Consider the following 57671-nt stretch of genomic DNA (forward strand, 5'->3'; position numbering starts at 1 on the left):
AATACTGGCGGGTATGGCCCGTCGGGTGGGTTACGGTCGCGATCCGTCCGGCGGCATCATGGGTATAGGTGGTCGTTTCGCCCAGCGCATTGGTGATGGCGGCGATAAAGCCCTGGGGCGTATAGGCATAGGTCGTTGTCGCAGCAGTTGGCCCCGTCCCGATCGTGTCACTAGCGAGTCGGCCATCGGGCTGATACGTCCATGATTTCACGGCCTGATCGGTCGCCGTTTCCGTAATCGGCTGTCCAGCTGCGTTATAGGTGGTCACGCGCACGACCCCTGATGGCAAGGTTACCTGACGCGTGCGGGTTGCGGCGGTATAGATGGTCGTGGTCGTCAAGCCGTGTTGGGTGAAGACCTCCTGCCACGTCACCAAACTCCACGGATCGGTCGGGTCACTCAGCACTACACTCCGGTGCATCGTGGCGGTTGCCACCACCTGTCCTGCCGGATTGGTCACCGTGATCGCCGCAGGATAGGGAGCCGTCATCCCCCAACGGGGATCAGGAGCCATGGTCGTCGTGCGCCGCATGCCCCGTGCATCAATCAGCACCTGATTGCCATGGGCATCGATCGCGGTCGTGATCGTTGGGCGACCTTCGGTCGTCACCATCCGGCTCGTCGTGCCATCGGCGGCGGTACTAATCCGATGCGCCGTCATGATCCCCGTGGCCGTGGTACTGGTCACGATGGTCGTCGTGGCACTGAGCCGCGTCTGATCGAGCGCTGTCCATCCGCCGGTTGCCCCAATGTCTTGGCTGAGATGCCCATCAGCGGTATACGTATACTGATGCTGCCAATCAGGATTGCGTGGATCAATCAAGCGCGTCAATAGTCCATCCTGATACTGAAGCTGCCAGCGACTCTGGGTCGGATCATTGATCGCCTGCACGCTGCCATCGGAGCCGACCGTCAGCGTGGTCGTAACCCCATCGGGGCTCACCACCGCCGTTGGGGTGCCATCGGCTATCCGCGTGATCGTCGTGGTCTGTCCATGCTGATCCCGCACCCCCGTTAACCGTCCTGCTGTATCATAGAGAAAGGTATAGCGAAGCACCCCGGTCATCGCATCGCGGGTCAGTAAATGGCGGCCTGTGGATGCAAAAACGTAGACTTCGCTCCCATCTGAGGATGGCACTTCAAGGCGTGCTTGTCCCACACCGGGGAACGGCGGCGCGACAGTTCCCTGTTTCACCGCACGCGAGGTAAACGAAATCTGGCCATTGGGACCCACCATACTCCCAAAGAGTTCGTCCAGTTGGGGATCAGTGCTCGGGGACGGATTCCCGACAATGGTTCGCATTTCGCCGTCGGGAAGGATCTCGCGTAAGGCTCCGATGTCTTGCACAATCAACCGTCCATCTGAATGGACATGAACGGCATTAGGATCGATAAGGGGGGATTCCGTCGCCAACCATCCTTCCGGATATTGTCCAATGGCTTGACCGTTGGTATCTCGGCCCGCAATCCGCGTAATCGTTCCTGCCGCATCAATCCGCAGGATACACCCGGTTCCTGTCGGCCCCGCAACCGCCGGATAGCGGCCACGCAGGGCGAGATAATGATTCCCGCGCGTATCATGCGTGACATGGACGATCTCCTCATCCCGTAAATTGGGAAAGCCACACCGCAGCTGCGTTGGTGCGACGGGATGGATGACCTGCCCATCCGTCCGGACCACGCGCAATGCTGTCACCGTCTTGCCGATGATCGGGCCATTCGCCTGCGGAACCTCAACCGTATAGGCATCAATAAACCACACGGTTCCATCAGTATCCACATCTACGGCAAGGGGTGTCCCGATCGGCATCGTTCGCGCCACAGCACCATCTGGTGTGAGCGTCAACGCTTTGGTCGTCCCCCCAACCACCCGTTCGAGCCGCTGATCAGCCGTAATTCGGTAGATTGCAGGTGCGTTGCCACCCCACGTCGATCCCTCATCGGTCAGATAGACCTCACCCGTTGGCGTGGTATGCAGCGCACGGATGCCATTAAATTCGGTATGACTGAGTAATTGCCCATCAGCTGGTGGTAACCCATTCAGGATTCCGGATCGTTGCCTCCGCGTTCCATCGGGCAACCACTCCCACAGGTTTGTACTGATCGAACCCGATCCACCTGCTTCATAGCGTCCCCCATCACGGGTTGGGGCAATCGCATGAAGCCGCGGATAGGCCCAGCCGACTCCTGTTCGGGTAACAGCGGTCAGCGCCTCCGCCCGCTGGCGACTCCCATCACCACGATAGAGGATACGTTGATGCGTATCATACTGATGATGAATATCCAACGACCATCCGCCAATCGCATTTTGACTGACATGGAGTCGGCCAAGCGTTGTGTTTAACACGCGTTCGACCGTAATCATCTCGGTAGCGCGGTCACCCGTTAGGGAGATTCCGCCTGTCCCAAATTGGCCAAACGCACTCCCGAATTGGGCCGGAGTGCGATACTGACCAGGATAGGTAAACCCGATCTTGATCGTCGCGGACTGACTGCCTTGGAGCATCCGCCCATAGGCATCCAATCCATCCCACGTAAAGATCGTTGCCAAATTGGTACTCGGCGAAAAGGCCTGCGTCCATTGTTGCCCACCTATCTGCACCGTTACATCAATCCCGGTCAGCGAATTCGGAATGGTTGCCCCACTCAGCGGAATGACGACTTCCTGATGATGGGCCGCCGCAGGATCACTCGTGTAGACCAATCGGAATGGTGTGCCCGCAAGCGCAACCTCTTCCCCAACACTTTGGGTTTCACAGGTAATCACCGACCCCGGTTGTTCACAGGGAATGCTAATCGGGGGATCACTGCTTAATGGGCCACCATTAGGGCCAACCGCATCGTCTGGTGGGCCAAAGGGCCAGTTATGATCCCACGGCGTAAAGTGGGTCATCGGCACCCGCCACAGGCTGGTTCCCGCCGAATAGGTGCTGGCCACAAAGGCTTGTTCATCCGCACCAATCCCGAGGCTGGCTGGGTCATCGGCCACCCCATCCCCCGTCAGATCCAGGGTCAATGGTGCGGTGGTTAAGACTGCGATGATCCGACCATTGGGACTCGGAACCCAGACCGCCCGTTGGGCATCGTACCAGCCCGTGGGGACAGCCATCCCTACCGGAAAGCCCATGAAGTTTTCCGTATAGTTGGCGACTGCCTGACTAAATTCCACCGAGCCATCGACCGCCAACGCTTCATCGGCGCTGAATTCTGCTGCATAGGTATAGCCACTATTACTCGGCAATTCGCCCGGCATCGCTGCACGTCCCGTATCGCCGACGGTATATTCGCTCGCCCGCACCGCAATGCTGGTCAGCGGCTGGGTGGCTCCTGACGGCAGGCGCAACGTGGCCGTAATGCCCGCAGGGAAGAAGAGCCGCGCCTGGCGCGTCCCCCGATCATCGGTGCTAACCGTGCCCTCGGCAGCCTGCGCAGCGCCCCCCAACTGAATCGTTGTGACGATCGGCGAGAGCGGCGTGAGTACGACCTCAGGAGTCCAGACACTATCACGCCAGGGGGTGGTCACGGCCCGTTGCACCCGCAAAAACTGTGGATGCTGATACTGGACCACCAACCGACTGCCACCATTGACCACCAAATCAAACATGCCATCGGCCCGGGTGTGGGTCATACCAAATTCGGGATGATCCTTAATCGTGATTTGCACGCCAGGAATCGGCTGGCGCGTGCGATCTAGCACCCGTCCACGAATCACCGCCACCCGCTGCGCGGTAATCGTATCTGGGGCCACCCCCGTTTGAATCGGGGTCGTTCCCGTATACAAGAAGGCGGTATCCGCAAACAAATCGCTGGCGGTAAACGCACTTAACGCGGGGGCCACTGCTGCCGGATCAGGCGGAATGACCAAGGGAGTCGCAGTCGGGATAGGGGTCGCACTGGGCGGCACCACTGGGGTGACACTCGGAACGATCGTCGGACTCGCGGTCGGAGTGGGACTGGGGACTACCGTCGCGGTCGGGGTCGCCGTCGCGGGTTGAATGGGGGTAAAGCCCTCAATCAGCCACGCCACACTCCGCTCAAACAACGCCCAGCCGGTCGCGGTTGCCGTTGTTGGGCTGGTGTTATCAAAGAAAAAGCCCGCCCGCCGTGCGGGAGCCGTTCCGCTGCTTAATGCAGCCCCTTGGGCATAGGTAAAAATGCCCGCCGATGCTGGCGCATTGGGTAAGGCGGCGACCAGCGTTGCTTGGGCAAGTGGTTGCCCAAAGGCCAAGGTGACCGCTGATCCGCTCACGCTGACGACCCCACTCAACCCGGCGGCAATCGGATGTGTCGGAGCCGCAATACTGAGCGTACTGCCCGTACTCGTCCCGAAATGCGTACCGGAACTCGTGCCCGTCATTCGCAGATCATCATAGAGCGCATATTCCCAGGTCAACACGGGCACGGGATGGGTGGTCAACAGCATACCAATCGCCGACGCGCTGACGGTTGAGGAGATCAACACGCCATGCATGCCCTGGGTTGCCTCGAGGGTAAGACTGGTCTGGGGAATTACCTGCACGGTGTACTGGGCATCGGTCAAGCGTTGCAGTACCGCCGCATCACCACTCCCCAAGGGCACACTGCCCACCACCAAGAGCAGGTTTTTCCCCGCACCACTCGGTGGCGTGACGGTTGGGGGCAGATTCGTCGCGGTTGCCGTCGGAGGCAGACTCGTGGCCGTGGCGGTCGCTGGAGCAGCCGTCGCGGTTTCCGGCGCAGGCGTTGCCGTCGGCGCGACGGTAGTGGGCGTTGGCGTGCCACTCGGTGGGGTTTGCCCAATCGCCCACAGCAACGCGGAACGAACGAGATCCCACCCATCGCTGGTTAAGTATAAGGGGGTATCGGCATCCAAGAACAACCCAACCCGACGTGCCGGGGCCGCTAACGGGGTTGACCCCACTAAGCCGCCATCCTTGGTGCTGGGGATCGTCATCGTCGCCCCAGTATCGTAGCCAAACAGCACCGTTTTACTCGTGCTGCCCGGCAGATTTGCGACCTTCACCCCTTGATTGACCGGACGGCCATAGGGCAAGCGCAAACTCTGACTTTGGACGGTGATGGTTCCACTCTTGCCACCCGCTAAGGGATGGGTTGGATCGAGCAGCGTGATGGTCGTAGTCGGGGTTCCCGAGTTAATCCCATAATCCGTTCCCGATGCGCCATTCGTCATGCCCAATTGATCATAGAGCGCATATTCATTCACTACCATCGGCGTGGTGACATAGGTAAAATCATTGTCTAATTTATACGAATCAATCGATGCCGAAATGACCACCACATTGACCGCCGCCGCATCACTCGCTTGGACGAGGTCATCATCTTTAAGCGTGACTGTCCAGCCCATAGTGGTTTCCAGAAATTGGCGAAGGGCGGTATCCGCACTGGTGAGGGTGATGCCATCCGCCGTATTGGCGATGAGCAGCGCGGTCGGGGTTGCTTGCGTCCACTGGTGCGTGGACGATGCTGGGACAAGCGGCGCAGCCATAACGGGTTGGATGGTGGCCGGATGCACGAACAAGGGAACCAGCATGCAAAAAAGACAGAGCGCGTACCAAACGCGCCCACGCCGAAGCAGGGGCATATGCATTCCTCCATCCCCCTCACTCATCGGGGGATTCATACGAAAGCGCCAATGTGTCCCTATTATCATGGGCACATTGGTGCATGTCAAGCATCATTTTCAGGTCGGGATGATCGGTGTGTGAGGGAGCACCGCGACGGCTACCCCCTCTTCAGTGTCAGGAACCAACAAGCACGATTAAGGAGCCACGTTTGCCAAGGCATCGACCACCAGTACCGGTATCTCAGTAACCCGCTGCAAGGCAAAATCATTGGTTAAAAAGGCATCACAGCCCGCATCAATCGCCGTCGCGAGTTGTAACGCATCCGGAGTCCGCAGCCCATACTGCGCCCGGAGCGTAGCCGCCAACTCAGCAATCGGAGCCGTAATCGGCACCATCGTCAGCGCCGCAGTTTGATAAAAGAGGAGGCGATACTGGTGCACGAGGGCCATCTGCTGCTGCTGGAGCGGTTTCATCAGCGTTTCGGTGAGCGTTAACACCGAGGTGATCGCGTGGATCTGATCGGGAGCAATTTGCCCCATAATGACCCGCAGCGTTGGTAAATACTGCGCATGCCCCTCCGTATAGTAAATCAAAGGAGCCGTATCGAAATACAACCGCCGGATCGGGGCAAGGGTCGTCAACACACTCATTGTGGTCGCTCCCAGGCATCCCGTAACCCATCGACATAGGTTTGGGCATCCTCGCCCGTGGCCAACGATGCAGCAAAGCCTGCCATATCCGCCAAGCGCAGGAGCGGTTGGCGCGGGGGGACATCCAAGGAATCGACCAAGAATTTCACCAGATCTTTCCGTTCTTGGATGCTCAAGGTTTGGACTTGTTCAAGAATCGCAACTAGGCTCATTCCATCCTCCGTTCCTTAATGAGTTCGGTCAGCCGTCGCATGCTGACGCAGATACTGATAGAGCGTTTCACGGCTAATGCCCAGCTCGCGGGCTAAGGCCGTTTTGGATTCCCCGGCAGCGGCTCGATCGACGACCTGAGCGATGGTCGCAGGATTCAGCACCTTCTTCCGACCTTTATACACGCCACGCTGCTTGGCCATGGCGATCCCTTCGCGCTGGCGTTCGCGGATCAAGGCCCGTTCAAATTCAGCCACCGCTCCAAGCATGGAGAGAATGAGCGTCGCCATCGGGGAATCATTCCCCGTAAACGTCAAGTGCTTGGTGACAAAGTGAATCGCCACGCCGCGTTGGGTCAGGGTCTGCACAATCTCACGGAGATCATCAAGATTGCGAGCCAAGCGATCCATACTATGGACAACCACCGTATCGCCAGTCCGCACAAATGCGCATAAGGCCGCTAGCTGCGGTCGGTTACGATCCTTACCCGAAGCGTGCTCGGTAAAGACGCGATCAAGGGTCTGGCCGTCGAGCTGTCGATCCGGATGCTGATCGCTGGTACTGATGCGAATATAGCCCACCCGTTGTCCCGCCATGATGGTCTCCTCGCGGATGTACTGTCAGGATAGAGTTTAAGACCATTGTGAGCATTCGTCAAGAAATGGCAAAAATAACCCTACTCTGACACTGGATTGTGCGGAATCTGACATCAGGATAGGGTATGCTCCATCTATCCAAAACCAATGAACTAGCAGCATGCTACCAAATTCAGCGTTGAGTGCAAATGGCCAGGACGAGTCTGATCAGTATAATCCAACGCCCTAAAACTGGTCATCCCGCCTATTGCCTGTGGCCATGCGATTATTTTTTCCTAACGGCAGCAAATATTACAACTGAATGCTCGTTTGAAAAACAATCACTGCATGACCCCCAACTTTAACCAAAACAGGCTCATCAGCTTCAATCAACACCTGAACCTCAATATACCCAGTCCTCCCAATCGCAACACCTTGACATGCAGTAAACCGCAAATGGATTCCGTTGTGGGCAACCAATCGATGATGCACTAAGTAGGCTCCGAGTGGCCCATTTGCATTCCCCGTAACCGGATCTTCATTGATCCCAATCGCTGGTGAAAACATCCGCCCATAGGAAAGAATCGCCGGATCATCAGAGTCTAATGTATAGACAAAATAGCCATTGCAGCCAATTTGTTTACTCAGCAGGGTAAGGGCTGCAAGATTCGGGCGCAGTTGATCAAGCTTTGTGCGCTGGTTAATCCCAATTAATACTTTGGAATGCCCCGTTGAGACTATTTGAATCGGGCATGCGTAATGCAGGTCGTGAATAGTCAGACCAAGCGCATCAAGTAAAGCCTGTTTGGATTGTCCATCAATGATCGGGCCAAACTCAATTGCAGCTTGAGTCATAATAATTTGATAATCATTATTGGCTTGGATAACTTCAATTGGCAGTATCCCGGCTCCAGTTTTATGTCGGAGTTGGCATGAGCCTAATTGCAGCTCATGGGCACGCACATAGTGAGCCGCAATCGTCGCATGACCACACAATGGAACTTCGACGGTAGGGGTAAAAAATCGTAGCCAGACCGCATGACTTGAATCAGTCGGCGCAAGCAAAAAGACCGTTTCGGAGTTATTCAGTTCGCGGGCCAGTTGTTGCATCTCGTGGGTGCTCAGATCATCAGCATGTGTCACAACCCCAGCAGGATTTCCGCGAAATTTATGCTGAGTGAAGGCATCAACTTGATACACGTTAACCTGTTTCATAGCGGGTTTAAACCTTTAATCAAATGATTAGTATTGGTCTAGTGTAGCCTAGTTTTGCGATTGGGAAAGGTTAAATGTGAATGATAAAACTCTCATTTTCATCAGCCTTTTTTCGTATTGACATACGATAATCATGCGCGTATACTACACAACCGTGCTTGAGGGAATTAAAACTTCGGCTTAAAATAATAATGTTGCCTATCTACCTCCATTTCTGCTGCAACAATATCAATTATTACTAAAGCAAATAATTTAATAGTTTATATACACACTTAATCATATAATATTGATTTAAGTATGTATCTATATCGTTGTGCCTTCAGTTAAGAATTGAGAATCAGGAGTTTAAACGTTCTATGGTCAATCCACAAAAAATCACCAATAATCAAATTTCAGATATAACCAATCTGATTGCTCAGGTGCTGCAAATTCCAGAATATATGGTAACCGATCAACTTAGCTACCGTTCAATTATGCAATGGGATTCATTGGCGCATATTAACTTGATGTTGGCATTAGAAACAACCTATGGAGTGACAATCGAACCTGATACCATTGTTACACTTAGTTCTGTTGCCCAAATTAAGGCCTATATGCAGGGGACGCTTCAGCCGACATCAACCCACACAGCAGGGATTGAAACTCAAACTGACGGTGGTGTGGTCTATCGTGGCCTTGCAGGAGTAACCTTCGATCAGAGCCAGATCACGTTGATCGATGGCAAACAAGGCCGCTTGCAATATCGCGGCTATAGCATTCATGATTTGGTTGAGCAAACGACGTTTGAGGAAACAGCCTTTTTATTATTGAATGGGCAATTGCCAACAACCACTGAGTTGGATCAATTTAAGCACCAGTTGGTGGCAGCACGAGAGATACCAGCAACGATTTTGGAGTTGATTCAGCTCCTAAAAGATGGCCATCCCACCGAAGTTTTGCGCACCTGCCTTTCGGCGCTTGCCACGTTCGATGCTGAGCGCCTTGATGGATCAGTTACTGCAACCAAAGCTCGGTCTATTCGACTGATTGCACAAATGCCCTGCTTGATTGCAGCTCATCATGCGATTCGCCAAGGAAAAACACCAATCCAGCCCAACCCAACGCTTGATCATGCTGCTAATTTTCTCTACATGCTCCAAGGAACCATTCCGAGCCAACAGGCTCAGCAGATCGTGAATCAGATTCTGATTCTGCATGCTGATCATAGTGCCAATGCTTCAACCTTTGCAGCCCGAGTTGTCGCAGGAACACGCTCAGACTGGTATGCAGCGCTCACTGCTGCAATTGCCGCCTTTGCAGGCCCACTCCATGGCGGGGCCATCGAACAGGTCATTGCCATGATTCAAGCGATCGGTACTCCTGAGCGAGCTGCCGATTATGTAGCCAACTTACAAGCCAACAATCAGCCAGTGATGGGTTTTGGGCATCGGGTCTATCAAACCGAAGATCCACGAGCACGTCATTTACGCAAAGCAGCGCAGGCCTTGAGCGCACAAAGCGATAACAACTATTACGCGATTCTTGAAGCGGTTGTTCAAGCAATGCGTCCCTATATGGCCAAAGGAATCGATGTGAATGTTGATTTTTATGCCAGTGTTATTTATCACCTTTTGGGTATTCCCTACGATCTGTTTGTTCCAGCATTTATTGTTGGCCGAACCGTGGGCTGGTTGGCCCAAATTCAAGAGCAATATGCCAACAATATTTTGATTCGCCCATTGCTTGCCTATGTTGGGCCAATTGATCAGCCCTATCCAGCATTGAGCCAACGTCAATAACAAGTCTATAACACGCCTAACGCCTTATTGGAGAATAGATGATGATTGAGTTTAACCAGATGCTTGAAGTTGTGCCTCCATGCCAAAGCGAGCCAAACCAAGCACACGCAACCAGCCAATTGCACAGCGGTTTTCTACAGAGCGTCCAGCGCTATCCAAATAACATCGCTTTAACGATTGGTAATAAACAGTATGATTATGTCAAATTATATACAGTTGCCCAACGCTGGGCTTTCGCGCTTCGCCAATCAACCAAACCGCTGCATCGTGTTGGTATTTTTGCCTATCGTAGTGAAGCAGCCTACATCGGGATTTTGGCAAGCTTATTGGCTGGCGCAACCTTTGTGCCGCTGAACTACAACTTTCCACTTCAACGGACCCAAGCGATGATCGAGCAAGCAGAGCTTGATGCGATTATTGTCGATCACCAATCGTATGACCAATTTTTGCAATTGGCCGATTCGCTGCCAGTACTACCGCCATGTGTCCTCTTGCCTGATTGTTTGCGTGCGCCGCTGCTTGATACAATGATCTATACTCAAGCCGAGCTTGCTGAGCTACCGACTGATCATGAACCAGTTACTGTGCCGCCTGAGGCAATTGCCTATCTGTTATTCACTTCGGGTAGCACCGGCAACCCCAAAGGCGTACCAATTAGTCATGCCAATGTCGCACACTTTCTCAAGGTAAATCAAGCACGATATCAGATTACGCCTGCTGATCGGCTGAGCCAGACCTTTGATCAAACCTTTGATCTGGCCATCTTTGATCTTTTTATGGCTTGGAATCATGGTGCGGCGGTCTGTGTTATCCAACCGATCCAATTGCTCTCACCTTTTCGCTTAATTGAAGAGCAGGGAATTACGATTTGGTTTTCGGTACCATCAGTTGCCGCGTTACTGCGCAAACAAAAACTACTCAAGCCCAATAGCTTGCCCAACTTACGCTTAAGCCTTTTTTGTGGCGAAGCGTTGCCCAAAGCTACCGCTGAGGCTTGGCAACTTGCTGCGCCCAACTCAATAATCGACAATCTCTATGGTCCAACCGAATTAACAATCGCCTGTGCAGTGTATCGCTGGAATTCCCTCACCTCGCCTGCTGAATGTTTGAATGAAGTGGTCCCAATTGGTAAACTCTACCCAGGTTTAACCGCGGTGGTGGTTGACGCAAACGATAATCCTGTACCAGCAGGTACAGAAGGCGAATTGTGTGTTGCTGGCCCACAAACCTTCCAAGGCTATTGGCACAACCCAAGCCTCACGGAGCAACGGTTTCTGCGCAGCAAACAGCTTAATGGCGAGGAACTCGGCTACTACCGCACCGGTGATCGGGTTGTATGCCGCACCAATGGCAGCATGATTTACCTTGGGCGCAGCGATCAACAAATTAAAGTCCATGGCTACCGGGTGGAATTAAGCGAGATTGAAGGGGCGTTATTACTCCAACCAGGCGTAGTTGCTGCGGTTGCACTGGGCTGGCCGCTTGAAAACGGTTCGGCGAGCGGAATTGTCGCGTTTGTAATTGCGCCAAGCATTGCAGTCAGTGATCTGCAACAGGCGGTTCAGCCATTGCTCCCAAGCTATATGCTGCCGCGCACCATCTATCAGCTTGAAACCATGCCGCTGAATGCCAATGGCAAAATTGATCGGTTGGCCTTGGCTCGCCACTTAGCAGGTGAAGGAACGGCCTAATGCAAACAGTGAATCCAGCATTCCAACGTTCATTGGAGTGTGCAGGCCAAACCTATCGCGTCTGGTCAATTCAAGCACTCGCAAGTAGCTATCAGCTTGAACTTGAAACGCTGCCATTTTCGCTCCGACTTTTGCTTGAAGCGCAATTACGCGCCTTTGGACGCGGGTTGAGCGATCTCGCAGCGATCGAAGCATTGATTAACCAACTCCAGCAGCCCGACATTGCACAGCCAAAAGTGGTTATTCCTTATCTGCCAGCCAGGGTACTGTTGCAAGATTTTACAGGAGTTCCGGTATTTGTAGATTTAGCGGCAATTCGCGAGGCCGTAGCTGAGGCTGGCGGCGACCCAAGCTTGGTCAATCCCGTTGTCCCAACAGATGTCGTGGTAGACCACTCGATTATTGTTGATGTGGCTGGTGTGCCAAATGCATTCGCCATCAACACACGCTACGAGTTTGAACGCAACCAAGAGCGCTATCACTTATTACGTTGGTCCGAAGCCGCGTTTAAACATGTGCGGGTCTTTCCACCTGGTAGCGGCATTGTTCACCAAATTAATCTTGAACACCTCGCAACCGTTGTCCAAACCCAGGTAACGGCCACTGGTGAACTCATGTTGCCTGATAGTGTCTGTGGAACTGATAGCCATACCACGATGATTAATGGTTTAGGGGTACTTGGTTGGGGCGTGGGTGGCATCGAGGCCGAAGCGGTTATGCTTGGTTACCCACTTATGCTGACCTTGCCCAGCGTCGTTGGGGTTGAATTAACTGGCTCACTACGTCCAGGTGTGACGACAACCGACTTGGTGTTAAGCCTCACCCAACGCTTGCGTCAAGCGGGCGTAGTTGAACAGTTTGTCGAATTTTGTGGCACTGGGGTTAATCAGCTTAGTATTGCCGAACGTGCCACGATTGCCAATATGGCTCCTGAATATGGAGCCACCTGCGGCTACTTCCCAGTTGATGCAGAAACGATTCGCTATCTCCAAACGACGGGTCGTTCAGCCGAGTTGATCCAACAGGTCGAAGCCTATTATCAATTTCAAGGGCTTTTTCGCCAACCTAATGCCCAATTGCCCCAGTTTGCCAAACTGATCCAGTTTGATCTTGCGACGGTTGAAGCATGTGTTGCAGGACCAGCCCGCCCCCAAGATCGCCTAAGCCTGCGTGCTGTGCCAGCTTCGGTAGTTGCAGCCACGCAGCCAAAGCAGCAACCGATTACGGTAGCGCTTGATGATCAAACGTATCGCTTAGACCATGGGGCATTGCTGCTAGCGGCAATCACTTCATGCACCAATACTTCGAATCCTGCAGTAATGTTGGCAGCAGGCGTTTTGGCGCAGCAGGCAGTTGCACGCGGGCTACGCGTTCCTCGTTATGTCAAAACCAGCCTTTCGCCAGGCTCACGGGTCGTGACCACCTATCTGCAAGAAGCAGGGTTGCTACCAGCCTTGGAAACCCTCGGCTTTCAGATTGTAGGCTATGGCTGTATGACTTGTTCGGGCAGTAGTGGGCCAATTCATCCACAGCTGAGCCAAGCAGTCGCTGAACAGGGGTTAATGGCCAGCGGCGTATTGAGTGGCAATCGCAACTTTGAAGGTCGAATTCATCCAGCGATTCGCTTGAATTATCTGGCCTCACCGCCATTAGTGATTGCCTATGCCCTAGCTGGAACCATGAACATCGATCTCGAAACTGAGCCGCTTGGTTATGGCAGTGATGGACAAGCCGTCTATTTGGCTGATATTTGGCCAAGGGAGCAAACAATTCAAGCGCTTTTGGCCAACCTGATTAAACCAAGCATGTTTCACAAACACTATCAACAACCAGTGATTCCCGCTGAATGGCAAGCGATTACCATCGAAAAGACGCTGTTCTATCCATGGGCAACCCAATCAACCTATCTTAAGCGTCCGCACTATATTCATGGCAAAAGCAACCAATCACCAAGCATCATTAAGGATGCGCGGGTGTTGGCGTTGTTAGGCGATAGCATTACCACCGACCATATTTCACCTGGTGGCGCAATTGATCCTAAGGGCGAAGCTGGGCGCTATTTGCTTGAGCAGGGCGTTGCACCATCAGATTTTAATGCCTATGGCGCTCGTCGCGGCAATCATGAATTAATGGTACGAGGTGGGTTTGCTAACGCTCGGCTAAAAAATCAACTACTTGCGGGGATTGAAGGTGGTTTTAGTCTGCATCAGCCGAGCGGCCAGCAAGATACGATCTATGCTACGGCCATGCGCTATGCCACGACCAACACTCCGCTAATTATTCTGGCAGGTAACGAATATGGCTCAGGCTCATCGCGTGATTGGGCTGCCAAAGCGCCCAAATTGCTTGGTGTTCAAGCAGTGTTGGCGGCAAGTTTCGAGCGGATTCATCGGGCCAATTTGGTCTGTATGGGTATTTTGCCGCTGGAATTTATGGCGGGGCAACCATGGCAAAGCCTTGGATTAAATGGAGCTGAATTCTATACGATTTATGGTTTAGATGCGCTTGTAGCCGGGGGCGAATGTGTGGTTGAGGCCAGTGACGCTGATGGCAACGTCAATCGATGGACAATGCGCGTTCGGATTGATAACCCGAGTGAATTGCGAACCTACTACGCTGGCGGCATTCTCCAACAGGTTGTGCAACGTTTGGCGCTGCCTCAAGCAAAGCAGGTGAATCAACAATGACAGCTCAACAACCTGAACAATTGACACCAGACGCTATTTTAGCGCATTTAGGGCTATTCGATCGGCTTGAACCCACGCTTGATCGCTTTGCCGACCGCCAACAAGCATTCGATTGGCTGCACCTTGGATTAACCGATATTCCGGTTGGACAAGTGCTGGATTTGATTCAGCACTCACCAACCTTGCTGCCACCCCGCACGGGACATATGGGCAATTGGGAAGAAATTGGCCATGGCCGAGCCGGTATGATGGATTTTAATCAAGCGATTTGTAGCCAAGGCTATGGATACCCATTAATTTACTGTTTTAATCAGACTGAGGATGCGGCCTTAGAACGTGGGGATTGGGTCTACTTGCCTGGTTCGTTGATCGATCATGGCAAACGGACTCTGCTACCCTTGTACACCTGGGATGGACAAGGCTTGGTTGAACGACAACGGGAGCAGCCGCTCTTTACGCCATTTGTTCAAACGAGTGTTGATGGGGGGCAAATCCCGCTCAATACCTTGCATTGGCAACGGATGCAGCAATTTCAGCAATTTGAATTTCGGCTTGAAGCACAAAGCGTCTGGCACCATGCCGAGCTAGCCAAAGCGATTGTCCAGCATTTACTGGAACAAGCAGCCATCCAACCCAATACACGCCGGGCCTTTCAAGATATTTTAAGCCATCAGGTCAGCCTTGATGGCAGAATGCAACGGGTTGCGATCCAACGCGAAGCCCAGGGGTATCGCATGGGGGCAATGTTCTATAGCTCAGCAGCAGACCTAGCCGAGGCGAGTATGCTGCCATGGCTTGCAGTAGCCGAGCCAGCGAGCTTTTTTGCCAATATCAAACAACTACCAAACCAGATGCCGCTCTGTTCGCATTTGCTCGCAGGCATTTTCTCGGCAATCTTTCATACCCATTACCCCAACACCACGGTTGAGCGCCAAACCATGTGTCGGCCATTCAATCCGCATTTCCACTGGGGTGCGCGGGATATGGCTGGCTACCCACCCTATCGCAATGGCTATATCGCCGAAAAATCAACCACCAAAAGCTATCGCACACTGTGCCAAAGCATCATTGATGCATTTGACGAAGTTGATCCGATGCTGCTGATCTTATTACCTGCGGTGATCTTCGCGCTTTGTCCAACCAACCAGCATCCTCACGATGCAGAGGCACTAACAGAGTTGTTCAAGCAGGTGCAACAGCTTGAGCCAAGCAGCGATCAAACTACCTATCAGCAAACAATTAGTCAGCAGGTAGCAGGATGGCTCGAACGCCAACGGACAATCCTATCGACCTACTGGATACATCGATTTGCGCCACGTCAGGGTATTTTGCACACCCAAACGCTGGTGAGCAGTCGCCCAGTTGAACCAATTGGCTTTCGAGAATTGAGCTTTCGTCAGGCCTGCATGATCGTTGGCGCATTAATCCATTGGCTTGCGCCAAATTCAGCATTGGCCTAACGAATACACAAAAGCGTCTGGAACCCTATTGAGGAACGCATGCAACAGCTAAGCAAACGCTTGAATATTCCAATTGCAGGGTTATGGTTATTAGCAGCAACCTTTATCACAACCATTGGCAATGGAATGCAAACTTTTACGATCGGGCTTTTACTCTATGATCGAACTGGCTCTGCCGCAGCTTTTGGTGGAGTGATTATTCTCGAACAGGGCTTAACCTTCTTAATGCAGTTTATTGCAGGACCATGGGTTGACCGCGGTAGTCCCAAACGCACATGTATTCAGGTTGAAATTATTCGCGGTCTATTTGTCTGTTTTGCCAGCCTGATGCTTGGTGGCGATCAAGTGGTGCTCTGGATTATGTTGATGACGCTGGTGATTCGGGTGGCCCATCCATTTTATCGGGCGGCTACCTTTGCCCTCGCCCCAGCCGCCATTCCCCGCGATTCGCTTGGGCGCTACAACGGCTATACCAATATTAGCTTGCAAGCCGGTCAATTATTGGGCGTAATTGTTGCCAGCCCAGTGTTCTATTACCTTGGGCCTGCTGTTGCCTTTTTTATCAATGGTTTAACCTTTCTCTTTTCGGCACTTGCGGTTAGTTTTATCCAATTAACTGATCATGAAGTAGTTGCCGAAGCCAAAGCCCAGGTTCAGAATGCTTGGCAACAGATTATTGGCGGTTGGGGTGAGGTGATCGGCTTGCTGCGCCGCGAAGTCGGCTTTATTTGGCATTTGTTGCTCAATACGATTGATGCAGTCGCCGTGCACCTGTTTAATTTGATCGCCGTGCCACTGATTGCTGCCCGCTACAATGGCAGTGTCTATTGGCTCTCAGTAATCGAATGTGCTTATGCAATCGGAGCGATGATCTCTGGTGGCGTGGTGGAGCCACTTTCCAAACGCTGGGGATCGCGTACCTCAACTATGGTCGGGATTGGCGGGCAAGCCCTGTGTTTTATGCTGCTTGGGTTCTTCAGCAACCAATGGCTCACCATTCTGCTGTGCTTCGGCTTAGGCGCATTCAACACGATCTCGTGGACGGTTTTGATGACCACGCTGCAATTACGGATTCGCGGAGCGATCAAAGGGCGGATTGGAATCACGCGCAATTTGCTAACGTCACTAATCACGGCGATCAGCATTCCATTGATTGCCAGTGCTACCAATAGTTCGCTCAATTGGGCCTTGCTGCTCAGTGGGGCAATTTGTTTCGGCTTTGCTGTACTGGCGTTGGTGCTTGGCAGTCCGCGATTTTTGGGCTGGCGCTTACTTGGCGAAGAACCTGTCGCCGCAACCACCCCAGCTGCTTTAGCGGAAACAAGCTCATGAACTTAACCACAACAGTGCTCAGCCTGCAACTTGAGCAACCGTTTGTCAGCAATAAGGGCTCGACGACTACGGTGCACCAAGTTGTAATCAAATTAACTTGGCAGGAGTATGGTGGTTTTGGTACGGTACTTTGCCCCAAAGAAACCCAACTTAGTGTTGAGCAAATTCAACAGCTGATTCAGGCTTGTGAACCATTGCTTAGTACCGCCACACCATGGCAATTTGAACTGTATCAAGGTCAATTAGCCTCAGTCGTTCGCAATCAGGCTGCAATGATGGCTGGCATCGATATGGCATGGCATGATCTTTTGGGCAAGGTGGTTGCCCAACCCATCCACGCGCTTTGGGGCTTGGCAGGGTTGAGCATCCCACCAACGGCACTCTCGCTTGGCGCACAATCGGAGCAGGCCTTGGTCGCACAGGCTGCAAAATTGGCGGCATGGCCAATTCTTAAACTCAAACTCACAACCGATAGCAATCTCGATAGCCTGCGCCAACTACGCGAGGTCTATGCTGGGCGGATTTGGGTTGATGGCAATGGAGCATGGGATGTTGATCAAGCGATTGCTGCGGCGCAACAATGCCATACCTATGGGGTTGAACTGATCGAACAGCCAATTCCAGCGGGCAACCTCGACCAACTGCGCACAATTCGCCAACACTCACCAATTCCCATAGTTGCCGATGAAGATTGTCGTGGGCTTGCTGATGTGCTGCGCTTGCATACATGTGTTGATGTAATTAATCTCAAACTCTTCAAATGTGGAGGCTTACGCCAAGCTCGCACGATGATCGACGTGGCCAAGCAATTTGGCTTAAAAGTTATGTTGGGTTGTAAAACTGAAAGCAGCCTTGGAATTAGCGCCATCGCCCAACTTGCCGGGCTAGCAGATTACCTTGATCTTGATGGGCATCTTGATTTGGTCAATGACCCCTTTCAAGGCCTTGTGATCGAGCAAGGTACGCTGCGTTTACCGCAAACTCCAGGTTTAGGATTAACCATTCAAGGAGCAATCGAATGACAAAACTACGCTGTGCAATTCTTGACGATTATCAACACGCCGCCTTGGCGATGGCTGATTGGTCAGTGGTAGCCGAACAGGTTGAAGTAGAGATTTTTTCTAACTATTTCAGCGAACAAACCGCGTTAATTCAAGCAATCCACGATTGTGAGATTGTGGTAATTATGCGCGAACGAACACCATTTAAAGCTGATTTACTAGCCCAATTGCCAAACCTCAAGCTGTTGATCACTTCGGGTATGCGAAATGCCTCGATCGATGTGGCAGCAGCCCAAGCCCAAGGGGTGGTGGTTTGTGGCACGGCGAGCCGTTCCGAGCCACCAGCCGAATTAACCTGGGCACTGATTTTAGGCTTGGCTCGCCAGATTGTGCCTGAAAATCTGGCTTTACGCACCAATGGCCCATGGCAACAAAGCGTTGGCATGGATTTGGCGGGCCAGCGTTTGGGCTTATTAGGCTTAGGCAAAATTGGCAGCAACGTTGCCAAAGTCGCCCAAGCATTTGGTATGGACGTGTTGGCGTGGAGCCAAAACCTCACTGCTGAGCGCACTCAAGCGCTAGGTGTTCAGCTCGCTGTATCCAAAGAACAGCTGCTTGAACAGAGTGATATTGTTTCGATTCACTTAGTGTTAGGCGAACGGACGCACGGTTTAATCGGCGCTGCCGAACTCCAGCGCATGCGCCGTCATGCCTACCTGATCAACACATCTCGCGCAGCGATTGTCGATCAAGCTGCCTTGATTCAGGCTTTGGAACAGGGATGGATTGGTGGCGCAGGCTTAGATGTGTTTGAGATTGAGCCGCTGCCAGCCCAACACCCATTTCGTAGCTTGCCAAATGTCTTAGCCACACCGCACTTGGGCTATGTATCCCAACGCAACTACAAAGCCTATTTTGGCGAGGCGATTGAAGATATTCAGGCTTTTTTAGCAGGCGCACCAATTCGCCAATTAAGTTAAAGCGGCTAAAGAGTTTTAGATTGTGTGCATAATGGAGTTGATTAACCAATGAAACCGCAACGACAGATGAAACTTGGGGCTTTTCTGCCAGCACCTGGCCACCATGTTGCCGCGTGGCGACACCCGAACACTCCAGCTAATGCTGGGCTTGAAATTCAACACTATACCCAGGTGGCTCAAACCGCTGAACGTGGCAAATTTGATATGCTTTTCCTCTCGGATGGAGTTGGCATCCGCACCCATTATAAAGATGAAGATGAATTAAGCCGTTGGGGTCGGATTGTTCAGTTTGAGCCACTGACCTTACTTTCGGCCTTAGCCATGGTTACCCAAAAGATTGGTTTGACGGCAACTGCTTCAACCACCTATAACGAGCCATTTCATATTGCCCGCAAATTTGCTTCGCTCGATTTTCTGAGCAATGGGCGAGCTGGGTGGAATGTTGTGACCTCGGTGACCGATGTTGAGGCCCAAAATTTCAACCTTCAACACCAACCTGATCATGCCACCCGTTATCGGCGGGCACGCGAATTTATGGATGTGGTAACAGGATTGTGGGATAGTTGGGAGGATGATGCCTTTATCTTCGACAAAGCCACAGGCCGCTATTTCGAACCACAAAAACTACATATGTTGCACCATCGTGGCGAATTTTTTCAGGTACGCGGGCCGCTGAACCTTGCTCGTTCGCCCCAAGGCTACCCAGTTATTGTGCAGGCTGGCTCATCAGAAGACGGTCAAGATTTTGCGGCTCAATGGGCCGAAGTGATTTTTACCGCCCATCAAACGCTTGAGCAAGCCCAAACATTTTATCGTGGCATCAAAGGCCAAATGATTAAGCATGGACGCTCGCCTGAACAAGCCAAGGTTATGCCTGGAGTGTTTGCAGTGGTTGGGCAAACCAGAGCCGAGGCCGAAGCCAAATATGCAATCTTACAAGAACTGGTTGATCCGGTGGTTGGTTTAGGGCTATTGACCGGATTGTTGGGTGATGTTGATATTTCAGGCTATCCCTTGGATGGGCCATTGCCAGAATTACCGGAAACCCAAGGCAGCACCAGCCGCCAAAAACTCGTCTACGAGCAAGCCCAACGCCAAGGCCTCACGATTCGCCAATTGTATCTCTCGGTTGCAGGCGGGCGAGGCCATCGCTTTATTCTTGGAACCCCCAGCGAGATCGCCAATCAACTTGAGGATTGGTTTGTGAACGAGGCTGCTGATGGCTTTAACATCATGCCGCCAAGCTTACCTGATGGCTTAAACGACTTTGTTGATTTGGTGATTCCTGAATTACAACGCCGTGGATTGTTTCGAACTGACTACGAAGGCACAACCTTACGTGACCATCTAGGGCTTGATCGCCCGCTCAATCGCCCGAACAAGAGTACTGCCGAACGTGCCACGCTGGCGATTGCCCGAGGTGCTGAATGAAGATCTTAGTGCTCAATCGTCAAAAGCCTCACTTAGCTCCGTTTGGCGATTGGCTTGGCGATTTAGTGCCACAGGCCCGCTTATTTACGGCTGCCAACCGTGTGCAGGGCTTTCAAGGGTTTGCGGCGATTCAGCCATTTGAGAACTATGAAGACAGTGGCCTGATTGAATTTGAGGCTTTACGGCTGCATCGTCAATCGCCAATCGAGCGAATTGTTGCAACTTCAGAGGTCGATATTCTGCGTGCAGGCCGCTTACGTAGCTATCTTGGGTTGCCAGGCCAACAAGCCGATAGTGCCTTGGCCTTTCGCAATAAAGTTGTGATGAAGCAACACCTGGTTAATCGCACTCAGCTGGTCAATATCCCAATCTTTCAGGCGATCAACGAGCCGTTCGATATCATTCAATTTATCGAACAGCATGGCTACCCAGTAATCGTCAAACCAGATGATGGCAGTGGCTCGCTGGGGGCAAAAATGCTGGCAAACGAGGATGATCTGGCCCAGTTTTTACAACAGCCGCTGCCCCGTGGTTTAGAAATTGAGTGCTTTATCCAAGGCGATCAATATCATGTCGATGGATTATTGGTCGATAACGAGGTCTGTTTCTGCTGGCCATCGCAATATCTTGGCAATGGTTTATCCTTTACCCAAGGCTGGTTTACTGCGAGCCAGATGCTTCGGCCCGAACATCACTTGACCCAGCGCTTAATCGCAGCGGCCAAAGAAGTGTTGGCTTTGCTGCCAACTCCACCCGTCACCAGCTTTCACCTTGAGTTGTTTCATACTCCTGGCGATGAGCTGTTCTTTTGCGAAATTGCCAGCCGCACTGGTGGCGGTATGATCAACGGAACAATTGAGCAGGCATTTGGGATTAATCTAAATCAACTCTTTATCCAAGGCCAAGCTGGCATGCCGATTGATACGAGCCGATTAAGGGCGATCACCCAACCCAAGAAGATTGTCGGTTGGGGGTTGGTTCCACCGCAAGCTGGGGTTTTTCGCGGCTATCGCCAAGCAAAACCACCCCAACCATGGGTCCTCCACTTCGATTGGAGCATTCAGGCAGGTACGCACTCACAACCAGCGCAAATGAGTGTTGATCAAGTCGGCGGGTTTATTGTTGATCTGACTGATGCTCCTAACCCCGAAGAACGCTTGATTGAGGTTTGGCGCTGGGCCGAGCACCAAGCACTGTGGGAGCCAGCAGGAGTAAATGCATGACCGATCAACAATACGTGCAGGATGCTGTTGGTTGGCAACTTACGCCACGCAGTATGAATCTTCAAGGTGTTTGTTTGATCGACCCACAGGTTGGTTGGGCGGTCGGCGATGGTGGGTTAATTGTTTCGACCAACAATGGCGGTACGTCTTGGCAACAGCATGAGGTGACCGAAAAAGATTTACGCGCTGTTACCTTTATTAATCGGCTGCATGGCTGGGCGGTTGGTCGCGATGGGATTATCATCGCGACCAACGATGCTGGTGTTTCATGGCAGCAGCAAGCCAGCGGTTCTGAGCATAATCTCTATGGTGTCGCCTTTGCACCTAACGCAAGCCACGGCTGGGCGGTTGGCGACGATGGGATTATCTTGACAACCCAGAATGGCGGTGAGACATGGCAAACTCAATCAAGTGGCCTGCATCAGCAATTAGCTCGCTGTAGCACTGCCGATGGTGTCCATGGTTGGGCCGTTGGGCATGGTGGGGTTATTCTCGTAACCAACGATGCTGGGCAGACATGGCAGCAGCAAACAAGCCCAACCAGCAACGATTTACGCAGCGTATTTGCAGTTAATCAGCAGGTCGCTTGGATCGTTGGGCGTGCAGGAACAGTGTTGATAACCAACGATGCTGGCCAAACATGGAATCCTGTCCATACTCCAAGCAACAAGGATTTCTATGGGATTGTGGCTGATGCAAGCGAATGCGCAGCTTGGATTAGTGGCGATGATGGCAGTTTCTATCGCACCCACGATGCTGGGCAGACGTGGCAAGCTCAACAGAGCAAAACCAGCAAAGATCTTGTAGCCCTTGCCAGTAGTCGCGATCTCCTGCATGGCTGGGCGGTTGGTGATGACGGAATTATTATTTCAACGAACGATCATGGCAATCACTGGCAAATTCAATTAAATGGTGCTGATCAGCAGCTCATGGCGCTGACCTTTGATCAACATGGTCAAACCGGCTGGGCGGTTGGCCACGCTGGTACGATTATCCATACAACTGATTATGGCCGCAGTTGGCGAACCCAAACCAGTGGCGTAGCCCAGCCACTTTGGGCCGTCTGTAGTAATCCGACAGGGACGATTGGCTGGGCGGTTGGTTCGCACGGCACAATTCTCGCAACCACCGATGCGGGAAAAAGTTGGCAGCAGCAACGTTCGCCATCCTCAGTTAATTACTACGGAATGTGGTTTATCAATCAGCAGGTTGGTTGGATTGTCGGTGCAGCAGGTACGGTATTATCGACGCATAATGCAGGACGGGATTGGCGACAAAAATTATTAGGATTTGGTGTTGCAGACTATTATGCGATATCATTTTCTGCCGATGGACAAGCTGGCTGGATTGTCGGCGCACATGGCACAATTCTCGCGACCAATAATGCTGGCCAAACATGGCACCAACAGCCGAGTGCTTGCGATGCAGCCTTGCTCGCGATCCAGATTGTTAATCAGCAAGAGGTTTGGATTTGCGGCAGTAATGGAACGCTGCTCCAAACAATCGATGCCGGAAACAGCTGGCAGCAGCATGCTTGCGATCCGCAACAGACCTTTACTGATCTTGTCCTGATTGATCAACAAATCTACCTCATTACCCAATCTGGCCAATGTTGGTCAAAATTGACGACAGACCAGCATTGGCAAACCCAAACCCAGCTTAGTCGCCAAGCGCTGCGCTGGATCACTCACAATTCGCACGCCGCAATCACGTGGATTGTGGGTGATGGCGGTACAGTTCTAACCAGTCCTGATCGTGGCACCACGTGGACTGCGCAAGTCAGTGCTACCGGAAAAAACCTGTATGGGATTGATTTCGTGCCCGATGGTCAAATTGGTTGGATCGTTGGTGATGGTGGCTCGCTGTTCAGCAAACAGGCTAGCGCAACCAGCCTGCGTGTCCATAGTAGCCCAATAATTAAAAACCTCTATGCAATTCATAGTCTTGGTGATGGAACAAAGGCATGGGCAGTTGGGCGTGAGGGCAGCATTATCCATACGTCGGATGCTGGACATAGCTGGATTGTTCAACCAAATCCCTGTAGCTCTGATCTTTTAGCTGTCTATTTTGCTGATGCGCAGCGTGGCTGGGCCGTTGGTGATCATGGCACCATTCTCGCAACCACCGATGGCGGAGCTTCGTGGCAACAAGCACCATTCGCTACTGACCAAATTTTATGGGGGCTAGATTTTGCTGATGCACAGCATGGCTGGGCCGTTGGTGATCATGGCACCATTCTCGCAACCACCGATGGCGGAGCTTCGTGGCAAATCCAAGCCAGTGGCTGTGACAAAAACTTCGCAGCCATTCATTGCCAGCCGACATCGACCCACAGCTGGATTGCGGGTGATCGCGGGACGATTTTGCATAGCCGCGATGCAGGCGGTTCATGGCAACTCCAGCCAACTCCAACCCAAAAACACCTAGCGGCTGTGCATTTTTTGCCTGATGGTCAAACAGGCTGGGCCGTCGGTCGTAGCGACACAATTCTTATGACTCGTGATGCTGGCAACACGTGGCACCAGCAAAGCACCACCACAGGCATGAGCCTCTGGGGAGTTCATGGATTATCGTCCAGTCATTATTGGGTAATAGGCGATGAAGGAACGATTTGTGCGACCAACGATGCTGGCTTAAGCTGGCAGCTTCAATCGCGTGGGTTTGGAAAACACTATCCCCAACCAAGCTAGCTTGACGCAGCTTCATGCCACATACTATACTCAAGGGTTGAGGATCGAATAGACCAACAATGGATGTGTTTGTGGAGGAATTATGATCGATTATCAAGCATTTGAAGCCCTTTCGCCAACCACTTTAGCCGACGCACTCAGCCGTAGCCAAGTGATGGATATGGGGATTCATCCGTTATGGCAAGGGATGCCGCGTGTAGCAGGCCCAGCCTTTACTGTTCAATGCACGCCTGGCGATAACCTTATGCTGCATGCCGCGATCTATCGGGCTGAGCCAGGCTCAATCATTGTGGTTGATGGTGCTGATACTAATTTTGCCGTTGCTGGTGGCAATGTTTGTGCGGTTGCCCAACGACGTGGCATCAAAGCCTTCATTATTGATGGCGTAATTCGCGATCTGGCTGAAGCTCGCGCCAACCAATTTCCGGTGTTTGCTCGCGGCGTAATTCCAATTCCTGGTGGCAAAGAGGTTATCAATCCGCTTAATCAACCGCTGGTTTGTGGTGGAGTTCAGGTTGGCCCAGGCGATATTATCGTCGCTGACGAAGAGGGGATTGTGGTTGTACCTCGTGATCGCGCTGAGAGTGTGTTAGCAAAAGCTCAAGCTCGCGCCGCCAAAGATGCAGCCGAAACCCTTGATGCATGGGAACAAGCCCATCGCGCCAAAATCGAGGATATTTTGCGCACCAAGGGTTTCGTTGATTAAGCGGGTATGCCGCCTAGTAGTAGGAAGGAGGGTAGCGCATGAGCCGCCATTTTCTCTTAATCGGCACAGCTCGCGAGGTTCATCCCAAAATCAAGCAACTTGGTCATCGCCTGAGTCTCTTGTGCCCGGTCAAAAATATTAAAACACTCAAGAACCATGGCGATTATGATCGCATCGTTGGCATGGCAGCGAACGCAACCATCGATCAATGGATCGAGCAGGCACGCTTAATCCATTGCCATGCTCCGATTGATGTGCTTGGTGGCTTCAATGAAGTGACCCAGCATATTGCTGCCGATGTTGCCGCAGCATTGAAACTGCCCTATCATAGCTCCGCGACAATTCACTATACGCGCCAGAAAGATGCAATGCGTCAAGTCTTACGCGAGGCGAACCTTGATCCAACCATAGCGCAATCGGTCGAAACAGCCGACGACATTAAGGTATTTGGCGAACGCTATGGCTATCCATTGGTCTTAAAGCCGCGTGATGGTCGAGCAAGCATGGGCGTTTCGATTATTCGTTCTGCTGCTGAGATTGCCACTGCCCAAGCATGGTTTGAAGCCGGTGCAGCAGGCCATGCAATGTTGGTCGAAGAATATTTAAGTGGCGAAGAATATAGTGTTGAAGCCTTTTCGGAATATGGCCAACATCATATAATCTGCGTCACCCAAAAATTCAAAGACCCCCAAACCAGTGTTGAGACTGGCCATTGCTTGCCAGCACCACTGCCTCAAGCAACAGTTGCAGAGATTACAAGCTTTGTCGAACAGGTTTTAACGGCGCTTGATCTACAGAATGGCCCATCGCATACCGAAATTATTCTGACTGCTCGCGGACCACGGATTGTCGAAACTCACGCCCGGCTTGCCGGCGATAGCATTGTTGAATTGATTGAACTAGCCAGCGGAATTGATGTCGATCAACTCTGGATTAAACAGGTCGCTGGCGAAACAGTCTTTGAGCAACTTCCACGCAGCTTTCAACGCTGGGCAGCAATTGCCTATGCCAGCCCGCATGCCATTGGCAGACTGGAACGGGTAGATGGTCAAGAACAAGCAACGCATTGTCCCGGCGTGGTTAAAGCCGACGTACTCCAAGAGCTTGGCAGTTTCTTTCAAGGTGCAAGCGATTCATTTGCTCGAGGCGCATTTGCGATCGCCACTGGCGATACTGCAACTTTAGCAACTATGCAAGCTCGTCAAGCGGCTCAGTGTTTTCGATTTCTGGTTAACTGTGCCGATCCTAGTACACACAGCTGAAACAGGGTTATCCAACGCCCTGATCAATCTTTTAAGCGATGACAGGGCAGCCAGCGCATAATTTGACCGGCGATCGACCACTCAGCAGATCAACCAACGGCATTGCTCTGTCCAACTATCCCATTCCCAAAGTGAGATTGAGCAACGGCAATCTCACTTTGGGCTAGCCTTGTGGGGTTGTAAACCTCAAGCTTCTCAGCTGGTAGGCGTTCATGCAGGCCAATGGTTCCTGTATCAGCGATAATCGCCATCCAGCCTTGTCCGCACCATCGTTCCGCAATCCTATTGGTCTGTGGTCGCCGTCGGCTGATGGGTACATGCAGAAAGCCCTGCGTGCGGGTAAACGCCCGAAACGCATGTGCCATGAAGTGGACACCTGACTAATCAAATCGTTGCTATACCCCTAAAAACTCGCGGGCAGTGGTCTCCGCAGCTGACGGCTCCCGCTCCAAGTACGTCGGTTTCGCCAGCGCAATCGTTCAGCTGATCGGCATCCCCGTGTACTCCGATTCGCCAGCGCCTTGAATGCCCCACCTTTTTCCTACCCTCATCATTCAGCCACTATTGGACTTTTCTCGGAGTCTCTCGAACCCATTTGGCGAACGTCGTCGGACCATTGCTGCTGATTGCTTGGAGATAGTCCTCCGATCCCATGGGCGGACACGCCAGCACGGCTGCGCAGAAGGCGGGCGGCGGCTGATAGCCATGGACGGCAATGAAGTGCACGATGAGTGACGGTGCCACATAGAGCAGGCCATGACCGGGGACAAAGAGATTTTCGCTGCCCATCGGAACGGTCATCCCATCAGCATGCAATGCATCAGGCTGCCCATCTGGCAGACAGCGATCACATGCGTGCCAACCGAGAAACGCAAGCGGTTCCCACGGGTTTTCACAGAGCGAGACGAGTTTGGTCTGTACTGCACTGGCAATGCTGCCTTTCGGATAGGGGTGGCCGCGCTCCAGCCAGCCGACCGCGAGGAGTTTATCGCCATGCGGCTGGTCAAGGTCGAAATAGGTACAAGGGGTGAGATCGTCATACCACGTCATCATCCATCTCCGTTTCTAAATTGAATCCTCCAGCGGCCTTTTTGCCTTGTTTGTGTACGGGCCGTGTTTAGGCATACCGTCGCAGTTGCTGCTCAACGCGACAGCGTATCGCGTGCGGAGCGATGGCGTGAGCACTACGATAACGCTCATAATGGTACTGCGCATGGTACAATCAAACAATTCCGCAGGCATTTGACTGACGGTGTATGTGTTCATGTCGCAGGTAAGGGAGATCGATGGGCAAAAAACAACCACGACCACGTGGTCGTATGATCAACGATTGATTATTCAGCGAATCGATTGTAGTCTGATTAATTCCACTATCAAGCAAGATGCAGATCTGCTCCTGCAAGTGCGAACTCAGGTGCTCAATGGTGATTGGGAGGCGACCGTTCGTGGGTGGTATGCGGGTTTCCGAACCCCGTGAAAGTCGCGGATGGTTCATCCCAGCGGAGGGATGAACCATCCGCTGCCAGTGGTGGGCTAATTATACTGCCACACCTGATGGCTATCTTGGCTATTGACAAAGCCATCAATCATCAAGAAGAAGCGGCTATCGTTTTTGACGACATCGAAGCCATCAGCCTGATTGGGTAGTTCTTTGATCGGGCTGGCGAGGCTCAGAGTGCTCCCGTTGAAGGTATAGGTGAAAAAGCGCATGGTTTGCCAATCATCGTCGTCGGTTTCGCTGCCGGTTTGGCCAATGACCACAACCTCATTCCCTTGATCAACAAGCTGGATTCTACCCGAAAATCGGATGGGCAGCGTTGCTTCGTCTTTGTAATCCAAGATATTGGGCAACGGTGCACCGCTCTCAGACGCAGCGACCGTCCAGCGTGCAACTTCAGCCGTTGCCAAGGGAGAGTCGGTATTGGTTGCTGCCGTGTAGATTCGATTCCCCGATAGGGTAATATCCATAAAATCAACCACCCCACGGGCACTTTGGGCCAATTTCAGCAGATTGCCATGAACATCAACCTGCCACAGCGTGACGATCATATGGCCGTTCGCATCTTGGGCAGCCATGGCGAAGTTGCGCGAACTCTTAATATAATCGGCACTCATCGCGAGTCGGCCCGTTTGGCCAGCCGAGATCTTGGTTGATTGATGGGTAAAGTTCTGACCATCAGTGCTAAGTGTCCATACATCAAAACGGGCACGCCCATCGCTCAGGTATGCCGCCGATACGATTGAGGGATTGGGCGTTGGGCCAACCCGAATCACATGCACCCCATTGGTGCTGACTGGAATCGTCGCAACGCCCGCCGTATCCCCAAGCCGCTCCAGCCGATTGGCACCCGTGGCATTGGTTTTGAAGGCAATCAATTTGATGTGACCGCTGGTTATCGCGGCAACGACGACGATATTATCGCGATATTCGGTCACATCAACATCGTGAATGGGGCCTTCGGTCAACACGAAGTTGGTGCTAATAATCCCGTTGGCATCGGTATAGATTCCATTGATCCGCAGGGCGTTATTGTTACTGGTTTGTTTGGTGGCCGCCACATAGACGCGCCCACCATTGAAGGTTCCTCCATTCGCGGTTGAGACGTTATCCACCGCAGTCACATTTTGGCTATCTAACAGGTCAAAATCAGCGGTCGCCGCAGCGGGTAGGATAGTGATGCTCAGTAAGGTGAGCAGGCTGAGCATTCTAAGACTGAACCGTCTGGTACTCATGGATACCTCCAAAATTACTTAAGAACATAGGTTAGCTATTGTGGTAATACGTGGGTAACGGATATCGATCAATCCTCGTGACGGTGCAATTCCATTGCACTGCCAAAACCATGCCTTGCTCGTAATGCTCAAGGCAGTACATCCATGACGACACTACTATTCATGGAGGGCTTGGACGCTACGGTGTGAGTTCCAGGCTCGCTGCAATCAGCAAGCCCTCCTCCTTACTTGGAACGCCAGACAGATAAAAGGTAAAACCATCAGCATTCCAGATTAGGTTATTGCTCTCCATGACCCCCGCCTCTTGGTCTAAGAAGGTGAACCCTTCAATCCAGACTCCAGCGTGTCCATTGATAGTCACGGACTCCGTTTGGGCCTGCCCCACTGGCATCTGCGTGAACAGTTTCCCTTCGCGTGCTTGGACGAGTATCAGCGTCCTGAGTTGGCCCTTCAGCTGATACATGGTCGCCGTTGCATAGTCCGCATCTACCACATGCTGAATGTCACGATCTACCACACGACTACCAGGCGGCAAGCCATTCAATTGATACACGGAATATCCCGCCTGCGATTGGATGGTTGCGAGATCGGTCATCTCCGTATCGAACGTGAAGCTGACTTGGGGGATGGAAGTCGGCTGCGGTGTTGGTGTCTGCCCTCCAACAATCATATCGGCATAGGTTGGGTCATTTGTAATCTGAACCAGCCCAAGTTGGTAGAGGATGTCGGTCGCCAATACGTGCAATGGGGTCACCATCAAAGTGCCCAGCAGGGCAACCCCACCAATCAGCGCACGGATGCGACCACTCCAGCTTCGTCTCCGCATGCCGTGCGCGAGATGGACGATACCTGCTTCCCGAGTGGTGGGAGGCAGTATCCGCTCGACGCGATCAACCGCCAGCAACTGATCACGAAGGCGGGTCGTAAAGTCGGGATCAGGAGTTTCCTGATACTGGTACAAAAAGTCATCATGGTTAGTCGCCATAAGGGTATACTCCTAAGACGCGGCGCAACCGCACGACGAGTCGATGCAAATGAGTGCCAACCGTCGATTCGGTCAGGTCGAGCACGGTGGCAATATCACGGTTCGTTAATCCAGCTCCATACTTGAGCGCAATCAGCTTATGCTCCTCCACGCTGAGCTGACGTAAATGCGGGAGCAATGCGGCAATGACCGCCCGCCGTTCCACCAGCGTTTCAACGTTGGTGGTATCGGGTAGCGTGGTGGCCTCTGTAAGGGGGGTAGCCGGACGCTTTTGCCGCAGGTGGTGACCAACGACGCGATGGGCAATCGTAAAAATCCATGTTGAGATGGCGCCTTTCGTCGTCACATAGCGCGTTCGACAGCGCCAAATCTCCAAAAAGATGGTTGAGGTCAGATCTTCGGCATGCGTGCGGTCGCCGACGGCGTACAGACACAGGTTATACACGCGTGGCTGAAAGGCCGCATAGACGGCCTGCCAATCAACCGTGTCTGGTGGGCTGGTGGTGGCTGGAAGTGCCAAAGCGTGTGTCTTCATACTTGTATTATTGCCAGAACCGTCACATGTATCTCATACGACGGCGAAACCGCACGACAATCAATAAAAGTATGTCCTTCAACACGTTTGCCCAGTGATTGGAGTTTGGTGGCGACGGCAGGCTTACGGAAAATGACCGTGAGGCGCAACGGAAGGTATCAAACGCCAGCGAGATCGGGATCACTACCCCACGCTCTTGATTGACCGCATGATTGGCCGCAATGGAATAAGATCAACCCATTTTCACCCTCTCTGCCCTCTAAAAAGCATCACGCATTCGGCACGGAGTAAAAAGCCGATTCGTGATGCTTTGCTGATGGTTTTTAGGGAGGCCCAAACCGCGCAATATATAGCGGGACGACATATATCATTGCAGCGTCAACAAAAAAACGCGCAGATCATGGGGTGATCTGCGCATTCGTCGTCATGTGGCAAAAACGTCGAGAGCCATAGTATAGCAACCCTCTACTAGTGCAGCCAGATAGGTATGTAATTCACCCTATGGCCTCACCAACAAGAGGGAGAGCCGGTTTTCGTGGTGCTGGTGGGATACGGCGCATGCAACCGAGAGTACAGACAATTTACATGACACTCCAGATGCAGCCTCGTTGCGATGAAGTGGAGTGTTTTTGGACATCTCGTCACAACAGTGATTTCACCGCTGAAACGATGCGAACAAGACCCGATCTGGCTCCAACACAACCTGAGGCCGAAAGTCAACGGAGGTTATATCCACCAAACCTGGTATCCCCGTCTGCAAGATTGTCTGCATCACCGTCGTCAGCTGCTGGAGCGCGAGGTGCATCCCAATACATTGGTGTGCGCCAATACCAAAGGGGAGATAGCTTAAACGTGGTCGTGTGGCCGCCGCCGCTGGGGCAAACCGCGTCGGATCGAATTGGGTTGGATTGGGATACCAGCGAGGATTCCGTTGGATAACAAATGGACTGAAGCCCAAGCTTAATCCAGTTTGGTTGGTCGATCACGGCAACCGATATTGATCAAAATGGTCTTTACGATATCGTTATTGGAGCGCCTGGTGAGGCTCCAGGCGGAGATCCAAAATCGGGGTATGCTTTTGGCTATCAGGGAAGTTCTCACGGGCCAATTCCATGGTTTGGGATTGATCAGCATGGCCTTGATATAAACGAGTAAAGGCACTGCTCGAAGCCCCTGAGGGAGCTAGTGATGGAGTCACACCTCGTTATTAAAGAAGTGGTGACCCCATCACTAGCATATCGCTATGCTTCATCACGGCTCCTCCATCAGCGCCAACGCCGGAATGCGTAACATCGTCACAAACCCCGCTTGAGTCGCATTGATACTAGGAGTATTCCATGACACGATCACTACTGCTCCTGCTTTGTGCAAGTACGATATTGGTTGGATGTGGCGCATCTCATCCAACAGAAACACCGATTCCCATAACACTGGTTAGCGATTTTAGTAGCTGGGAGGGAGAATTTACTGGGCAGTATCGGGAGCCAACGCCGATGTGTCTTTTAGAGCTATCAGAGCAACGCGATAACCACCTAACGGCAATGGTCAACCCAACGGTTCGCAACCACATTCAACAATCGCAACAACCCCAAACCGTTATGATTGCATGCTTTCTCGGTCTTCGACAAGCTGGTGGTGCATCACTGTCAATTCAATCGATCACCATTAGCGAAGCGATGATCCACATCTATGCGACTGTTTCACTCCCACAGCCCCATGAGTTTGCAGAAAGTGGGACACACTCTCCCGTTTCAGTGGTTCGAATTGATCAAGGCGCTATTCCACGGAATATTCCCTTAACATTACGGCTTATCAACGCAACAACAACCCAAGAACTCGCGAATAACAGCGTCATTCGCCCCTAACAGGGTTAAGGATACGTGGTTTCTGTGCTGTGAGGTAATCACGTATCTTTTTCTTGCATCGACCAAATCCTTGCAGCGGTGCTGCTCTATCCCTATCCACTGGAGTATCCGCCTCTACAGTCTTCGTGCATCAGCGGATACTCCAGTGGATGCCAGCAATACAAGGTAGGCTTGCTGGTCTCGCACCCCGCAGCCGTTTTGGCCTATCACAAAGCACAAGAGAAGTATCCACTGATAAACGACATTATTGCTCTAAACGGCGGCGTACAGCCGCCGCATGGGCGGTCAGTCCTTCGGCCTCAGCCAAACGCTGAGCGACTGGCCCTAATCGTTGCAAGGCTTTTTCGTTCAAGCCAACCAACGAAATAACTTTTCGGAAGTGGTCAACATTGACTGGCGAGGCATAGCGAGCCGTACCACCAGTGGGCATAATGTGCGATGGCCCAGCCACATAATCACCCAACACTTCAAACGAACGTTCACCAAGGAAAATGCCCCCAGCATTGCGTACTTTACCCACATATTGCCAAGGATCGTTGACTAATAAACAGAGGTGCTCAGGGCCATAGGCATTACTTAAATCGAATGCAACCTCTAATGAAGGGACAAGCACAATCCCTGAGCGATTGGTGAGCGCTTGGGCCGCGATTTCAGCTCGTTCAAGCTCTTCGAGTTGACGAGCAACCGCGACCTGGACTTTTTCGGCCAATTCCAACGAAGGCGTAAGCAAAATCGCCGAAGCCAGCAAATCATGTTCGGCTTGGGCGAGTAAATCGGCAGCCACTAGCTCAGGGTTAGCATCAGCATCGGCAATCACCATGGTTTCGGTAGGGCCGGGCAAGGCTTCAATATCAACCGTGCCATACACCGCCTTTTTGGCCAACACCACAAACAGATTGCCTGGACCGATAATTTTATCGACATGTGGCACACTATTCGTGCCATAGGCCATCGCAGCAATGGCCTGTGCCCCGCCCAAACGAAAAATTCGGTGGACTCCAGCAATATCGGCAGCTACCAAGACCAACGGCGAGATCTCGCCAGTATCACGTTGCGGCGGCGAGCACACAATAATCTCGCGTACTCCAGCTACCTTAGCTGGAATTACCCCCATCAATAATGACGATGGAAGGGGAGCTGTGCCACCTGGCGCATACGCCCCAATCCGCTCAAGTGGTAGAACAATCTGACCCAGTGCTCCTTCATCCGACCAATCAACCCAACTTTGGCGGGTTTGCTTACGATGAAAACGCTCGATCTCGGCAGCAGAGATCCGTAACGCTTCAACCAATAATGGATCAAGTTGGCTATAGGCGGCTTCAATCGCCGAGCGATCGACCTCAAATTGGCTTAATTCAACGCCTTCGATCGTGCGGCTCCAGTGCTCTAAGGCCGCATCGCCATCGCGCCGCACACTGGCTAAGATCTGATCAACCGCAGCGGCAGGCGTTGTGCCAACCCCAAACATGTGGTCGAGGCTTTGTTGTAAACGCTCTGGAACTTCGACCGTATCGAAGGCGACTCGTGCTAATGGGCCTTGTTGAGCCTGCGCAAGATCGGTATAAAGCTGAATTGGCATGTATGCTCCATCTATCCAATGAACTAGCAGCATGCTACCAAATTCGGCGTTGAGCGCAAATGAAGGCGAAGCATGGCAGCACAATGGTGATCCAGATGCTTTAATCCGAATAGTAGCTAATAATTGGGCAATAAGCAATATAATTATGTCAATTTACATATTGTTGCAGGTGGCCGATTTGCTGCCAGCCCTACCATCCTTGACGCAGCTTCAGGCTGCATACTATACTCAAGCTGACGCGCTCAGCCGTAGCCAAGTGATGGATCTGGTATGGCAGGAGATGCCGCGCGTCGCAGGCCCAGCTTTTACCGTTCAATGGATGCCTAGTGATAATTGTATGCTACATGCAGCAATCTATCGGGCTGAGCCAGGCTCAATTAAGGAGCATCATCAATGGAGCATAAACGCACTGCAGGAGTAGAGGTATTAGTTCGAGATATCCTTGTTACTTTCCCACAACCCTATGGTGAGGACATCATTGAGGAAGTCTGCATCGCAATTGAGGCATCTCCTGCATGGAAACAGCGTTACGATGAACTTGGGGCGCTTCTGCATCCAACAGTCGTCAACAACTGGATTGGCCAATATGTAAAATGGCAGACAGGCTACGAAACTCTTCGTGAAGTTACTGCCCACCGTTCAGGATTGATCAAAAACTATTCAAAACTGATTCCAGCCATAGCCAAACCGAACAACTAAAAGTAAAATTGCCTTTGATCACGATGGATCAAAGGCAATTTTACTTTTACCAACCTTGTGGAGTTCTAGACAATAGGATTCTCAACTGGCAGGCGTTCGTGCAGGCCAATCTGGTTCCCCTCCGTATCAGCAATAATCGCCATCCAGCCTTGCGGACCAATAGATGTACGCGGCATCACCACTATGCCACCGTGATCCGCCACCAATGCTAGTGCGGCATCAAGCCGACCTGTCGCATCCAAATAAAGTAACACCCCATCACGCGACGGCGTAGCCGTTGCCGAATGCACGATTGACCCAATCCCTTGGCCTTCAGCGGTCATCAAGATTGCATTGGGAATACCCATAAACACTTCTTCGCGCAAGGTTGTATCCAGCACGATATTGTAAAAAGCGACCGCACGAGCGAAGTTGGTGGCGGGAATTTCAAACCAATTCAGCTGAACCATTGATCAGGACTCCTCTAATAGGCGAGACGACATCAGCTTAACACCCCGCTGTGACACCCCTATGGCAGGAGCGTTTTAGGCAAATCGTACATTCGTTGAATTGCCCAACCCTGATCACGGATGAGCGTTTGCAGGGCAATCGGTTCGAGCACCCGCGCAAACCGTCCCCAACTCAAAATCCACTGCACCACATCCGTGATCGCACGAACATGCAGGATTGCCAAGAGTCCGTCTGGTTGCTGGATTGTGCTGACTACAAAAAAGGGCAGATCTTCAAGTACCCATGTTTTTATCTGTTCTGCAAACAATACTTGGACACAAATTGGCTGATCAAGCTGGGTGGCATCCTGAGGGATGGGTGATGTACCCGTTGGTTCAAATGTGTGATCCAGCATCGTCAGGTCACCAATCCGTTCGACTCGAAAATTGCGCATCGACTGACGAAGGTGACAAAAGCCGTGGAGATACCAGACGGTACGGACACAGGTTAGCTGATAGGGATCGACCATACGAGTCGTGTGACGCGCAGCCGCAAAGGGGGTGGTGCGCCCATGATAGCCCATTCGAAGCGAGCGCTGGGCCACAATCGCTTCCCGCAGCACTGTCAAGTGGCCTTGCTGGATCGCCGTATCACGGGCTGCGATAATCGCCATCCCTTGCTGCATCGTGGTCACATGCAGGCGCAGCGGTGGCGGAAGCACGGTTATAATTTTTGTGGTTGCCGTTCGGGCCGCAGTGGCATAGGCCGGATCATACAAGTGACCAAGCGCCCGTAGTCCTTGCACAATCAGCAAGGCTTCGGCGGGAGTCAACTGGAGTGGTGGTAAAAAGTAGCCTTCAACGAGGGAATAGCCTTGGCCTGGCACACTAATAATCGGCACACCTGCCTCGCACAGTGCGAGGATATCACGATACACGGTGCGCACGCTGATTTCAAACGTCGCGGCAAGATCAGCGGCCCGTCGCCGTTGATGCGCCTGTAACTCAAGCACGATAGCCAGCAATCGATCAACACGATTCATAATATCTCTCTCGGGCAAACATCGACAGAATCGACCATCGCTATCGAAGTTTGCGAATGCTATACTGCAACGACCAGACTAGATACCAATTGAAAGGAGTCATATGACCCAGGAAAAACCACCCAAAGGCCCAGCCTCGTATTTCCCATCGATCGAAAAAACCTATGGCTATCCGATTGATCATTGGATGACCATTCTTGATAGCATGGTGGGCAAGACCCATATGCAAATGGTTGCTGCGCTAAAGACCGAGCATAATCTTGGTCATGGTCATGCGAATGCGCTGGTTGCCTACTATCGCTCGCAGCAGGAACCAAGCACGTAATTCCAATGGAGCCATATCTGCTCAAGGATGTGGCTCAGTCGAACTCCTGATCGCCCTTGATAACAATGGATCACTTGCATCTACAACCCCGATCATCATGATCATACGACTAAGATCGCCTTTATTTGGTAAAATGAACGGTTTGAAGCTAGAATTCGCTTCGCGGCCTTTCCTTTCCACAAATACTGTCCGTAAATCGGCAGTCACGGGATGAGACTCGTTTTGATAAAGGCCATACTGGAGTATATCCCATGGTAGCTGATTTGTTGTCTTGCATTGCTGCTACGACGACGCTTCCCGAGCTGCTTCGAACCGCAGCAGAAACCACGCCTGACCAAGTAATTATCCATATTGCTGCCGCTGGTAACGAACGAAGTATCAGTTACCACGAACTCTATAGATCGTCCCAAGCTGTTGGCCAAACGTTGCGACGCAGTGGACTCAGCACAGGCCAAGTAGTCTTGATCGCGCTTGAATCGAGTGTCGATTTCTTGGTTGGTTTTTGGGGTGCGCTGTTTGCAGGTCTTGTCCCCGCACCGCTGGCCGCCGAACCAAAGCGGATTCTGGCAATTTGGCAAAGCCTAGAGCAGCCAGCTTTACTTGTCAATCACGCAGTTGGCGAGTCAATCATCGCGCTAGCGGAACAACTAGCACCACCAGCACAATTAGCGCAGGAACGACCCACCGCGCTTGATGGGCCATGGACTACGGCAGTCCAGCTTTTCAGCCCAATAACTAAACGTCATCGTTCAGGGCACATCAGCGCTGAAGGTAGCGTTCAGCCCCATGATCTCGCCTATCTCCAGTTTTCTTCGGGCAGCACCGGCCAGCCTCGGGGAGTTGAGTTGTCTCATGCTGGGTTGCTGGCAAATCTGTACCAAATGGGGAGTGCCTGTGCCATCAACTCCCAAGATAGCGTTGTCAGTTGGATGCCTTATTATCATGATATGGGCTTAATTGCTGCGCACTTGCTACCGCTGGCAGCTGGAATCAAACAGGTCAAAATTGATGAGTTTTATTTTGCCCGTCGTCCAGCTATTTGGCTAGAAATCACCCATCAACATCAAGCAAGCTTGTTAACTGCTGCTCCTTTCGCCCTCGATTTGGTCAATCGTCGGGTAAAACCAGCACAGCTTGTAGGTCTCGATCTGCGTTGTGTGCGGTTGTTGATCGTTGGAGCCGAACCAATTGTTGCGGCGAGCTGTCGGGCGTTTCTTGCTCAACTTGCACCAACTGGCTTATCGCCACAGGTTTTGCTACCGGTGTATGGTTTAGCTGAGGCTTGTGTCGGCGTTAGCCTATCCCCATTGGGCACAGGTATGACCACCCATCATATTAATCGTCACATATTGCTTCATGAAGCACGGGCTAGCTCACCTGACGAGAACCAACATCACAGCACTGACCCAATCGACCAAACCGATTGGTTAGAACTGGTTGATGTTGGCCTGCCAATTCCCGATTGTCGTGTGCGGATCGTCGATGATCAGGATAAGCTGCTCGGCGATGATTTGATCGGTCATATTCAGGTATCAGGGTCGCAATTGATGCGCGGTTATTATCGTAGCAACGACCCGAGCGCTGCATTTTGCGATGGTTGGCTGCGCACTGGCGATCTTGGTTTTTTACGCAATGGACGTTTGGTAATTACTGGACGGGCCAAGGAGATCGTGATTGTTAATGGGCAAAAGCATCATGCACCTGATCTTGAAGATCTCATCAGCACCGTTGATGGGCTACATGCCAAACGGATCGCAGTGTGTGGCGCTGAGCGAGATGGTCAGCGCGTCGTTGTATTTCTGGCGATTAACGCATGGCAAACGGTACTGCCCGCAATCAACACAGCAATCCGCAGGCTGCGACGCACAACTGGCACGACAATAATCGATATTGTGCCGTTGCGAGCCAGCCAGTTTCCACGTACAAGCAGCGGCAAACTCAAGCGTAATGTGCTGCGCGAACGCTATGAGTTGGGTGAATTCGATGCGGTGATCGCTGATGTGCAACAAGCCTTAGCAGCCCTTAATTCTCCCCCACGCATGGCATTAAACCACTTGGAACAAGCGATTATTATGCTTTGCGCTCAAACGTTAGAGCTTGATCCAAGTCAGATAGGCTTGCACGATTCGGTCTTTGAACTCGGGGCAACCTCGCTACAATTAATGGATCTTTTAGCAGAAATTGGTGATCGCTTCAACCGAGAGCCAGATGCCGCCGTGCTACGCAACCATCCCACACCCGCAGGCCTAATCGCTTGGATTCAACAACCAGAAATTATGTCAACTAATAGTATGCCAGATGCGCGTAGCGATCGATTCGCTACCCCCGAGCCAATCGCAATTATTGGTATGGCCTGCCGATTGCCCGATGCTAATACACCAGAACAGTTTTGGTTGAATTTGGCCGCAGGGGTCGATAGTATTAAACAATTGCCAAGCCCACGCCATGACACAACGGCTAGCCCCGCGCCCAATGGCCAAGCGTGGGGCAGCCAGTTAGCGACAGTCAGCTATTTTGATCACGACTTTTTTAACATTAACGCGGATGAAGCCGCAGCCATGGACCCTCAACAACGCATGTTGCTAGAGTTAGCCTATCATGCCCTCGAACGAGCGGGGTATGCAGCCGAGCGACGGAATGGTCGGCGAGTTGGTGTATTTGTGGGGGTTGGTGAGGCCTCGTATCAAGAGCTATTGTTGCCTCTATTGGCGCATAGCGAACAGCTTCATTCATCAATAGCAACTGGCAACATGCGCAATCTGATTGCTGGTCGAATTGCCCATTGTCTTGATTTAAATGGCCCAGCAATTGCGATTGATACTGCCTGCTCATCAAGCTTGGTTGCGCTGCATATGGCTCGCACAAGTTTACTCGTTGGCGATTGCGATCTCGCGTTGGTAGGTGGCATTAACCTTAATTTAACCGAAACCCCCTATCAACTGTTGGAACGTGCAGGAGCGCTCTCACCAAGCGGGCGCTGCCAAGCATTTGATGCCGCAGCCGATGGAATTGTCCTCGGCGAGGGGGCTGGAGTATTGGTGCTAGAGCGCTTAGGTCATGCCCAGCACAATGGCGATAGCATCTTAGCGCTGATTCGTGGCTCAGCAATCAATAATGATGGGCACTCGTTGAGTCCAATGGCTCCCAACCCATTGCGCCAAACGGAAGTGCTACGCCAAGCCTACCGCGAAGCCAACCTTGATCCAGCAAGTATCTCCTATATCGAGGCCCATGGCACTGGTACTGCCATTGGCGATCCGATAGAAGCTCGTTCATTGGCCCAAGCTTTTCCAGCAACAAGCAATCAACCACGTCGGATCGGTTCGGTCAAAACCAACCTCGGCCATTTACTCAATGCTGCGGGCATTGCCTCCCTGATCAAAGTGATCTTAATGTTTCAGCAGCGCCAAATTCCCCCATCGCTGCATTACACAACCCCCAATCAACGCTTTGATCTTGCAGCAGCTGGAATGACGATCAACACAACGCTTGAACCGTGGCACGGGCCACAGCCACTCCGTGCTGGGGTTAATAGCTTTGGGTTTGGGGGCACAAATGCCCATGTTATTCTGGAAGCGCCAGCTCCAGCACCAAATCCTGCGCACATACCAAACGATTTTCAAATGCTACCAATTTCGGCTCGTACCGAGCAGGCTTTAGCCGAACTTGCAGCTACTTTAGCCCAACGCATGCAAACCGATAAGGCGTTGAAGCTAGCCGATGTATGCTTTAGCTTGGCTGAGCGTGAAGTTTTTAGCCACCGCGCAGTCCTAGCCAGCGATGGGGCTGAGCGAGCGCATAGCGAACTTGTCGATGGGTTGGCCTGTTTAGCCGCCGGAGCGGCAAATCCAGTGCTGATCACTGCGCCGCCAACCGCGCAACGCCGTAAAATTGCCCTGCTATTTGCGGGACAAGGAGCACAATATCCCCAGCAAGGGGCACTGCTTTATCAACAAGAAGCAGTCTTCAGGGCCACCCTGGATGCTGCCTCGGCGCAACTTGGCCCAATTAATGGGCGGCCATTGCTCGAATGGTGTTTGGATGCGGATGTTGATAGTCGTGCCTTGGCCGATACCGCTGTGACCCAGCCGCTGCTTGTGGCCTTTGAGGTGGCCCTAGCTCGCCTTGTTATCAGTTGGGGGCTTAGTCCTGATGCGCTGGTTGGCCATAGTGTTGGTGAGCTAGCAGCAGCATGTATCGCTGGTGTCCTAAGTTTTGAGGCAGTTTTAGAGTTGGCGCGGGCACGGGGACAGCTGATGGCAACATTGGCAGAGCCGGGCATGATGGCGGCAGTCTTTGCCCCAGAGCTGATTGTTGCCACAGTGGTGGCCCACTATGCCGCTGACGTAACAATCGCTGCCTACAATACACCCAATCAGGTGGTTATTTCAGGTCAGCGGGTTGCAGTTATGCAGGCACTCGCAGATTTGGAGCGTGATGGATTTAATGCGGTGATTGTTAACGATCATATGGCTTATCATTCACCCTTGATCCAAGCAGCAGTGCCTGCGATTGCCGAGGTCGCCGCCAAGTTTCAGCCAGCAACCCCTACGCTTCCACTGTTGAGTACGGTCAGCGTTGAATGGATGCATGGTACTGCTAAGCTCGATGCCGAGTACTGGGCAACCCAAGTTGTCGAGCCAGTGCGGTTTGCTGCGGCGCTCGAGCGGTTATTCAATGAAGGGTTCGATACCTTGATTGAGATTGGCCCAGGCAGCACGCTAACAGCCTTTGCTCGCCAAATGGCGGTAGGGCGAGCTGCCAGCTCAAGCGTCGAGGCACTGCTCAAGCGCGGCACAAACGACTACACCACTATTCGCACGGCAATTGGGCGCTTGTGGGTTCATGGCGTTGATTTCAAGCTATCAGCATTGGTGGGCAAACAGGGACAACGTGTGCCCCTGCCAAATTACCCGTTCGCCCGTATTCGCCATTGGTTGCCAACCCCCCCCGAGCTTAAGCCACGTCTTCAGACACTTGAACTTAAACCAACACCTGAGCACCCAGCGTTGCTCCATGGTCAGGCGATTGCCGCAGTTAGTTTGCAAACTACTCCACGTGGGTATCGCTTGAATTTGAAGACTGCCGATGGGCAAACCCTCCTCGAATTAACCAATCTTCGCGAGGTAGCCGCCCCCCAGCCTCCGCCCGATCACGCGCCAGCGCTCCTTCAACAAGTTGTTTGGACTCAGACTGCATTAGCTGCCCCAAGCGACCAAGCGCTCGAACAATGGGTTGTGATTGCAGATAATAACAATCCGTTGGCCGACCAGCTGCTTAGATTGCTGAATACAGCCAATCGAGCCTGTGTTGTAACAACCAGTGCAATGCTCAACAGCGTGCTTCCAACCATCTCCAATCGTTATGGATTGATCATCCTAGGTGCGCTGAGTTCCGATGAAGTGATTGCTCAAACCAACGCGTTTGAGCAAACTTGTTACGTTGGGGCGCTCCAACTCTTGGATTCAATCAAGTCAATCTTGGCCTTACCCACATCCAAGCAACCCAACGGCTTATGGGTTGTTACAGCGGGAGCATACGCGATTAACAACCATACACAAGTTGTTGCGCCACAAGCATTGCTTGCCGGGCTAGCAGCAGCCTTGCCCGATCAGCGGATTAAATTTCCCTGTGTAGCACTTGATCTCGAATTGACCGACGACATCCCAGCCCAAGGCCAACTACTCTTGGGGGAGCTACAAACCCAACCAAGCAATGGGGTCGTTGCATGGCGGGCGGGCAAACGGCTAACCCGCACCTTAGCACCCTTAGCGGGCGGCCCAAGCAAGCGACCACCAAGTGAAAAGCCTGGTCGGGTGATTATCATCGCAGGTGGAACAGGCGGGGTTGGCGCTCAGCTTGCCCGCCATCTAGCAACCCACAACCAACCAACCCTCATCTTGCTTGGCCGTTCTGCCCTTGATGCACAGCGCAGCAGCTTACTTGAACAACTCAACGACTTGGGCGCAGTGGCTCGCTACTGCCAAGTTGATATTTGCGATCCCCAACAGGTAGACCAGCTTATTGCCGAGCTGGCAGCCTCCAGCAATGGGATTTTTGGGATCATTCAAGCAGCAGGAATTGTCGATGTAGGTTCATTACAAGCCAAAAGCGCCCAGCAGTTGCTGGCCGTGCTCGCACCAAAAGTTAGCGGTACATGGCTGCTCGCGCGAGCGCTTGAGCGCTACCAGCAACGACCAGCATTTTTTATCAATTGCTCATCAATTGCCGCTGTGGTCGCTGGCCTCGGCGGGGGAATTGCCGATTACGTAGCAGCTAATGCGTTTCTTGATGCGTTTGCAGCAAGCGAGCGCCAAGCTGGACGGCCCATGACCACCCTAAATTGGGCCGCCTGGGATGGAATTGGCTTGGCTGCTAATCCAATGTTGGTTGAGCAACTCCGCCAGCGCGGCTTACCACCACTGCATCCAAGCCAAGCATTACAGGCATTTGACCAAGTGCTTTACACCGAGCAACGCCAAGTTGTTATTTTGGCCCCTGTTGAATCGACAGCTGAGCCGCAGTATCAAGCAACTAAAGCAGCAATTACTCCGCCAGTTGCAATCAGTAATCCTGCAATGAATGTTACCCAGCAGATTCAAGCCTTGGTGGGTAACGCATTGAAATTGCCACCTGAACAGATTTCTGAGGATGCTTCGTTTCTGGCGCTCGGCCTTGACTCGTTGCAAGCGGTCGATTTGGTTAAACAACTTGAACAAACCCTTGGCACAACCTTGCCATTAACCCTGTTTTTTGAGTTCCAGACTATTCGTGAATTAGTGGCGTATCTGAGTAAGCAGCGCCAAGTTGGAATAGCAGAAACAGTAGCTACTGATATTGTGATGCAGACTATTCCGTCGATCAATCTAAATCAAGCATTCCCAATCGCGCCAGCCCAAGTTAGCTTTTACGTGGGGCATCAGCTCTATCCGGCCAGCCCAGCCTTTACCCTGATTCGCCAACAGATTGCGGGCTTCCTCGATCAAGTGGCCTTACAGCAGGCACTATGCTATCTCGTTGAGCGCCATCCAATGCTGCGGGCGCAATTTGAGCCAGTTGATCACGAGCAACCTGAGCCACGCCAGCGGATCATCGCAGCAGATCTGCTACCACCTAGTTTGTGGTTTGAACAACGGGAAGCTCCAGCGGATCATGCAGTCTTTGAGCAGCAGTTAGCCCATTATCAATTTGATTTGTTCAAGGCTCCGTTATTTCGAGTTGTGCTTTGGCCCGATAGCGCTGATCGTTGGGTATTGCTTTTGTTGCTTCATCATAGTATTGCCGATGGTTGGAGCACCAGCATCCTCATCGACGAGCTATGGCAGGTCTATACCCAGCTGGTACAAAAACAGCCAATTGCTCTCCCAGCCCTAGCCTGTACCTTTGAACATTACACCGAGCACGCGCTTAAGGCCGCAACCAGCCAGCAAGCCAGCATTGATCGCGCTTGGTGGAATAGCTATTTGGGTCAAAATAACGCTGCCATTACCTGGACACTGCCAACCGATGCTCCCCTCAGCGAAGCAATCACCCAGCCAATTGGTAGCTTCCACCAGCAGCTAGATTTAGCTACAAGCAGGGAACTACGCCAGCATGCCGCAGCATTAGGAGTTTCACTCTTTCATCTGCTGTTGGCGATCTATGTTCGTCAGCTAGCAGATTGGAGCCATACTAATGCCCTTGCGATCAATGTGGCTGAACATGGGCGGAGCATGCGTTTGGTTGGCATTGAGCAAATAGTTGGCTGCTGCGCTGATCATCTGCCGTTGCTTTTAACCCTTGACGAAGCTGCTGATATCAACAGCTTAGCTGGATTAATTCGTGATCAGTGGACAAGTATCCAACAACATTCCAACATCTCGGCTCTTGATTTGGCTCGCTTGTCGGGAGTACGCCACCAAACCGGGCCACGTGCGCCAGGTGCGGCTTCGTTCAGTCTTGCTCGCTTTCCCGGCAAGCTGCCCGAGGATTGTCCAATCAGCATTCAAGCGCTAACCGCAAGTACAGCCACAGCAGCAACGCAACTTTCCTTACTCATTGCCGAAGTCCGTGGCGTGCTCCAGTGCACGTGGATCTATGCAACGAGCGCCTTCCAAGCTCACACCATCGAACAGCTAGCCAACAGCTATCGGCGCGATCTAATGGCGATCATTCAGCCAAGCCAACCCCAGCCAGCGTTACAATCAAAGCTGGTCGCAGCCAAACCGCAATCGCTGACTCCAAGCCGAATTCTTGACCAGTGCTTGCGTCAGCCTGGGCGAGTTGCAGTCAATGCTGATGGTCAATTATTAACCTATGCCCAACTAGCGAGCTATGCAGCACAGGTGGCAATTTGGCTTTTGGCCAACGGCGCAGGCCCAAATCAACCAGTTGCGCTGCTAACCCAACCAGGAATTGCCAGCATTGTTGGGATGGTAGGGGCGCTATGGGCGGGCGTACCATGGCTTGGGCTTAATCCCGATTATCCATTAGCCCAACTGCACGATCAGCTTACTCAAGCGGGTGTTCAACGACTGCTCCATCACAATCAAACCCACCAAACAGCTTTGCAACTCCAGCAAAGCGCAATGCCGCAGCTTCAACTAGGCTGGCTTGATCAACTCATTCAGCAAGTGACAGCCCTAACCTCAATGCCATCGATTGCCACGCCCACGCCGACTGATCTTGCGTATGTCATTTTCACATCAGGCTCAACAGGCCGCCCAAAAGGTGTGCCGATTACCCATGGAGCGCTTGCTAATTATCTTGAGTGGTTGGTTGAACGCTTCGATTACAGCCCGAATGATCGGCTGCTCCAAACCGCCGCGCTCAGCTTTGATGCGGCTATCAGTCAGATTCTTGGGCCACTGACCTCGGGTGGCAGCGTGATTACCCTTAATGCGTTGGCGGTACGCGATCCACTTGAGTTATTAGAGGTACTTGAGCGTGAGCGTCCGACCATTTGGCGCTCTGTCCCAGCACTTTGGGAACGTGTGATCACGGCAATCGAACGCCGGATTGCCGATGGGCAAGCAGCACCCGCCTTGAGCGAACTACGATTGATTGGGGTTGGCGGCGAGGCGCTACCCGCGAGCTATGTCCGACGCTGGATGGATATCTACGGCGAACAGCAGCAGATTGTTAATCATTATGGGCCAACCGAGGCCACGATCAACGCAACTGCTTACCAAATTAGGCAACGACCAAGCATAAACGCCCACATTCCAATTGGCAAAGCAATCACTGGCACGATCACTCGTGTGCTTGATCAACAAGGGCAAATCTGCCCGCTCGCAACAATCGGCGAGTTGTACATCGGCGGCAGCGGGCTAGCAGCGGGCTATCTTGGGCGACCCGATCTGACGGCACTCCAGTTTGTGCCTGATCCACTACAAGCAGGCGCACGACTCTATCGAACGGGTGATTTAGTTCGTGAGCTAGCCGATGGCAATTTGGTGTTTGTTGGTCGGGTTGATGAGCAAATCAAGCTACGCGGCTATCGCATCGAGCCAGCCGAAATCGAGGCCGCATTACAAGAACATGAGGCAATTACCAAAGCGGTTGCTTGTATGGTTGAGGCTGGCGATCAGTCAATCTTGGCAGCCTATTTGGAAACAAAAGCCGTCTTGCCATCCGATCCGGAGCTACGGCGCTGGTTAGCAAAGCGTTTGCCGCCACAGATGATTCCTCAGCGCTTTTATGCGGTGGCATCCTTTCCAATCACAAGTTCAGGCAAGATTGATCGTGCTCGACTACGCTCGCTGCCAATTCCGGCCCCAATCAATGTAGCCCAAGGAGTGCAGCCGGAAACCGCAACCGAGTTACTGCTGGCCGAAATCTGGCAGAAGGTGCTTAACCTACCACATGTTTATCGCGATGACGATTTCTTTGAATTGGGCGGCGATTCGCTGTTGCTGTTGCAGGTGCTAACCCGTCTAGAGGGCCGTGTCGCGGTACTACCAAGAGCCGCTAGTTTGTATGCCCAAAGTAGCTTGGTAGGTTTCGCTCAGGCCTTGGATGCAGCGGCTAGCCAGCAACAATCAACTGAGCAACCAACGTTCGCCGAACAGCGATCATCGATCCAAGCCGACAATCCAACGTTTGCGCTTACCCCCGCTCAAATCGGTTTTATGCTAACCGAGGCGTTTGATCCAGCGGCGGCAACAACCTGGTGCGCCCGCCTTGCCATCACAGGCCCACTGGATCAAGCGTTGCTTCAGCAGGCGCTTGGCATCCTCGTCAAGCGCCATCAAATGCTGCGCGTGCGCATATTGACCGATCAACGCCCGCCGCTTCAGCAAGAACAACCATTTGAGCTTCCCCACTTGATCGTTCACGATGTGCAAGCGCTGCTTGCTGCTGGTGCTGATGAACATCAGCTAATTGAGCAGCACTGGTACGCAGAACAAACGCAGCGCTTTCAACTTGATCAACCGCCCTTGCTGCGCATGCGGGTATTGCGATTAGCTCCAACTCGCCATATCTGGCTGATTGCCGCTCATCACATTATTGGCGATGGTTGGAGTGCATGGATTTTCGGCCAAGAATTACTGCACATATACGATAGTCTTGGGCGGGGTGAATCGCCACGTTTGCCCAATTTACGCTCAACGTTTCAAGATTATGTCAAATTAATCCAACAATCGAGTGAGCAATCAGCACTACACGCAGCATACTGGCGTAATCAATTTCGCCAAACCTATCACCGACCGTTATTACCAGCCAATAATGTCGAGCCAGCTGCAACAACCCTGAATATCAGCCGCAGCCTACCAGCAAAGACCTTGAAACAACTACGGCAAGTGGCGGCAGTCGAGGGTTTAACCCCTTATGTAGTGCTGCTGAGTCTCTTTATTTATCAATTGCGCCAACTCACTGCGGCCAACGACCTGGTAATCGGCACTGCCCACGCTGGTCGCGACCTTGCCTTGCCTGATATTGAGCGGATATTCGGCTGTTTCGCCACCGCATTACCAATTCGATTCATTCATAACCAGCCAGAAGTAGCGATCCATAGTCTCTTGCAACCAGTCGCCCAAGCCTTCCGAAGCGCCTACCAGCATGCACTAGCACCTACGGAAATTGCCCGAATCATTGGTGCTGATAACACAATCTCAGCCATTACTGCAACGGGGGCACAATTTTTCTTCACATTCTTGGATTTTGAGGCTCTTGGAAGCTTGCAGAGCCAAACGCTAACGCTTGATTGGGACAACTCATATGCCGAAATTCAACCACCATTTGGCGCGACCGAGTTGCTGTTTAGCGCACGCGCAACGAATGGCAATTTGCGGCTCACACTGCAAGCAGCCCCTACAAAACTTGATCACACCACCATGCAAGGCTTTATGGATGGTTTGCTAGCAGCAATGCAGCAACTTATTGCAAAACCACAGCCCATTAAGCAGCGCCAGATTCAGGTTGGCACACGGCCAGTCAACATCCAATCAAACACCCTCGATGCTGCATTGATCGGCTATCTACCACCAAGCCGAAGTATTGCAGCGCTGGTTGGGCTACAAGGCGCTGAGTCCAAGCTACGCGAGCAGTTGCGTGCGATGCTCTTCCCTGCTGGACAGCCGCGCTGGTTTGAACTACTTGAGACTCCCATTGGATCATCAGCATTACTGTGTTTACCGCGCTTTGCCGAGGAGTTGCAGCCCAACCATGCCGCCCACATCACAAACGAAATCGCTGCTGGAATGGCTTTAGCCCAAGCGAGGGGCGTGCGCTGCGTTTCATTAGCAGGGATGTTGCCAGCGCTTACTGGCTATGGGTATGGTGTGCTGCGTGCGCTAGCCCACGATACCCAACCCCAACCAGCCCTCACGACTGGCCATGCCACAACCGTCGTCGCCGTGGTACTAACGCTTGAGTCCGCCCTTGTCGTAACAGGTCACGAACTGGCACAAAGCGACGTGGCCATTGTGGGGCTTGGCTCGATTGGGCAATCAGTCTTGCATTTACTCCTCAAAACCCTGCCACATCCGCGCTCGTTGGTGCTATGTGATCTCGCCAGCAATCAATCGCGGCTCAACGACCTCGCCACCCGCTTGCAGCACGAGGCTGGCTATACAGGCCCAATTAAGGTAGTTGCCGCCGATAGTGGAGTGCCGATCGACGTTTACCAAAGCCAAATCATTATTGCGGCCACAAGCACAGCCGGAATTATTGAGGTAGAACAGTTACAAGCCGGCACAATTGTGGTTGATGATTCGTTTCCACCATGCCTTGACCCAGCCAAAGCCATTCAGCGTATGCAACACCATGGCGATGTCTTGATCGTTGGTGGCGGGCAGCTCGCGTGTGGGCCAAGCCAGCGCACAATCGATCTCCCACTCAGCAATCCGGCCCTTTACGAACGGATTTTAGCCGAAATTCTACCGAATGCCGCCGCTAGTTGCCAACTCGAAGCATTGTTATGGGCAACCGACCCAAGCTTACCCCTGACGCATGGACTGGTTACGGTCGAGGCAGCCTTGCGCTATCGAGCTGCGATAATGCGGGCTGGCTTTGGCCCGGCACCGCTCCATTTACAAGGATTTCAGCCAGATCTCCAGCACTTTACAACCCTATAACTTAAAAAACGCCCGTTGGGAGCAAACTCCCAGCGGGCGTTCCGATCACCGTGGTATTTGATTTAGCCGCGTTTTTCGACTGGAACGAAATCGCGAGCATCGTAGCCAGTGTAGATCTGGCGTGGGCGAGCAATTGAAGTTTCCTTGTCGTTGTGCATTTCATCCCACTGGGCCAACCAACCGACCGTGCGAGGGATGGCAAACAGCACTGGGAACATATCAACAGGGAATTTCATTGCTTGGTAAATAATGCCCGTGTAGAAATCGACATTGGGGTACAGCTTGCGTGAGACGAAATAATCATCTTCGAGCGCAATCTTTTCAAGTTCCAAGGCAATGTCGATCATTGGGTTACGCCCAACAACTTCAAACACATCGTAGGCCAGCTGCTTGACGATCGCAGCGCGAGGATCGTAGTTCTTGTAGACGCGATGGCCGAAGCCCATCAACAAGACTTCACGATTTTTGACGCGGCGGATGTAATCGGCAACATTACTGGCGGAACCGATTTCTTGCAACATGCGCAGCACTTGCTCGTTTGCGCCGCCATGCAGCGGACCATACAAGGCTGCCGCCGCCCCAGCCATGGCTGAATAGGGATCGACGTTTGAGCTACCCACTGAGCGCATCGCATTCGTGCCACAATTTTGCTCGTGGTCGGCATGCAAAACGAACAAAACATCCAAGGCTTTTTCCATAATTGGGTCTGGAATGTATGGATCAGCTCTTTGGAACATCATCTTCAAGAAGTTGCCAGTATAGCTCAACGAGTTATCGGGGTAAACGTAGGGCAAGCCCATACGTTTGCGATAGGCATAGGCCGAGATCGTTGGCACTTTGGCGATCAAGCGAGCAATCTGCAAACGGCGCATTGCTGGATCTTTGACGTTTTTGGCTTGAGGATAGAAGGTTGACATTGCACTCAAGGTACTAATCAACATCCCCATGGGGTGGGCATCAAAATGAAAGCCATCCATTAACTTCTTGATATTTTCATGCACCATTGTGCGGTGGGTAATTTCATGAACCCATGCATCAAGTTGTGGTTTGGTTGGCAGTTCTCCATTGAGAATCAAGTAGGCGGTTTCGAGGTAGCTGCTGCTATCAGCCAATTGCTCAATTGGGTAGCCGCGATAGCGCAGAATCCCAGCGTCGCCATCGATATAGGTAATTGAGCTACGGCATGATGAGGTGTTATTGAAGCCTGGGTCGTGGGTCATCAGCCCAAAATCTTCGGCATCTGCTTTGATCTGACGTAAGTCGAGGGCGCGGATGGTGCCATCGACGATGGGCAATTCGTAAGTTTTCCCAGTACGATTATCGGTGATCGTCAAGCTGTTAGTCACCAGCGACCTCCTAAAAGCTTAGAACAAAAAATGAGGCGACATTGCCCCAAAAATCCTGATTGGTTTGTCATTGTAACATAAGCTTGAGCCTATTCGTTGCTTAAATAGGCCATCATGACGCACTATGTTAGCACACTGCGTTAGACTGTCGCTTTGGGATGTTCGACTAATTCAGTTAACACACCATGTAAGGCTTTGGGGTGAATAAAGGCAATCCGAGTTCCATGAATTCCAGGCCGCGCCTGGTGATCGATCAGGCGTACACCTTGGGCTTGCAAAGATTCTAAAGCATGATCAATATCTTCGACGGTGTAGGCCACATGATGAATCCCCTCGCCGCGTTCAGCCAAAAATTTGGCAAAAGCTGCATCAGGGCTGGTCGGGGCGATTAATTCAAGTAATGTGCCACCAACCTGACCCACCGCAACCCGCATATGCCGTTCCGGCATCTCGATAATTTCCCAAGCATCAAGCGCGAGTTGCTGGCGATAACTGGCAATCGCTTGCTCAAGATCGTGCACGGCCAAGCCCAGATGATCAACTCGCGTGAGCAATTGCTCCATTGCATCCTCACAAACACGTCCAAAAATCATCATTTGGATTAAGTGTAACGCTTCCATAATCAAACGTAAAGGCTTGGCAATAGCTGAGATACTAGATAGAGGTATGCACATCAAGCTTATTGTTTATGCTGCCATAACTGCCCGTAACACAGGGCTGTGGTCGGTGACAGCTAGCGTTTGTTCGTCACCCAGCGCTGGATTAGGGGGTGCGAGCCGCAATTGCTCATGCGGCTCGCAGACTGGGCATCTCTCAGTTCACCCGCCGTTCTTGCGACGAGATGTGGTCTTGAATATATAGACATGGACGCTATCATACCGAAATTGTCGCTTGGAATCGTATTGTATGAATTTCAAGCTGTGCGCACAGACACGATAAATCAGGTCTACCTAACTCGCCTATGAGCCTCACGCTTCATAAAGTTGATGACATGAATGGCGTTAGTACCGACCGATAGGCATTTCAGCCGTACCTACAAAGTGCCACAGTATACCCAGAAGGAGTTACAGCTAAGTTACAATTTGGCAAAGGCAATGGATCAAGCGGATGACCAAACGAAACGATGCCCATCCACTTGATCCATTGCCACAGATTTATCAGAATCAAGCCGTGTTCGTTCAAGATATACGTGTCACTATTCCTCGCCTAGGTTGGCTTTTGCCAAGTCACTGGTGATGGACTTGTTCACCTGCTTCAGCATAAAGGTTGGTGCAAAACGGCTCATCAGCTTCATGATGTTGCTCATGCCTGGCCGAATTTCGGCGGTGTCGTGTTCAAGTTGCTCCAGGGCTACCCGTACCATTTTTTCAACATTCATCACGATTGGATTCTTGCTATTGAGGGAGTCGGAACCCAAGTTCTCCAGCAATGGGGTGGTGGTGGCAGGCGGAGCCAGTTCAATCACTGTGACATTCGTATCGTGCAGTTGGATGCGAAGAGATTGGGTATAGGAATGCAAGCCGGCCTTTGCTGCGCTGTAAATAGGCGAACTGGCGAGGGGGACAAACGCGAGCAATGATGAGGTATTGATGATGGTGGCATGGGGCTTTGTTTTGAGAAACGGCAAGAATTGCTCGATCATGCGCACTGGTCTAAGCAGATCGACCTCAATCTCACGGCCAATGTCCTGTAAGCCAATCCGCCCGTTTAGCCGCAACGTCCGCATCACGCCAGCGTTATTGATCAGCATATTTAGATCAGGAAACTCGTTCGTTACCCGTTCGTAGAGTGCGGCAATTGCCGCCGGGTCACTGACATCGCTTTGATAGGTCTGTACCCTTGGGATATGTTCGTGGATGGCTCGGAGTTTATTGGGATCTCGTCCGGTCACGAGAATGGTATTCTGTCGTTGGTGGAGTTGCTTGGCGAGTTCCAAGCCGATACCGCTTGTTCCACCCGTGATGAGGATTGTGTTTGCTGAAAGTTTCATGAGACCCTTTGCCTTTATATATGCAGCGATCATGCGCAATCACTGTGATGTATGGTTAAAGATGCAGCCGTACCTTCAAAAAATGAGTCGAGAACGCATAGGCGATTATCTGAGGATGTATTGGAATGACTGGATCGACAGCACATACAGAACATCCTTACCGTGTCTCGATTAGCCTACGCGTAACAGCGCCGTCTCAGGCCGCGAAGCAGGCGCGAAACACCTTCATCAACCGCAGCGAGCCACGTAATCGCAACTTGCGTCGGACAAGCGCCCATGTCGGGGTGCGATCGCCAGCCACTATCCCGAGCCATGTTCGGCTGTCGGCGCTGATCCGCAGGTCGGCATGGCCGACGCAACCCTCCGTAATCGTCACTCGCTTTCGCGAATCTGGGCCGTCGCCGATGCTGACGGTTGCAGCATAGTCCTCGGCTCCGCTGAAAACCAGATGGTAGACGGCGTTTACCCCTTCGGCAGCCGTCGGACGAAAAACCCGGGGCAGGCTCTTAACGAAGGCTTCGACCGAGGAGAAGCGGATGCCGCTGCCAACCCGCTTGACATGCTTATGCGGAAAGCGTCGCCGCACGTAGGCCGCCGTCGTTTCGGTTGACACGTAAATGGTCTCAACCTTATCTTGCAACGGCTTGACTACCTCCTTCAGAAAGCCAGCCCGATTAGTCAGAAAAGGCGCGATAACGTCGTCACCAGCGGGGCAGACGGCGATGCAGTAGGCCGCCTTATACGAGGCACCAAAGCTGAGGCTTTGCCACATCGAGGCTGTCTCGCTGGCTGTGGTGCGCTCGTAATACTCCCCGGCATCGTTGCTTGATACGAGCGTTTCCACCCAATCATTGAAGCCACCCATAAACTCGCGATAATTGTGGGTGAAGCAAGCTGCAAAGTCGAAGTCGCCAGACGGACTAATTGCCCCGACCGGACATGCCGCCACGCAAAGCTTGCATTCCAGACAGGGATTGTAGTCGATCGGCTTATCCTCTGCCGAAATTACGGCATCGGTGACGATCGTACCCAGCAAGATGAAATTGCCGAAGCGTGGGTGGATCACGTTGCGGTGAATACCCATCTGTCCCAGTCCTGCCGCCACCGCCACTGGTTTGTGCGAGATGATCCAGCTTTTGCCGGGAAATCGCTCGACTTCCATCGGAAAGCCGCTGGCTGGATTGGCCGCACGCACGCCCTGTGCTTCCAGTGCCGTGACAATCGTATGCGCCGCATCGTCGGCATGATCAACCGTGTGGTGGAACTCCAAATTGGCAACCGATCGCGCCGGGCTGCGAATCGGCTCGCGATTCATGCGGCAGACGATACTGATCAGGCTGCGTGCCCAGGGGAAATTTTCCAAGATCTCTGCCCGCTGATTGTCAAGCTCCGCCCGATCAATGGATACGAAGCCAACATCGTCTGCGCCAGAGTCGAGGCAAAGATCGCGGAGCGTCGTAGCGGCCAGCCTCGGAAAATCCTCGGTTGACTGAATAGCCCGCTCCTGTCTAAAGCGCAGCACTGTCGGATGATTCTGCAAATGAGCCATAGATCCTCCAGATATAGGTGTATATACACGTAAATGATCAAAAAAATTAGCGAACGCCACGGCGCAGCGTTTTCAGCGTATCAAGTAAATCGCCGAACTGATCGCTGCCAAGCACCACGACAACACGTTTTTGGGCCTGTTGCCAAAGCGGCAGTGCTGCTTCAAGTGCCGCAACACCTCGCGTGGTAATCGCCACTTGACGGCGGCGTTTATCGCCGTCGGGCTGGTCTTCGACCAAGCCATCGCGCTGGAGCGCCTGGAGATTACGGGTCAGGGTAGTCCGATCCATACCAAGCGCTTCGGCGAGCTGGCCCATGCCACTCGGTCCGATCTGCGCCAGCGTCGCCAGCAGGGTGAACTGACTGCAATGGAGGCCGGTCTCCTTAAGCGCGTCATCGTATGCCTGCGTCACAAGCCTGGCAGTTTTTCGCAGGTTAGCGCAGGCGCAAAAACGCAATTCGGCTAAAACAGTGGCTTCCATCGGCCTTCCCTTAAAATAAGTGTATATACACGGAAATATACTTCACTGATAGCCCACTTGTCAAGCAAGAGGATGCCCCAACCTGGACTTAATGGAGATCATCCTGCTGATAAACCCTATGTTTATCTGATACTCAACCCATTATCCAAACCACAATAGGAATTGCACCGATGCGTGCGTGCCGTCGGCGATATGCGAACACAAAAGGCTTAATCAGCTAAAATCATAGCCAGATTAATGTGCTGCTTGACAACCGTCTGTCTGGACGGTATTATACCGTCTATCTGGACGGTTTGGAGTTTTGCATGACGAAGAAAAATCCCCAAGCCACCAAAGCCAAGCTTTTGCATGCACTGATTGCCGTGATTATGCGTGATGGTGCGGCCAACGTAACCCTAGAAGCGATTGCCAAAGAAGCCAGCGTGAGCAAAGGCGGCTTGCTACATCACTTTCCAACTAAGGAGAGCTTATTTCAGGGTTTGCTGGATCTCGCCAAACAGGCCTGGGAAACATGTTTAGCCGGAGAATTGGCCAAAGAATCGCCTGACGTGGCAGGCTATTGGTGTCGAGCCTATGTGCATGCCAGCTTTAGCCAACCACCCAAAGATATTCAAATGCTGCACGCGGTGCGGCGAGTGGTCGCAATCTATCCTGAGTTATTTGATTATTGGCGCGAAACCTATGTGCAAACTACCCCAGCGCCAGCCAACGATGGCTTAACGCTTGGGCGTTCACTCACTATTCAACTAGCCTGCGATAGCCTGTGGTTCAGCGAATTAATCGGCTTGCCAATTATTTCAGCGGCGGCCCAACAGGCGCTTTACGATGAATTATTGAGGTTAACCTATGAGCCTTGATACGCTCAAACCCACAACGACCAACCCAATCGATAACTGGAGCCACATTGTTTGGAAACCACGCTTTTTTGCCATTTGGCTGGGTCAAGCTAGCTCGTTGGTCGGCAGCGCCCTGACCCAATTTGTATTAATATGGTGGATCACCCAAACCGTCGGCACGGCCCAAGCTTTATCGCTCGCTGGCATGATGGCCTTGCTGCCACAAGCAGTCTTTGGGCCAATTGGCGGTATCATCGCCGACCGCTGGAATCGCCGCCTGATTATGATTAGCAGCGATCTGATTTCAGCCATCAGTATGGTTATTTTGATTGTGCTTTTTGCGACCGAGCAGATTCAGCTTTGGCATATCTACACGCTGATGTTTTTGCGCAGCACGATGCAGGCCTTTCAAAGCCCTGCCGCGACGGCCAGCACCAGCCAACTTGTACCGCCCGATTGGCTAACGCGTGCAGCTGGCATGAACCAGATTATTTTGGGCTTGATGAGTGTGGCGGCGGCTCCACTTGGCGCATTGGCGATGAGCTTATTTTCTCTTGAAGGCGCGTTGATGATCGATGTGGTCACTGCGCTACTCGCAATTACACCATTATTGTTCTATAAAGTGCCCCAAACTCGTCAGGCTACCGAGGATCAAGCCAGCATGTGGCACGATTTTCGCAGCGGCTTCAGCATGATTCTGCACCATCGCGGCTTAACTTTGATGTATGGACTAACTTTGTTGATGGTGGCGGTGTTGATTCCAACCTTCGTGCTGACTCCGTTGTTGATTCAGCAAGAATTTGGCGGTGGAGTTGAGCGGGTTGCTTTGATGGAAGGTATGGGCGGTTTGGGCATGTTAATCGGTGGTCTGATGATCAGCATCATGCAGTTTTCCATGCGCCGAATTGTTTTGGTGTTGGTGATGTTTGCGCTCTCGTCAGCGATGGTTGGCTTGGCGGGGCTTGTGCCTAGCTCGCTGTTTTGGGTAGCAGTGGTTTTATGGTTTATCAGTGGGGTAACCTATACCATCGGCAATGCACCAATTATTGCAATCGTCCAAACAATTGTGCCCAATCAAATGCAGGGCCGTGCCCTCTCACTCTATTCAACCATGATCGGCCTAGCTGGCCCGCTGACCTTGCCCCTGACCGGACCACTCAGCGAATTGATCGGCATTCGCATGATCTTTATTGGCGGTGGTTTTATTGCCGCCTTGGTGTGCTGTTTGGCTTTTCTATCACCCAGCATTTTACAAATTGAGCAAACGCCAATCGCCACACATGACTAAAGCTATCCCTCACCCCTGGCCCTCTCCCGCGTGCGCGATGAGAGGGCCAGGGGTGAGGAAACAAGGCCTAATGCTCGAATTTAATCAATTGGCTCAGATAACGGATATACATGAGGATAGGCGGCCCGAATCGCTGGATCATTCCAGATCTGCGCAAGCGTAGCAGCATGTTGTTGAACATCGGTCACAAATTGCCACAGAAAATCCAGATTGAAATCAAATTCTCCATTCGCCACAAGCAATTCATACTCAGTTGCATCGAGCGCATATACCACACGAATATCACCTCGTCCACCAAGTACTTGCAATTTCAAACTAAAATTATTAATTTCTTCATAATCAAAATCGCTGATTAATGCTGCATCAGTTGTCCGCACCCTTAGCCAAGGCTCAAGCTGTTCCGCAAACGTTTCCAGTGTTGTCCGTGCAAACCAACACCGAAAATCTTCGACCCGCAACCAGTGATCCTTAACTGTGAGGCTCACCAAAACTCGTTGCTCCCGCAGATCAAGTTCAACAAAATGCAAAACCAGTCGCCGCTCTGTACCCAAGCCGATCACTAACGGTTTAATCTCCATAGCCATTCTCCTATCAAGTAGCACTTGTATCCTAGCATAACTTGCTGCTTGACAAGCTCTCAACTCATCTTTATAATTTGACACACTATGTGTCTTAATTAAAATCAATCTTGTTTCAACAGGTTGATATTCTCCCATCAAAATAAAGACACACTATGTGTCATAAAAATAATTCTGCTAGACCTTTGACGTTGTAATCTGCAAGTTATTCCTAGGAAAGGGTGCTTTATGCGCTGGTTGAACACGCTTACGCCATGGCGAATCGTCGGTTTATTAACGCTGCTTTGTCTCGGGTTGGCTGGGCTGGCTCGCTCGCCACAAGCCTTGCCAACCAGCGCTGATCCCATTCAGCGAGCCTGGCAATTGGCGCAAATCAGCGGCAGCTATCGCTATAGCATT

Annotated in this window: 40 protein-coding genes (1 of these 40 cut by a window edge); 21 read left to right on the plus strand and 19 right to left on the minus strand. The window is 52.2% G+C overall.

Annotated elements, in window-relative coordinates:
* The 5 genes from DEF47_RS01765 to DEF47_RS01785 all read right to left on the minus strand — a co-directional run.
* The coding region (locus DEF47_RS01765; protein WP_502697248.1) for an RHS repeat domain-containing protein at positions 1-5581 on the minus strand (5581 nt) is incomplete at its 3' end.
* Between the two features lie 177 nt (positions 5582-5758).
* Positions 5759-6214: a type II toxin-antitoxin system VapC family toxin gene (locus DEF47_RS01770; RefSeq protein WP_012189582.1), complete on the minus strand. Its 456-nt coding sequence runs from the start codon at positions 6212-6214 to the stop codon at positions 5759-5761.
* Entirely contained in the window at positions 6211-6426 is a 216-nt protein-coding gene (locus DEF47_RS01775) for a hypothetical protein (protein WP_012189581.1), read from the minus strand. The genes DEF47_RS01770 and DEF47_RS01775 overlap by 4 nt, the downstream gene beginning before the upstream one ends.
* A 15-nt stretch (positions 6427-6441) precedes the next feature.
* Positions 6442-7020, minus strand: coding sequence for a recombinase family protein (locus DEF47_RS01780; protein WP_012189580.1), 579 nt, complete (start codon positions 7018-7020; stop codon positions 6442-6444).
* Between the two features lie 291 nt (positions 7021-7311).
* Entirely contained in the window at positions 7312-8214 is a 903-nt protein-coding gene (locus DEF47_RS01785) for a PhzF family isomerase (protein WP_012189579.1), read from the minus strand.
* A 356-nt stretch (positions 8215-8570) separates the two neighbouring features.
* Here DEF47_RS01785 and DEF47_RS01790 point away from each other — a divergent pair, with 356 nt between their 5' ends.
* The 12 genes from DEF47_RS01790 (at position 8571) to DEF47_RS01845 (ending at position 26455) form a co-directional block, all read left to right on the plus strand.
* Positions 8571-9992, plus strand: a complete 1422-nt coding sequence (locus DEF47_RS01790; protein ID WP_012189578.1) for a citrate/2-methylcitrate synthase — start codon at positions 8571-8573, stop codon at positions 9990-9992.
* 38 nt (positions 9993-10030) lie between these two features.
* Complete coding sequence (locus DEF47_RS01795) at positions 10031-11683, plus strand: amino acid adenylation domain-containing protein (protein ID WP_012189577.1); 1653 nt, start codon at positions 10031-10033, stop codon at positions 11681-11683.
* On the plus strand, positions 11683-14370 hold the full coding sequence (gene acnA / locus DEF47_RS01800; RefSeq protein WP_012189576.1) for an aconitate hydratase AcnA: 2688 nt from the start codon (positions 11683-11685) through the stop codon (positions 14368-14370). The genes DEF47_RS01795 and acnA overlap by 1 nt, the downstream gene beginning before the upstream one ends.
* The gene (locus tag DEF47_RS01805; RefSeq protein WP_012189575.1) at positions 14367-15830 is read left to right on the plus strand and encodes a DUF6025 family protein; all 1464 of its coding nucleotides are present in this window, start codon (positions 14367-14369) and stop codon (positions 15828-15830) included. The genes acnA and DEF47_RS01805 overlap by 4 nt, the downstream gene beginning before the upstream one ends.
* A 39-nt stretch (positions 15831-15869) precedes the next feature.
* The gene (locus tag DEF47_RS01810; protein ID WP_012189574.1) at positions 15870-17162 is read left to right on the plus strand and encodes an MFS transporter; all 1293 of its coding nucleotides are present in this window, start codon (positions 15870-15872) and stop codon (positions 17160-17162) included.
* Positions 17159-18184: a mandelate racemase/muconate lactonizing enzyme family protein gene (locus DEF47_RS01815; RefSeq protein WP_012189573.1), complete on the plus strand. Its 1026-nt coding sequence runs from the start codon at positions 17159-17161 to the stop codon at positions 18182-18184. Before DEF47_RS01810 ends, DEF47_RS01815 begins: the two co-directional genes overlap by 4 nt.
* The gene (locus tag DEF47_RS01820; protein WP_012189572.1) at positions 18181-19143 is read left to right on the plus strand and encodes a D-2-hydroxyacid dehydrogenase family protein; all 963 of its coding nucleotides are present in this window, start codon (positions 18181-18183) and stop codon (positions 19141-19143) included. The genes DEF47_RS01815 and DEF47_RS01820 overlap by 4 nt, the downstream gene beginning before the upstream one ends.
* Before the next feature lie 48 nt (positions 19144-19191).
* Positions 19192-20574, plus strand: coding sequence for an LLM class flavin-dependent oxidoreductase (locus DEF47_RS01825; protein WP_012189571.1), 1383 nt, complete (start codon positions 19192-19194; stop codon positions 20572-20574).
* Positions 20571-21797, plus strand: coding sequence for an ATP-grasp domain-containing protein (locus tag DEF47_RS01830; protein WP_012189570.1), 1227 nt, complete (start codon positions 20571-20573; stop codon positions 21795-21797). Before DEF47_RS01825 ends, DEF47_RS01830 begins: the two co-directional genes overlap by 4 nt.
* Positions 21794-24487, plus strand: a complete 2694-nt coding sequence (locus DEF47_RS01835) for a YCF48-related protein (RefSeq protein ID WP_012189569.1) — start codon at positions 21794-21796, stop codon at positions 24485-24487. Before DEF47_RS01830 ends, DEF47_RS01835 begins: the two co-directional genes overlap by 4 nt.
* 82 nt (positions 24488-24569) lie before the next feature.
* Positions 24570-25193 (plus strand): RraA family protein, encoded by a 624-nt coding sequence (locus tag DEF47_RS01840; protein ID WP_012189568.1) that lies wholly within the window; start codon positions 24570-24572, stop codon positions 25191-25193.
* Positions 25194-25231: 38 nt separating this feature from the next.
* Positions 25232-26455 carry an ATP-grasp domain-containing protein gene (locus DEF47_RS01845; protein WP_012189567.1) on the plus strand — a complete coding sequence of 408 codons (1224 nt, stop codon included), beginning with the start codon at positions 25232-25234 and terminating at the stop codon, positions 26453-26455.
* A gap of 561 nt (positions 26456-27016) precedes the next feature.
* On the opposite strand, the gene DEF47_RS01850 is transcribed toward DEF47_RS01845, so the two are convergent.
* The 5 genes from DEF47_RS01850 to DEF47_RS25125 form a co-directional block, all read right to left on the minus strand.
* Positions 27017-27508, minus strand: coding sequence for a DUF7919 family protein (locus DEF47_RS01850; protein WP_012189566.1), 492 nt, complete (start codon positions 27506-27508; stop codon positions 27017-27019).
* A 480-nt stretch (positions 27509-27988) separates the two neighbouring features.
* Positions 27989-29188 carry a hypothetical protein gene (locus tag DEF47_RS01855; RefSeq protein ID WP_012189565.1) on the minus strand — a complete coding sequence of 400 codons (1200 nt, stop codon included), beginning with the start codon at positions 29186-29188 and terminating at the stop codon, positions 27989-27991.
* 178 nt (positions 29189-29366) lie between these two features.
* Positions 29367-30173, minus strand: coding sequence for a hypothetical protein (locus tag DEF47_RS01860; RefSeq protein ID WP_012189564.1), 807 nt, complete (start codon positions 30171-30173; stop codon positions 29367-29369).
* Positions 30163-30708 (minus strand): RNA polymerase sigma factor, encoded by a 546-nt coding sequence (locus DEF47_RS01865; RefSeq protein ID WP_012189563.1) that lies wholly within the window; start codon positions 30706-30708, stop codon positions 30163-30165. Before DEF47_RS01865 ends, DEF47_RS01860 begins: the two co-directional genes overlap by 11 nt.
* A 655-nt stretch (positions 30709-31363) precedes the next feature.
* Positions 31364-31666 carry a cytochrome P450 gene (locus DEF47_RS25125; protein WP_012189562.1) on the minus strand — a complete coding sequence of 101 codons (303 nt, stop codon included), beginning with the start codon at positions 31664-31666 and terminating at the stop codon, positions 31364-31366.
* Between the two features lie 23 nt (positions 31667-31689).
* Between DEF47_RS25125 and DEF47_RS25130 the strand changes: the two genes are divergently transcribed.
* Together DEF47_RS25130 and DEF47_RS01870 are read left to right on the plus strand one after the other, a co-directional pair.
* The gene (locus tag DEF47_RS25130; RefSeq protein ID WP_353845037.1) at positions 31690-31863 is read left to right on the plus strand and encodes a hypothetical protein; all 174 of its coding nucleotides are present in this window, start codon (positions 31690-31692) and stop codon (positions 31861-31863) included.
* A gap of 182 nt (positions 31864-32045) precedes the next feature.
* On the plus strand, positions 32046-32573 hold the full coding sequence (locus DEF47_RS01870) for a protease complex subunit PrcB family protein (RefSeq protein ID WP_287044937.1): 528 nt from the start codon (positions 32046-32048) through the stop codon (positions 32571-32573).
* Between the two features lie 244 nt (positions 32574-32817).
* On the opposite strand, the gene hisD is transcribed toward DEF47_RS01870, so the two are convergent.
* On the minus strand, positions 32818-34152 hold the full coding sequence (gene hisD, locus DEF47_RS01875) for a histidinol dehydrogenase (RefSeq protein WP_012189560.1): 1335 nt from the start codon (positions 34150-34152) through the stop codon (positions 32818-32820).
* 145 nt (positions 34153-34297) lie between these two features.
* On the opposite strand from hisD, the gene DEF47_RS01880 reads away from it, so the two are divergent.
* Both DEF47_RS01880 and DEF47_RS01885 read left to right on the plus strand, forming a co-directional pair.
* On the plus strand, positions 34298-34573 hold the full coding sequence (locus tag DEF47_RS01880; protein ID WP_287044938.1) for an RraA family protein: 276 nt from the start codon (positions 34298-34300) through the stop codon (positions 34571-34573).
* A complete protein-coding gene (locus DEF47_RS01885) occupies positions 34546-34851 on the plus strand; it encodes a hypothetical protein (RefSeq protein WP_041304367.1) in 306 nt (101 codons plus the stop codon). Before DEF47_RS01880 ends, DEF47_RS01885 begins: the two co-directional genes overlap by 28 nt.
* A gap of 65 nt (positions 34852-34916) precedes the next feature.
* Here DEF47_RS01885 and DEF47_RS01890 read toward each other — a convergent pair whose 3' ends face one another.
* Together DEF47_RS01890 and DEF47_RS01895 are read right to left on the minus strand one after the other, a co-directional pair.
* Positions 34917-35300, minus strand: coding sequence for a VOC family protein (locus DEF47_RS01890; protein WP_012189558.1), 384 nt, complete (start codon positions 35298-35300; stop codon positions 34917-34919).
* A 59-nt stretch (positions 35301-35359) separates the two neighbouring features.
* Positions 35360-36322, minus strand: coding sequence for a helix-turn-helix transcriptional regulator (locus DEF47_RS01895; RefSeq protein WP_012189557.1), 963 nt, complete (start codon positions 36320-36322; stop codon positions 35360-35362).
* Between the two features lie 103 nt (positions 36323-36425).
* On the opposite strand from DEF47_RS01895, the gene DEF47_RS01900 reads away from it, so the two are divergent.
* Positions 36426-36647 (plus strand): DUF4287 domain-containing protein, encoded by a 222-nt coding sequence (locus tag DEF47_RS01900; protein WP_012189556.1) that lies wholly within the window; start codon positions 36426-36428, stop codon positions 36645-36647.
* A 251-nt stretch (positions 36648-36898) separates the two neighbouring features.
* Positions 36899-49204 (plus strand): hybrid non-ribosomal peptide synthetase/type I polyketide synthase, encoded by a 12306-nt coding sequence (locus DEF47_RS01905; protein ID WP_012189555.1) that lies wholly within the window; start codon positions 36899-36901, stop codon positions 49202-49204.
* 62 nt (positions 49205-49266) lie between these two features.
* Here the strand turns inward: DEF47_RS01905 and DEF47_RS01910 are convergent, their stop codons facing one another.
* The 5 genes from DEF47_RS01910 to DEF47_RS01930 all read right to left on the minus strand — a co-directional run bounded on the left by DEF47_RS01910 (position 49267) and on the right by DEF47_RS01930 (position 54570).
* Positions 49267-50550: a citrate synthase gene (locus tag DEF47_RS01910; RefSeq protein ID WP_012189554.1), complete on the minus strand. Its 1284-nt coding sequence runs from the start codon at positions 50548-50550 to the stop codon at positions 49267-49269.
* A 140-nt stretch (positions 50551-50690) separates the two neighbouring features.
* A complete protein-coding gene (gene mce, locus DEF47_RS01915) occupies positions 50691-51113 on the minus strand; it encodes a methylmalonyl-CoA epimerase (RefSeq protein ID WP_012189553.1) in 423 nt (140 codons plus the stop codon).
* Positions 51114-51745: 632 nt separating this feature from the next.
* On the minus strand, positions 51746-52540 hold the full coding sequence (locus tag DEF47_RS01920) for an SDR family oxidoreductase (protein WP_012189552.1): 795 nt from the start codon (positions 52538-52540) through the stop codon (positions 51746-51748).
* Between the two features lie 196 nt (positions 52541-52736).
* Positions 52737-54089 carry a 4Fe-4S binding protein gene (locus tag DEF47_RS01925; RefSeq protein WP_012189551.1) on the minus strand — a complete coding sequence of 451 codons (1353 nt, stop codon included), beginning with the start codon at positions 54087-54089 and terminating at the stop codon, positions 52737-52739.
* 46 nt (positions 54090-54135) lie between these two features.
* The gene (locus DEF47_RS01930) at positions 54136-54570 is read right to left on the minus strand and encodes a MarR family winged helix-turn-helix transcriptional regulator (RefSeq protein WP_012189550.1); all 435 of its coding nucleotides are present in this window, start codon (positions 54568-54570) and stop codon (positions 54136-54138) included.
* Between the two features lie 305 nt (positions 54571-54875).
* On the opposite strand from DEF47_RS01930, the gene DEF47_RS01935 reads away from it, so the two are divergent.
* Together DEF47_RS01935 and DEF47_RS01940 are read left to right on the plus strand one after the other, a co-directional pair.
* Positions 54876-55427 (plus strand): TetR/AcrR family transcriptional regulator, encoded by a 552-nt coding sequence (locus DEF47_RS01935; RefSeq protein ID WP_012189549.1) that lies wholly within the window; start codon positions 54876-54878, stop codon positions 55425-55427.
* Complete coding sequence (locus DEF47_RS01940; RefSeq protein ID WP_012189548.1) at positions 55417-56694, plus strand: MFS transporter; 1278 nt, start codon at positions 55417-55419, stop codon at positions 56692-56694. Before DEF47_RS01935 ends, DEF47_RS01940 begins: the two co-directional genes overlap by 11 nt.
* An 80-nt stretch (positions 56695-56774) precedes the next feature.
* On the opposite strand, the gene DEF47_RS01945 is transcribed toward DEF47_RS01940, so the two are convergent.
* Positions 56775-57272, minus strand: a complete 498-nt coding sequence (locus tag DEF47_RS01945) for a hypothetical protein (RefSeq protein WP_012189547.1) — start codon at positions 57270-57272, stop codon at positions 56775-56777.
* Between the two features lie 228 nt (positions 57273-57500).
* Here DEF47_RS01945 and DEF47_RS01950 point away from each other — a divergent pair, with 228 nt between their 5' ends.
* Positions 57501-57671: the 5' portion of a LamG-like jellyroll fold domain-containing protein gene (locus DEF47_RS01950; protein ID WP_012189546.1), read on the plus strand. Its footprint extends 11553 nt past the window's final position; the window shows 171 of its 11724 coding nt (coding positions 1-171); it begins with the start codon at positions 57501-57503; its stop codon lies off the right edge, out of view.

Source organism: Herpetosiphon sp., assembly GCF_003512625.1.
Classification (GTDB): domain Bacteria; phylum Chloroflexota; class Chloroflexia; order Chloroflexales; family Herpetosiphonaceae; genus Herpetosiphon; species Herpetosiphon aurantiacus.

What these genes read in the sequence shown, in the direction of transcription:
- DEF47_RS01870 (WP_287044937.1), top strand. Translation starts at nt 32,046, where the DNA reads ATGACACGATCACTACTGCTCCTGCTTTGTGCAAGTACGATATTGGTT.
- DEF47_RS01935 (WP_012189549.1), top strand. Translation starts at nt 54,876, where the DNA reads ATGACGAAGAAAAATCCCCAAGCCACCAAAGCCAAGCTTTTGCATGCA.
- DEF47_RS01945 (WP_012189547.1), bottom strand. Translation starts at nt 57,272, where the DNA reads ATGGAGATTAAACCGTTAGTGATCGGCTTGGGTACAGAGCGGCGACTG.
- DEF47_RS01920 (WP_012189552.1), bottom strand. Translation starts at nt 52,540, where the DNA reads ATGAAACTTTCAGCAAACACAATCCTCATCACGGGTGGAACAAGCGGT.
- DEF47_RS01795 (WP_012189577.1), top strand. Translation starts at nt 10,031, where the DNA reads ATGATGATTGAGTTTAACCAGATGCTTGAAGTTGTGCCTCCATGCCAA.
- DEF47_RS01825 (WP_012189571.1), top strand. Translation starts at nt 19,192, where the DNA reads ATGAAACCGCAACGACAGATGAAACTTGGGGCTTTTCTGCCAGCACCT.
- DEF47_RS01820 (WP_012189572.1), top strand. Translation starts at nt 18,181, where the DNA reads ATGACAAAACTACGCTGTGCAATTCTTGACGATTATCAACACGCCGCC.
- DEF47_RS01815 (WP_012189573.1), top strand. Translation starts at nt 17,159, where the DNA reads ATGAACTTAACCACAACAGTGCTCAGCCTGCAACTTGAGCAACCGTTT.
- DEF47_RS01830 (WP_012189570.1), top strand. Translation starts at nt 20,571, where the DNA reads ATGAAGATCTTAGTGCTCAATCGTCAAAAGCCTCACTTAGCTCCGTTT.
- DEF47_RS01940 (WP_012189548.1), top strand. Translation starts at nt 55,417, where the DNA reads ATGAGCCTTGATACGCTCAAACCCACAACGACCAACCCAATCGATAAC.
- DEF47_RS01900 (WP_012189556.1), top strand. Translation starts at nt 36,426, where the DNA reads ATGACCCAGGAAAAACCACCCAAAGGCCCAGCCTCGTATTTCCCATCG.
- DEF47_RS01855 (WP_012189565.1), bottom strand. Translation starts at nt 29,188, where the DNA reads ATGAGTACCAGACGGTTCAGTCTTAGAATGCTCAGCCTGCTCACCTTA.
- DEF47_RS01895 (WP_012189557.1), bottom strand. Translation starts at nt 36,322, where the DNA reads ATGAATCGTGTTGATCGATTGCTGGCTATCGTGCTTGAGTTACAGGCG.
- DEF47_RS01880 (WP_287044938.1), top strand. Translation starts at nt 34,298, where the DNA reads ATGTCAATTTACATATTGTTGCAGGTGGCCGATTTGCTGCCAGCCCTA.
- DEF47_RS01775 (WP_012189581.1), bottom strand. Translation starts at nt 6,426, where the DNA reads ATGAGCCTAGTTGCGATTCTTGAACAAGTCCAAACCTTGAGCATCCAA.
- DEF47_RS01790 (WP_012189578.1), top strand. Translation starts at nt 8,571, where the DNA reads ATGGTCAATCCACAAAAAATCACCAATAATCAAATTTCAGATATAACC.
- DEF47_RS01810 (WP_012189574.1), top strand. Translation starts at nt 15,870, where the DNA reads ATGCAACAGCTAAGCAAACGCTTGAATATTCCAATTGCAGGGTTATGG.
- DEF47_RS01905 (WP_012189555.1), top strand. Translation starts at nt 36,899, where the DNA reads ATGGTAGCTGATTTGTTGTCTTGCATTGCTGCTACGACGACGCTTCCC.
- mce (WP_012189553.1), bottom strand. Translation starts at nt 51,113, where the DNA reads ATGGAGCAATTGCTCACGCGAGTTGATCATCTGGGCTTGGCCGTGCAC.
- acnA (WP_012189576.1), top strand. Translation starts at nt 11,683, where the DNA reads ATGCAAACAGTGAATCCAGCATTCCAACGTTCATTGGAGTGTGCAGGC.
- DEF47_RS01865 (WP_012189563.1), bottom strand. Translation starts at nt 30,708, where the DNA reads ATGAAGACACACGCTTTGGCACTTCCAGCCACCACCAGCCCACCAGAC.
- hisD (WP_012189560.1), bottom strand. Translation starts at nt 34,152, where the DNA reads ATGCCAATTCAGCTTTATACCGATCTTGCGCAGGCTCAACAAGGCCCA.
- DEF47_RS01840 (WP_012189568.1), top strand. Translation starts at nt 24,570, where the DNA reads ATGATCGATTATCAAGCATTTGAAGCCCTTTCGCCAACCACTTTAGCC.
- DEF47_RS01860 (WP_012189564.1), bottom strand. Translation starts at nt 30,173, where the DNA reads ATGGCGACTAACCATGATGACTTTTTGTACCAGTATCAGGAAACTCCT.
- DEF47_RS01845 (WP_012189567.1), top strand. Translation starts at nt 25,232, where the DNA reads ATGAGCCGCCATTTTCTCTTAATCGGCACAGCTCGCGAGGTTCATCCC.
- DEF47_RS01805 (WP_012189575.1), top strand. Translation starts at nt 14,367, where the DNA reads ATGACAGCTCAACAACCTGAACAATTGACACCAGACGCTATTTTAGCG.
- DEF47_RS01885 (WP_041304367.1), top strand. Translation starts at nt 34,546, where the DNA reads ATGGAGCATAAACGCACTGCAGGAGTAGAGGTATTAGTTCGAGATATC.
- DEF47_RS01785 (WP_012189579.1), bottom strand. Translation starts at nt 8,214, where the DNA reads ATGAAACAGGTTAACGTGTATCAAGTTGATGCCTTCACTCAGCATAAA.
- DEF47_RS01850 (WP_012189566.1), bottom strand. Translation starts at nt 27,508, where the DNA reads ATGATGACGTGGTATGACGATCTCACCCCTTGTACCTATTTCGACCTT.
- DEF47_RS01835 (WP_012189569.1), top strand. Translation starts at nt 21,794, where the DNA reads ATGACCGATCAACAATACGTGCAGGATGCTGTTGGTTGGCAACTTACG.
- DEF47_RS01770 (WP_012189582.1), bottom strand. Translation starts at nt 6,214, where the DNA reads ATGAGTGTGTTGACGACCCTTGCCCCGATCCGGCGGTTGTATTTCGAT.
- DEF47_RS01930 (WP_012189550.1), bottom strand. Translation starts at nt 54,570, where the DNA reads ATGGAAGCCACTGTTTTAGCCGAATTGCGTTTTTGCGCCTGCGCTAAC.
- DEF47_RS01780 (WP_012189580.1), bottom strand. Translation starts at nt 7,020, where the DNA reads ATGGCGGGACAACGGGTGGGCTATATTCGCATCAGTACCAGCGATCAG.
- DEF47_RS01890 (WP_012189558.1), bottom strand. Translation starts at nt 35,300, where the DNA reads ATGGTTCAGCTGAATTGGTTTGAAATTCCCGCCACCAACTTCGCTCGT.
- DEF47_RS01925 (WP_012189551.1), bottom strand. Translation starts at nt 54,089, where the DNA reads ATGGCTCATTTGCAGAATCATCCGACAGTGCTGCGCTTTAGACAGGAG.